This window comes from Streptomyces sp. NPDC004065, from assembly GCF_044903565.1.
GTDB lineage: Bacteria > Actinomycetota > Actinomycetes > Streptomycetales > Streptomycetaceae > Streptomyces.
The window spans coordinates 95514-152002 of sequence record NZ_JBJDQT010000016.1; the positions used below are offsets into that span (position 1 = coordinate 95514).

The following is a 56489-nucleotide window of genomic DNA, read 5'->3' on the forward strand; positions in this document are numbered from 1 at the left end:
AGTCCCTTACGCGATACGACAGTTGGTCAGGGTGCGCTCGGGGGCGACCGCCCTCCTCGGCGACGATCCGCGCGGCGCCGCGCACGCCGAGGATGATCCGCGACAGCCTTCGAACATCCTCCGGGAGCAGCCGATGCGCGCTCGCACCACCGCCCTGACCGCAGCCTCACTCGTCCTGGCCCTGGCCGGCGGACCGCTCGCCGTACCCGCGCTCGCCGCACCGGCCTCCTCCTCACCGGCGCCGCCGGGCACGGCCCGGGGCAAGGCGGCGGGGCCCGACGCCGAGGCGCTGTCCGCCGCGATCGCCGGACTGCCCGACGACGACGCCACGGCCGCGCTGATCCGCGTCGGCGGGAACGGGAGGTGGCGGGGGACGGCCGGGGTGAGGGACGTGCGGACCGGGGCGCCCGCGCTGGAGGACGCCCGGTTCCGGGCCGGTTCGGTGACGAAGGTGGTCACGGCGGCGATGGTGCTGCAGCTGGCCGCGGAGGGCCGTATCAGCCTGGACGGCACGGTGCAGCGCTATCTGCCGGGGCTGCTCACCGACGACTTCGCTCCCGTCACCGTGCGGCAGTTGCTGAACTGCACCAGTGGCCTGCAGCCGGGCTCCTCCCTCGGCGAGAGTGCCGAGGAGGGGTACCCGCACCGGTTCGAGACGCTCACACCGCGTGCGGTGGTGGCGGCCGCGGTCGCCAAGGGGCCCGGCTACACGCCGGGGACACGGCAGACGTACGGCAACATCCACTACACCGTGCTCGGCATGCTGATCGAGAAGGTGACCGGCGACTCCTACGCCCACCAGGCCCAGGTGCGGGTCCTGCGGCCGCTGGGCATGCGGCACACCTCGTTCCCGCAGGGCGCCGACCCCTTCATCCACGGCCCGCACAACCGGGGCTACGACTGGATCGGCGGCGAGCTGGTCGACGTGACCGACTGGAACGTGTCCGACCGGTGGGCGGCCGGTGACATGATCTCGACGACCGCCGACCTCGAGCGGCTTCTGGTGGCGCTGTTCCGCGGCCGGCTGGTGCCCGCACCGCAGTTGCGGGAGATGTTCACGCTGCCCGACGTGCCCGGGGCCCGGTACGCCGCCGGGCTGGAGCGGTTCGAGCTGGGCGGCCGGGTGATCTGGGGCAAGACCGGCTCCCGCCCGGGCTACGCCACGGTCGTCGCCGCGACCCGGGACCTGTCGCGCACCCTGGTCTACAGCGTCAACTCCACCGACGCCAAGGGCGACGGCGGGCCCACCGCCGAGCGCTTCGGCTATCCGGCGTTCAACCGCTGACGCCACGGGGTTCGGCCGCGGCCGCACACCGGTCGGGCGACCGGCCGTGACCGCGCACCGGTCAGGCGACCGGCCGTGGCCACGCGCCCGTGGCGACCGGCCGTGGCCGTGCGCCGGTCAGGCGACCGGCCGTGGCGCGCGCCGGTCAGGCGGTGGACGCACCCGGCCGTGGCCGCCCGCCGCCGGTCAGGCGGCGGGCCACCACGTGCGAGGCCGCCGTCGCCGCCACAGCGACACCCAGGCCGACGGCCACGTCCCGGGCGCGCGCCGGGCGCAGGGCGCCCGCCCGCCGCAGCCGGCCGCGCGCCCAGAGGGTGAACGGGACGACCACGACCGCCGAGGTGGCCGACCCCGGGGTGTACCCGCGGACCGCCGCGGCCTGGGCCAGGTGGACCAGGCCGTGCAGACCGAAGGCGTTCAGCGCGGCCTGGTAGGCGGCCGAGCGGCCGCCGGTGAGCTGCCCGGCGGCGGACGCGGACGCGACGATCGCCCCCATCACCGCGACCGCCGCGGCGAACTCCCGCCCGCCGGCCGACGCGGTGCGCCGCCACACGGCCTCGGGCACGGCGGGGAACCGCTCCCGCAGCCGGGGGGTGTTCCGCCGCAGCCACCCCGGGAGGGCGGCCAGTTCCTCCGCGTCGTGCAGGGCCCAGGCCGCCGCCAGGCCGAGGGTGACCCGCGGGCCCACTCGCCCGCCGCCCGGAGGGCCGGAGTCTTCGCGTGTGTCCATCACGGCCCCGAGTCTGCCAGCTAGAGGCCCACGATCCGGTTCCAGCGGCGGGCGAACTCCCCGCGTTCGGCGGAGGTGATGTCCCGGGCGATGGCGAGGCGGCGGCGCATCGCGGAGTCGGGGAAGATCAGGGGGTTCTCCGCGAGGGCGGCGGTCTCCTTGTCCTCGGCGTCGGCGAGGACCGCCCGGGCCGCGGGGACCGGGCAGACGTAGTTGACCCAGGCGGCGAGTTCGGCGGCCACCTCGGGGTCGTAGTAGTAGTCGATCAGCCGCTCGGCGTTGGCCTTGTGGCGGGCCCGGTTCGGGATCATCAGGGAGTCCGCCCACAGTTCGGCGCCCTCCTCGGGTACGACGAAGCGGATGCCGGGGTTGTCGGCCTGGAGCTGGATGACGTCGCCCGAGTACGCCTGGCAGGCCAGGACGTCGCCGGTGACCAGGTCCTTGGTGTAGTCGTTGCCGGTGAAGCGGCGGATCTGGCCGCGCCGCACCTGATCCTCCACCTGGTCGCACACTCGGTGGAAGTCGTCCGCCTTCCAGGTGCGGATGTCGACGCCGTTGCCCTGCATGAGCAGCGCGAACGCCTCGTCCATGCCCGACAGCAGGGTGACGCGGCCCTTGAGGTCGCTCGCCCAGAGGTCAAAGACGCCGCGGATCTCACGGCCGAGCCTGCGGCGGTCGTAGGCGATGCCGGTGATGCCGCACTGCCAGGGCACCGTGAACCTCCGGCCGGGGTCGAAGGCGGGCGAGCGCAGCAGCGGGTCGAGGTTGCGTGCCACCTGGGGCCGGCGTGAGCGGTCCATCTCCTGCACCCAGCCCAGGCGGACGAAGCGGGCGCACATCCAGTCGCTCATGACGATCAGGTCGCGCCCGGGTCGCTGGTGGTTCATCAGAGCGGGGCTGATCTTGCCGAAGAACTCGTCGTTGTCGTTGATCTCCTCGACGTAGTCGACGGCGATGCCCGTGCGCCTGCGGAACGCCTCGAGGGTGGGGCGGCGGTTGGGGGCGTCGTCGTCCGTGTCGATGTACAGGGGCCAGTTCGCCCACGTGAGCCGCTTTTCGGTGGCGGAGGCGTCAGGGGCGGAGCGGTCTTCGGGGCGTACGTAGGCGGCGGGGACCCCGCAGCCGGCCAGGACGCCGAGCGCGGCGGTGCCGCCGAGCGCGCGCAGCAGGGAACGCCGGGTCGGCGAGGACGGGTGCGGAGTCCTGTGCATGGGGGCAGCATGCCGCCGGGCTCACCGCACGGGCAATCGACGCCGCGTCGAACCCGCCCGGCCGCACCCGACACCCTGCCGACCCGCCCGCCCCGCAAACCGGACGGTCCCGGAAATCGGGTCCGGGTCCAATCCCGGCCCCCGCCCGGCCCCCGGCCCCCGCCCGGCCCCCGGCCCCCGGCCGGCCCCCGGCCCCCGGCCGGCGGCCGGCCGGGCACGCCGCGGCCCCGGGCGGTCCGTCCTCCGCCCGGGGCCGCGGGTTCCGGCGGGAAGCCGGAGGCCTTACGCGTCCAGCGACGTCATCACGTGCTTGATGCGCGTGTAGTCCTCGAAGCCGTACGCGGACAGGTCCTTGCCGTAGCCGGACTTCTTGAAGCCGCCGTGCGGCATCTCGGCGACCAGCGGGATGTGGGTGTTGATCCACACGCAGCCGAAGTCGAGCTTCTTGGACATCCGCATGGCGCGGGCGTGGTCCTTGGTCCACACCGAGGAGGCGAGGGCGTACTCGACGCCGTTGGCCCACTCGACGGCCTGGTCCTCGTCGGCGAAGGACTGCACGGTGATGACCGGGCCGAAGACCTCCTTCTGGATGATCTCGTCGTCCTGCTTGAGCCCGGAGACGACGGTCGGGGCGTAGAAGTAGCCGCGCTCGCCGACCTGGTGGCCGCCGGCCTCGACCTTGGCGTGGGCGGGCAGCCGCTCGATGAAGCCGGCGACCTGCTTGAGCTGGTTGGGGTTGTTCAGCGGGCCGTACAGGACGTCCTCGTCGTCCGGCTGCCCGGTCTTCGTCTCGGCGGCGGCCTTGGCGAGCGCGGAGACGAACTCGTCGTGGATCGACTCGTGGACCAGCACGCGGGTGGCGGCGGTGCAGTCCTGGCCGGCGTTGAAGAAGCCCGCCACCGAGATGTCCTCGACGGCCTTGGCGATGTCGGTGTCCTCGAAGACCACGACCGGGGCCTTGCCGCCGAGCTCCAGGTGGACGCGCTTGAGGTCCTTGGCGGCCGACTCGGCGACCGACATGCCCGCGCGGACCGAGCCGGTGATGGAGGCCATCGCCGGGGTCGGGTGCTCGACCATCAGACGGCCGGTGTCCCGGTCGCCGCAGATGACGTTGAAGACGCCCTTGGGCAGGATCGAGCCGATGATGTCGGCGATCAGGACCGTGGAGGCCGGGGTGGTGTCCGACGGCTTGAGGACGACCGTGTTGCCCGCGGCGAGCGCCGGGGCGAACTTCCACACGGCCATCATCATCGGGTAGTTCCACGGCGCGACCTGGGCGCAGACGCCGATCGGCTCACGGCGGATGATCGACGTCATCCCCTCCATGTACTCGCCGGCCGAGCGGCCCTCGAGCATCCGCGCCGCACCCGCGAAGAAGCGGATCTGGTCGACCATCGGCGGGATCTCCTCGGAGCGGGTCAGCCCGATCGGCTTGCCCGTGTTCTCCACCTCGGCCGCGATCAGTTCCTCGGCCCGCTCCTCGAACGCGTCCGCGATCTTCAGCAGGGCCTTCTGCCGCTCGGCCGGGGTGGTGTCGCGCCAGGCCGGGAAGGCCGCGGCGGCGGCCGCCATGGCGGCGTCGACGTCCGCCTCCCCGGACAGCGGCGCGGTGGCGTAGGCCTCGCCGGTCGCGGGGTTGACCACGTCGGTGGTCCGTCCGTCGGCGGCGTCCCGGAACTCACCGTCGATGTAGTTGCGCAGACGACGCAGCTCGGTGCTCACTGCCGGCCCTCCTGGTCTGGTTCTGGCTGTCTCTGACTGTCTTTGACTGTCTCGGGCTGCTGGTGCTCGCGGTCTCTGGCTGCTCGTGGCTGTCCAGTCGCCGAGACGTCCACCCTAGTCGTCAGGCCGACGTTTTCAACACCCCCGTCCCCGCGAGTTCTGCGAAATCCGCACGTCTCGGTCCCATGAACAACGGATTTCATCGCCACAGCCTTGCGGAACTGTTGATACGTGGTGCACAGTGTGCTCGTGGCCAGTCGAAGCGCAGACCAGAGGGACTCCCGCGAGTCCAGGAACGGCAGCCCCCACCTGGACGCCGTCTCCCTCGCCATCATCGAGCAGCTGCAGGAGGACGGCCGCCGGCCGTACGCCGCGATCGGCAAGGCCGTCGGCCTGTCCGAGGCGGCCGTGCGCCAGCGCGTCCAGAAGCTGCTCGACCAGGGCGTGATGCAGATCGTCGCCGTCACGGACCCGCTCACCGTGGGCTTCCGCCGGCAGGCGATGGTCGGGATCAACGTCGAGGGCGAGGTGGAGTCCATCGCGGACGCGCTGACCGACATGCCGGAAGTCGAGTACGTGGTGATGGCCGCGGGCTCGTTCGACATCCTCGCCGAGATCGTCTGCGAGGACGACGACCACCTGCTGGACGTCATCAACAAACGCATCCGGACGCTGCCCGGCGTGCGCTCCACCGAGAGCTTCGTCTACCTCAAGCTCAAGAAGCAGACCTACATGTGGGGAACCCGATAACCGTGAGCAAGGACCTCAGCCGTACCGCGTACGACCACTTGTGGATGCACTTCACCCGCATGTCCTCGTACGAGAACTCCCCCGTGCCCACCATCGTGCGCGGCGAGGGCACCCACATCTACGACGACAAGGGCAAGCGCTACCTGGACGGCCTGGCGGGCCTGTTCGTGGTCCAGGCCGGGCACGGCCGCACCGAACTGGCCGAGACCGCCTTCAAGCAGGCGCAGGAGCTGGCGTTCTTCCCCGTCTGGTCCTACGCCCACCCCAAGGCCGTGGAGCTCGCGGAGCGGCTGGCCCACCACGCGCCCGGCGACCTGAACAAGGTCTTCTTCACCACCGGCGGCGGCGAGGCGGTGGAGACCGCCTGGAAGCTCGCCAAGCAGTACTTCAAGCTGACCGGCAAGCCCACCAAGTACAAGGTCATATCCCGCGCGGTCGCCTACCACGGCACCCCGCAGGGCGCCCTGTCCATCACCGGCCTGCCGGGCCTGAAGGCCCCCTTCGAGCCGCTGGTCCCGGGCGCCCACAAGGTCCCGAACACCAACATCTACCGCGCCCCCATCTTCGGCGACGACCCCGAGGCCTTCGGCCGCTGGGCCGCCGACCAGATCGAGCAGCAGATCCTCTTCGAGGGCCCGGACACCGTGGCGGCCGTCTTCCTCGAGCCGGTCCAGAACGCGGGCGGCTGCTTCCCGCCCCCGCCCGGATACTTCCAGCGGGTCCGCGAGATCTGCGACCAGTACGACGTGCTGCTCGTCTCCGACGAGGTCATCTGCGCCTTCGGCCGCCTCGGCACCATGTTCGCCTGCGACAAGTTCGACTACGTCCCGGACATGATCACCTGCGCCAAGGGCATGACCTCGGGCTACTCCCCGATCGGCGCCTGCATCGTCTCCGACCGCCTGGCCGAGCCGTTCTACAAGGGCGACAACACCTTCCTGCACGGCTACACCTTCGGCGGCCACCCGGTGTCGGCGGCCGTGGGCCTGGCCAACCTGGACCTGTTCGAGCGAGAGGGCCTCAACCAGCACGTGCTGGACAACGAGGGCGCGTTCCTGTCCACCCTGCAGAAGCTGCACGACCTGCCGATCGTCGGCGACGTCCGCGGCAACGGCTTCTTCTACGGCATCGAGCTGGTGAAGGACAAGAACACCAAGGAGTCCTTCAACGAGGAGGAGACCGAGCGCGTCCTGTACGGCTTCCTGTCCAAGGCGCTGTTCGACAACGGCCTGTACTGCCGCGCCGACGACCGCGGCGACCCGGTCGTCCAGCTCGCCCCGCCGCTGATCTCCGACCAGGAGACCTTCGACGAGATCGAGCAGATCCTGCGCGCGACGCTGACGGAGGCGTGGACCAAGCTGTGACCCGCGTGCCCGGCACGGGCACGGGAGGGCATATGCCTCCGATCAGATGATGATCTTCGGCCCCGGGCCGCCCGTTCGAGTGAAGAACGGCGGCCCGGGGCCGTGTGCTGTCCGGCCTCCCGGGAACGGCTGCCTAGCGTGCCAGTGACCGATCGGCTCCGACTTCGTTCCCCCGGACGGGGGAATCAGCGGACCCGCACGGCGCTCCGCGCGGCACTACCGATCCGAACCGAGGTGTACGCCATGGTGGCCCCACCCGACAACGACGTGCTGTGGGCACGTGCCCTGCACTACACCCACGACGACGGCTCGCCCGCGCTGGGCGGCGTCTCGATGGGCGTACGGCAGGGCGAGATCCTGGCCGTCGGCGGCCCGAGCGGCAGCGGAAAGACGACCCTGCTGCGGTGCCTGTCCGGAATGGTGCGCGTGCGCAGGGGCGAGGTCTGGTTCAACAGCGCCCCCGTGCACACCCTCGGCCCACTGGCCCGGGAACGGCTGCGCCGCGACCGGTTCGGCTGGATCGACCCTGCCCCCGTGCTCGTGCCCGAGCTGAACGTCTGGGAGAACACCGCCCTGCCCCTGATGCTGCGCGGCACCAGCAGGCGCCGGGCCAAGGTCGCCGCCCTGGAGTGGCTGGAGCGGCTCGACGTCGGCGACCTGGCCCGCAGACGACCGCACGAGCTGCGCCAGGCCGAACGGCAGCGCGTGTGCATCGCCCGCTCGCTCGCCCCGGCACCGACCGTGCTGTTCGCCGACGAGCCGACCGCCCCGCTGCACCGCGCCGACCGCGCCCACGTCCTGCGGACCCTCACCACCGCGGCCCGCTCGCACGGCATCACGGTCGTGCTCGCCACGCACGACCCGGAGACCGCCGCCCTCGCCGACCGCACGGTGGGGCTGCTCGACGGCCGCTGCGTCAAGACGGTGCACCTGCCCCCGGCCGGCGACACGACGGAAGGCCGGGCCGCGTGCTCGCTCTCCGTCTGACCCGACTCGCGCACCCCGCCGTCCAGCTGCGCCGTCTGACGGTCGCGGCGGCCTCGGCGGGCACCAGCTTCCTGCTGCTGAGCAGCCTCGGCTACGCCCTGTCCCACCCGGACGACCCGTCCGCCGCGCTGCTGCGGCTGGCCTGGTGCGCGGTGCCCCTGGCGGCCACCGCCCATCTGGCGGTCGCGGTGGCCCGTACCGATCCGGGCACCCGGCCCCGCTCCGGACTGTCGGGGCTCGGCCTCGGTCCCGGCCGCATGGCGGCCGTCTCGGCGGCGGCGACCGCCCTGTCCTGTGCCGTCGGCACCGTGCTCGCGGCCCTGGTCTTCCTGCACCTGCGCGGCGACCTGCCCGGTCCGCCGCCGGCGGGCACGGCGGCGGCGGACTTCCTGGCCCCCGGCAGACGGCTGCCCGTGCCGGGCACGCTGATCCTGCTTGCCGTGGTGCCCGCGGTCGCCTCGGCGGCGGTCGCCCTCGCCCTGCGTCCGCGCGACGCCCGGCCCGCGCGGGGCCCCGGCCGCAGGTTCGGGCGCTTCGGGGCGTACGGACAGGGGAGCGCGCGGGAGTCCTTCGGGGCGTACGGCCGCTTCGGGGCGCGCACGAAGGGCGCGGGTGCGCGTACGGGCGCGGGCGCGCGTGCGGGTACGGGCGCGCGTGCGGGTACGGGCGCGCGTGCGGGTACGGGTGCGGGCGTGGATGAGCGTGCGGGTGCCGGGCGGGCCGCGGCTGCGGGTACGGGCACGGATACGGGCGCGGATGAACGTGTGGAGGCCCTGACCGGCGCCGGTGGACGTGCCGGCTCCGGTGTCCGGGCCGCCGCCGGGGCCCGGGCGGCTGCCGGGGCCGGTCGTCGTGCCGACGACGGTCACGGTGCCGGCGACCACGACGGTGACGCCGACCGGGCCGAGGACGGAGAGGACGCGCCCGATCCCTTCCGCCCGCTGCCTCCCCGAAGGCCGCCCACCGGCCTGCCCTGGGGCGTGGCCGTGCTGGCCGCGGGCCTCAGCGTCGAGGCGTACGCCGACCGCACCGCCGTCTCCCCGGCGGCCGGCCGCCCCACCGCCCTGCCCGGCGGCCTCGCGGCCGACTCCGCGCCCGTGCTGGTCGGCTGGCTGCTCACCGCGCTGGGCCTGGCCATCGCGGGACCCGGCCTCACCCACCTGTGCGGCCGGCTGCTCCAGGCGGTCCGCCCGGGCGCCCTGCGCCTGCTGGCCGGCCGGGTGCTGATGGAGGAGGCGGGCCGGGTCGGCCGGCCGCTGGGCGTGGTGTGCGCGGTGGCGTCGGGGACGTACGCCGTGCTCGTACTGTCCGGCGGCGCCGCGCCGGCCTTCGGTCCCCTGACCGTCCTGGGCGCGCTGATCGTCGCGGGATGCACCCTGGCCGCGCTGCTGACGGCGGCCGTCGAGGCGCGCCAGGAACGTGCCGGCACCACCGCGGCCCTGCTGCGGCTCGGCGCTCCCCCCACGGTGCTGCGCGGCGCGGCCGTCCTGCGCGTCACCGCCCTGCTGGCCCTGTTCGTGCCGCTGACCCTGGCGATCGCCGGCCTCGCCGCGCTGCCCCTCACCCGCTGAGGGTCCTCGAAGGTTTCTCGCCCGCCCGGAGGACGGGCCGTCGGGAGAAGAGGCCGCGAAAAGGATCCGCGGGCACCGATGAGTTCCGCCCGTCCGCCCGGTCCACCCCCTCGAACACCACGGACGGGCGCCGCGACGGCGCACCGCAGGCCCACGACGGGAGAGCCCACCATGTACCAGCAGATGATCTTCGTGAACCTGGCGACCGCCGACGTGGCCGCGTCGAAGAAGTTCTTCACCGAGCTCGGGTACACGATCAACCCGCAGTTCTCGACCGACGACTGCGCCTGCGTCGTCATCAGCGACACGATCATCGCCATGCTGCTGAGCAAGGAGCACTACGCCCGCTTCACCAAGAAGGAGATCGCGGACTCCACGAGGACGAGCGAGACCCTGATCTGTCTGAGCGCGGAGAGCCGCGAGAAGGTCGACGAGCTCGTCGACCGGGCGATCGCGGCCGGCGGCACCGCCAGTGGCGAACCCCAGGACCACGGCTTCATGTACGGCCGCGCCTTCGACGACCTGGACGGCCACACCTGGGAGGTCATGTGGATGGACCCGGCGGCGGTGCAGGGCTGAGCACGCCGGCCACGGGCGGCGAACCGGCGGCGAGGGAGGAGCGCATCGCCCTGGCCGGCCGGACCGCGCAGGTCCCCGAGGCGTTGAAACATACGAGCGGTTAATGAATGGGTAAAGTCAACGACCCGGCGGGGCATATGCATTGACACCCCTTACGGAGCGCTTATAGACCTGTGAGACTCGTGGGGGCGCTGGGGCGACCCTGTCGTCAACCGCCCCAACTCCCCCTCAACCCCCCGCAATTGCGCATCCCCGTGAAGGGCAAAGTGGCCATCTTGACCATATCCCGCCGTACCGCACGCACCGTGCGCGTCCTCGGTGTCGCCTCCGCCTCGGCCGCGCTCGCGCTCGGCGCCGCCGGCAACGCGCTCGCGTGCAACATCAAGGAGTTCTCCGCCGAAGCCAAGTGCGAGGGCGGCAAGGGCGTCATCGTCGTCACCGACGTGGACCGCTCCGGAACGCCGGCGACCATCTCCGTGTTCCTCGAGAACAACGGCGCCGACGCCAAGAAGATCGGCGAGCAGCCCGTGAAGGGCTCCGCCAAGGGCACCGCGGTGACCTTCGCCGAGGACTGGAAGCCGAACGCCGTCTACCGCGTCCACGTCAAGGCCCGCGGCAATGTCGTCAACGAGGACATCAAGCCGAACCTGACCACCCCGTCGACCGCCTGCGCGACCGAGACCCCGAGCGCGCCGGCCTCGCCGTCCGAGCCGGCCACCCCGGCCCCGTCGAAGACCCCGGCGGAGACCCCGGCGGAGACCGGCTCCCCGACGCCGTCGGCCTCGGAGAGCAGCACCGCGCCGGCCGGCACGGCCAGCAACGCGCCGTCGCCCGCCGCCGTCGGGGACTCCAACCTCGCCGAGACCGGCGCCGGCTCCAACACCGGTCTGATCGCCGGCATCGCCGCGGCCCTGGTCGTCGTCGGCGGCGGGGCGGTCTTCTTCGGACTGCGCCGTCGCGGCGCGAAGAGCGGCAACTGACGCCCCGCGCCGTCACCGCGTACGCGAGCCGTACCGTGGCCCGCCCCGGACTCCGGGGCGGGCCACGCCCGTTCGGCCACCCGCACACGCCCCGGCGGCGGGCGACGGGTGGGTGACGGGTGACGGCGACGGTGACGGCGACGGATGAAGCGTGACGCGTGACGCGTGACGGGCCGTCATATCGCGGGGCGGCGGCCCCGCCGAGTCGTCGGGTCGTCACCGCCCCGCGGCTCACCCCAGTACGGCGATCTCCGCCGCGTCGAACTCCACCCCGACCTCGTCGCCCACCCCGGGCGCGGACCGCAGCGCGCAGGCCGCCTCCAGCCGGGGCGCCTGACGGGGCTGGAGGTGCACGGACACATGGGTGCCCTTGAAGGTGCGGGCCACGACCGTGCAGCGCAGTCCCTCGCCGACGGGCACGAGGCGGACACCCGCGGGCCGTACCAGCAGGGTCCGTGAGCCACGGGGCGCGCCCGCGGGCACCGGCACCTTGCCCCACGGCGTGACCGCGGCCTCGCCGTCCACGGTGGCCTCGGCCACGTTCTCGAAGCCGAGGAAACGGGCGACGAAGGCGTCCGCCGGCCGCTGCCAGACCTCGAGCGGCGTGCCGGACTGGGCGATCCGGCCGTCCCGCATCACCACCACCCGGTCGGCCAGCGCGAAGGCCTCCCCCTGGTCGTGCGTGACGGCGAGCACGGTGGTGCCCAACCGGCCGAACAGCTCGCGCAGTTCGACGACCAGGCGCTCCCGCAGCGAGCGGTCGAGCTGGCCGAGCGGCTCGTCGAGCATCAGCAGCCGGGGCCTGGGGGCCAGCGCGCGGGCGAGGGCCACCCTCTGCTGCTCGCCGCCGGAGAGGGCGGCCACCGCCCGCGGCCCGGCGCCCGGAAGGCCGACCAGCTCCAGCAACTCGGCGACCCGCGCGGCCCGTTCGCTCTTCGACGCGCCGTGCATGCGCAGCCCGAAGCCGACGTTGCCGGCCACGTCCCGCTGCGGGAACAGCTGGTGGTCCTGGAACATCAGCCCGACCTCGCGCCGGTGCACCGGCACCCCGGCCTGGTCCCGCCCGCCGAGCAGCACCCGCCCGCCGTCCAGCGGCTGCAGCCCGGCCACCGCCCGCAGCAGCGTCGACTTGCCGCTGCCACTGGGGCCCAGCACGCACACGATCTCGTGCTCGGCGACCGCCAGGTCGACCCCGTCCAGTGCCGCCCGGCCGCCGAAGCGGACGGTCGCGCGATCCAGGCTCAGCAGCGTCACAGCTCCCCCGTCCGGTCCGTGCCGCGCAGCTTCTCCAGCACCAGCAGCGCCACGGCGCACACCACCATGAGAATCGTCGACAGGGCCATCGCCCGGCCGTAGTTGAGATCACCGGGCCGGCCGAGCAGCCGCGCCACCGCGACCGGCAGGGTCGGGTTGTCGGGCCGGGCGATGAACACGGTCGCCCCGAACTCCCCCAGGGACACCGCGAAGGCGAACCCGGCCGCGATCAGCAGCGCCCGCCGCACCAGGGGAAGGTCCACCTCCCGCCACACCCGCCAGGGCGGCGCCCCCAGCACGGCGGCCGCCTCCCGCAGCCGTACGTCCACCGCGCGCAGCACCGGCAGCATGGTCCGCACCACGAACGGGACGCCGACCAGGGCCTGGGCGAGCGGGACCAGGATCCACGACTGGCGCAGGTCCAGCGGGGGTTCGTCCAGCGCGATCAGGAAGCCGAAGCCGACCGTCACCGCCGACACCCCGAGCGGCAGCATCAGCAGCGCGTCGAACCCGCGCACGAGCCGGCCGGCGTCGCGCCGGGCGAGCGCCGCCGCGGCCAGTCCCCCGATCACCACGGCGATGGCGGTGGCGGCGAGGGCGTACGACAGGGAGGTGCCGATGGCGTCGACGGGGGCGACCAGGAACGTGCCGTCGCCGGTGTCGGTCAGGGCCCGGTAGTAGCCGAGGCCGGGGGCGTCCAGGGACCGCTGCACCAGGACGGCGAGCGGCAGCAGGAGCAGCAGCACGACGGTGGCGAGGACTCCGGCCAGCAGCGCCCACTGGCCCGCTCCGCGCGGGCGGCGGGCCGTACCGGAGGCGTCCACGAGCCGCAGGGCGCTCTCGCGCCGCCGTACGGTCCACGCGTGCACGGCGAGGACCGCGCCGACGGCGAGGAACTGCACGACGGTCAGCACGGCGGCCGTGGACAGGTCGAAGATCTCCGACGTCTGCCGGTAGATCTCCACCTCCAGGGTGGCGAAGCCCGGGCCGCCCAGGATCTGCACCACCCCGAAGGAGGTGAAGGTGAACAGGAACACCATCAGCGCGGCGGCGGCGACGGCCGGGGCGAGCGCGGGCAGGGTGACCTTGCGCCACGCCGCCGCCGGTGAGGCGCCGAGCACTCGCGCGGCCTCCTCCTGCCGCGGGTCGAGCCCGGCCCACAGGCCGCCCACCGTCCGTACGACGACGGCGTAGTTGAAGAAGACGTGGGCGAGCAGGATCGCCCACACGCTGGTGTCCAGCCGTACGCCCCACAGCTCGTCGAGGAGGCCGCCGCGCCCGAGGAGCGCCAGGAAGGCGGTGCCGACGACGACCGTGGGCAGCACGAACGGCACGGTGACCACCGCGCGCAGCAGCCCCCGGCCGGGAAAGTCGAGGCGGGCGAAGACGTAGGCGCCGGGCAGGGCGACGATCAGGGTGAGCGCGGTGGAGGCGAGCGCCTGCCAGGTGGTGAACCACAGCACGTGCCGGATGCCGGGGTCCCCCAGCACGTCGGCGATCCGCCCGAGCCGCCAGGCGCCGTCCGTCTCCAGGCCGCGCCGGACGATCGCGGCCACGGGGTAGGCGAAGAACACCGCGAAGAACGCGACGGGCACGGCCATGAGGCCGAGCCGCGCCGCGTTCCCGGTGCGGCGGCTTCGCCCGCGGGCTACTTCAGTACGAGCGAGGTCCACGACTTGACCCACTGGTCGCGGTGGGCGGCGATCCTGTCGGGCGCCATGGTCTCGGGGTGCTCGGCGGGCGGGCCGAACCGGGTGAACTCGGCGGGCACCGCGGCCTTGTCGGTCACCGGGTAGACGAACATGTTGAGGGGCATGTCCTGCTGGAACTTCCGGGAGATCAGGAAGTCGAGGAACGCCTTGCCGCCCTCGGCGTTCCGCGCGTTGCTCAGCAGCCCGGCGAACTCGATCTGCCGGAAGCAGGTGCCGGCCGCGACGCCGGTCGGCGCGGTCTTCGGCCGGGGGTCGGCGTAGACGACCTCGGCCGGCGGCGAGGAGGCGTAGGAGACGACGAGGGGCCGGTCGCCCTTGGCCTTCCGGCCGCCCGCAGAGCCGGAGAACTCCTCGTTGTACGCCTGCTCCCAGCCGTCGACGACCTTGACGCCGTTGGCCTTCAGCTTCTTCCAGTACTCCGGCCAGCCGTCGTCGCCGTACCGGGCGGCGCTGCCGAGCAGGAAGCCGAGGCCGGGCGAGGAGGTGGCCGCGTTCTCGGTGACGAGGAGGTTCTTGTACTCCGGCTTGACCAGGTCGTCGAAGGAGGACGGCGGGGTCAGCTTGTGGTCGGCGAAGTACTTCTTGTCGTAGTTGACGCAGATGTCGCCGTAGTCGACCGGGGTGACCCGGTGCTTGTCCTTGTCGAGCCGGTAGGCGGCGCCGACCGCGTCGAGGCCCTTGGCCTCGTACGGCTGGAACAGGCCGTTGTCCAGGGCTCGGGAGAGCAGGGTGTTGTCGACGCCGAAGAAGACGTCGCCCTGCGGGTTGTCCTTGGTCAGGACGGCCTTGTTGACGGCCTGGCCGGCGTCGCCGTCCTTCAGCACCCTGACCTTGTATCCGGAGCTCTTCTCGAAGTCGGCGACGACGCTCTTGGACGCGGCCCACGAGTCGTGGCTGACGAGGGTCACCGTCCTGGAGGCGGCCGGGGACGAGTCGCCCTTGCCCTGCGTCGACCCGCACGCGGACAGCGTGACCAGGCCGAGCCCGACCGCGACGGCGGCGAACGTCTTGGAGTGCGTGTGCACTGGATGTCCTCCTGGGGTTGGCCAGGAAGAGACGCGGCCCTGCCCGGTGTCCGCGGGGGACGCCGGGCAGGGCGCAACAGCTCGAGTGATGACCGAACTTCCTACCCAGAATGACCTGGGCGAGGTTCAGAGGGTCTGCGGCCGGTTGCCGCACTCTCAGCGCTGTGGCGCTCCCCTGTCGGAATATGAATCGGAATATGAAGATGTGACGTTGCCCGTCCGCACTCGCGTACGGACCGGCACTGACCGGAATCAGACTACCGCCCGGCTACCGCTCGGTGGCAGCCAGCTGTCCGCACGCCCCGTCGATCTCCTGGCCGCGGGTGTCCCGGACGGTCACGGGTACGCCGTGGGCGGCGATCGCCTGGACGAACGCCTTCTCGTCCTCGGGCCGCGAGGCGGTCCACCGGGAGCCGGGCGTCGGATTGAGCGGGATCAGGTTGACGTGCACGGGCCTGCCCTTGAGCAGCCGGCCGAGCCGGTCGCCCCGCCATGCCTGGTCGTTGATGTCGCGGATCAGCGCGTACTCGATGGACAGCCGGCGCCCGGACCTCGCGCTGTACTCGAACCCGGCGTCCAGCACCTCCCGCACCTTCCACCGCGTGTTGACGGGCACGAGGGTGTCGCGCAGCTCGTCGTCCGGGGCGTGCAGGGAGATGGCGAGCCGGCACTTGAGACCCTCGTCGGCGAACCGGTGGATCGCCGGGACCAGGCCCACCGTGGAGACGGTGATCCCGCGCTGGGACAGCCCGAGGCCGTCCGGCTCGGGGTCGCTCAGGGCGCGGATCGCGCCGACGACCCGCTTGTAGTTGGCGAGGGGCTCGCCCATGCCCATGAACACGATGTTGGACAGCCGGGCCGGGCCTCCGGGCACCTCGCCGTCGCGCAGGGCCCGCATGCCGTCCACGATCTGGTGCACGATCTCGGCGGTCGACAGGTTCCGGTCCAGCCCGGCCTGCCCGGTCGCGCAGAACGGGCAGTTCATCCCGCACCCGGCCTGCGAGCTGATGCACATGGTGACCCGGTCCGGGTAGCGCATCAGCACCGACTCCACGAGCGTCCCGTCGAACAGCCGCCACAGCGTCTTGCGCGTGGTGCCCTCGTCGGTCGACAGATGCCGCACGACCGTCATCAGCTCCGGAAGCAGCGCCTCCCGCAGCTTGTCCCTCGATGCGGCGGGGATGTCGGTCCACTGCTCCGGGTCGTGCGCGTACCGCGCGAAGTAGTGCTGCGAGAGCTGCTTGGCGCGAAACGGCTTCTCACCGATCGCGGCAACGGCCTCCTTGCGCTCGGCCGGCGACAGATCGGCAAGATGCCGCGGCGGCTTCTTGGCTCCGCGCGGCGCGACAAAGGTGAGTTCTCCGGGCTTGGGCATGGTGGTACCAGTGTCGCAGATCGACTGCCGGAGCCCAGGCCAGAGTGGGGTGGGGGTGGTCACCCGTGGGTGCCGTCTGTCAGCGTTGGTCGGCCTCGGACGGCCCAGGGACGGCCCAGGACTCGGTCAGCCGTCGTCGTAGGTACCCAGGTGGCGGCGCCACGGCTCGTCATTCCATCTGCGCTGGAGCGACCGGGAGCTGTTCCTTGTACGGCCATGTGAAGGTGCGGTCGGGCTCTAGATGGGCGTCGCCCCAGTGAATGGCATGGATGCCGTTCTCGGCGTCGGCCGTGAAGAACACGCAGACGAGCCTGGTGGCAGCTCCCAGCTCCTCGAACGCTTCGTGCAGCCCCAGGTACTCCTCGGTCACCAGGTCGTCGTCGACCTCGAACAGCCCCTCCGGAGACTGCGGCCCGTGCGCCCGGAACAGCCGTTGCCGCGTGGGCGACGCATTGGCGGGCAGCCGGGCCCGGTCCAGTGGCCTGGGCCTGTCGGCGTAGCGGAAGGGGAAGAGTGCGTAATCGTTGATCACTGCGTACTCGTATCCGCGTACGTCTCGTACGGCTTCCCCCAGCTCACGTGCCGTCTCCGCCAGATGCTCACGCACAAGACCCGCCAGGGCGACACCGTACGGACTCCGCTTCTTCAGCCCCGCAGCGAGGTGCGCGGCATGAGCCTTCGCGTGCGCCTCGGCCAGCTGCACCGGAACCGCAGCGGCCACCGCGCCGGCATGCCGCCCAAACCGCTCGACGGCCCAGGCCGACGGCCCCGCCGGATAGCCACCCAACACCGCCATGCAGTGCTCCCTCCCCCAGATGCAGCCTCCGAACTGTGTGACACGTACACGAAGGGCACACAAGGGGGCGATCTGGCCAGGACACGGCGGCAAGCGCTCTGTACTCAGATCAGCCACAACTGACCATCGGCGGCCGTGACCTGCGGCCGCCTACCCGATTAACGCCCTGACCTGCTGCTGAGCTGTCGGTAGCTGTCGACGTTGGTCAACGCTGAGCGCCCTTCCACGGCCCTAGGACGGCCCGGGAGGGCGCTTGTGCATTGAGGGAGACGGCCGCTTACGAGTTGGGTCACCGGGTCGTGCGGCCTGCCCCCGTGTCTATGGCGCTGACGATTCCCGGTGCCCCTGTGGCTGTTCCGGTCCGTCGTCTGTAGACGTTAATGCCATCCGTTGCTGTCACTTCGCGGAGCGTCGGCACGTCGCGAGTCGTTGCAGCCTACGGCGACGCTGCCCCGCGGCGCGCTGCTGAGCCCTCGGGCTGGCAACTGTCAGGGCCGTGACAGTTGCCGCCCTGCTCCCCGCGCTAGGTCCGAGATCTGGTCGTCGGCACCACGTGCTCATCCATTGCTCGATCAGTGACGCCCTGAACGCCTGGGCTTCGGGACTCTGAGCCACCCAAGTGGCAGAGCGGGAGCTCGGCACACGGAAGTGCGCCGAATCTACACCCTGCTGCGCCTATCTCTCCTAGGATGCGGCCATCAGACTGCCGATGGGGGGACATGATGGTGGTACTAGAACAACTGGCCTACAAGATTGCATCTGGAGCACTTAAGTCTGCGTCTGCAGCAGTAGTACGGTCCGCACTCGCACCAAAATCTGGGGCGCTGATCGTATCAAATGGATCGTCAGGGCGTCTTAAGAACAAACTGATTCCCGCGACTGCCATCTCCGAGAAAGACATCAAAGAGTTTTCTCGGCATGTATTGAGAGTGATTTCTCCACTTCTAGAGACGGAGTTCTCCGGCCTAGAAGACGGCGAGATCGCTGCGGCTCTAGATGGGATTCAGAAGTCTTTTTCCGACACCTCGGCCGACATTTTTGCACATGACTTGAGTCCTGACCGCTACGCCGAACAAGTCATTGACGATTCTCGCCCTTATGTATCGACCCTTGGATTGAGCGTCACCGCCTACGAGTTCTACAGAAGAATTGCTGTGGAGGTCTCGGCGCAGATGTTGAATTTCATAACCACATGGCCATCCTTCTTGGCTCGCGCTAACGTCGAGCAGCTGAAGCGCACGACCAAGCTCGCAAAGGAACTCCGAACGGTTAAGCTAGCGGTACTCGATAATGCCAACGCCGAGGAAGTGCAATTTGAAGAAAAGTACAATCAAGTAGTTGTTGGAAAGCTTGATCAACTTGAACTCTTTGGAGTTACTCTCTCGCAGTCTGAACAACGCTCATACCCTCTGAGTACTGCCTATATCAGCCTGTCGGTGGCAGAGTCCGCCAGACCGACGCAAGCCAACAGGGAGCTAGAAACAGATCTCGCCGATTGGGATAAGGGAGAAGAGTGGGTCGCGCAGGCTGCCGGTATGGGCACGGACGCTAGTGGCGGTTTGCGGTCAGAGAGCGCGATCTCGCAATTCCAAAGAATCTTGTTGCGTGGTGATGCCGGGTCCGGGAAGACCACTCTACTCCATTGGCTTGCGGTGAACGCAGCAAGGAGATCACTCGACGGCGAGCTAAGGCAGTTCAACGGCTATGTTCCCTTCATTCTCCCCTTGCGTCGTTTTGCGGATCGTGAGTTGCCTGCTGCACACGAATTCCTGAGCGAGGTTGGAAGACATCTAGCTGGGGATATGCCAAGACGATGGGTGAATCGCGTACTCAGTAGCGGGCAAGCTTTCGTCCTAATTGATGGCGTCGATGAACTGCCCGAGTCGCGCCGCGGCGAAGCCAAGGAGTGGCTTTGTGATCTACTTAATACCTTTCCGTCAGCACGGTACGTGGTTACCTCTCGGCCAGCTGCTGCGGAGGAAAAGTGGCTGAGCCAGCAAGATTTCACTTCCATGGATATGCTGCCGATGAGTTCCCTGGATATCGAGAACTTTGTGCATCATTGGTACGAGGCGGCCCGAGCTTGTCTTCCATCAGATGTAAATGACGTCGAGGTGGAAGAACTCCTCAGTTACGAGGAGGAAATGACGCGCGCTATGCGAGGGCAGAGGCAACTACAAAAGCTAGCATCTAATCCGCTTCTCTGTGCACTTCTGTGCACGCTGAGCAGAGATAGACGCATGCAGCTGCCGCAGGGTCGAATGGAGCTCTATGCAGCCGCTCTCGAAATGCTACTCGTACGTCGTGATGTTGAGCGCCGCATCAAGCATTCCGATGCACCGAATCTCACTCTGAACCAAAAACAGCGGATTCTCGGGCATTTTGCCTACTGGCTTCTACGTAATGCACTGTCAGACTCTACGGAGGAACAGGCTATAGGGCAAATTAGTCTTGCTATGGAATCTATGCCAGCTGTTCAAAGTTCTGGCACGGACGTATACAAGTACCTCATGGTCCGCAGCGGCCTACTGCGCCAACCAGTTGAAGGCCGCGTAGACTTCATTCACCGAACTTTTCTAGAGTATCTAGCAGCGGCGAACATCGTGGCTCTGAATGACATAGGGTCACTCGTGAAGAACGCCCACCTGGATCAGTGGCACGAGGTGGTTGCCATGGCAGTGGGGCACGCACGTCGCGAAGAGTGTAGTTCCATTCTAAAGCAGCTAATTGACCGCGGGAAAGAGGAGCCGGAGAACACGGCAAAGCTTCATCTCTTGGCTGCCTCCTGCCTGGAGAACGCTGAAGAGATTGATCGAGAGACCTACACTCTTGTGCGTAACCACGCTTCTAAGCTGATTCCACCCAGTAAGGTATCCCAAGCGAAAGAGCTTGCATCAGTCGGTGAATCTGTGCTGCAACTCCTACCGAGGTCGGGTCGTCGCCTACTCGCGCCGCAGGCTGCGGCAACAGTGCGAACAGCCAGTCTCGTCGGAGGCGACGGAGCCCTCGAGATCCTGGCCGGCTTCGGTTCGGACACTCGCAAGGCCGTCTACGAGGAGCTTGCTCGGGCCTGGACTCAGTTCGACGTTGGAGACTATGCAGAAAAAGTGATGTCCAGGTCTCCATTTGCCAGGCGGCAACTAGTCATCGATCATCAACAGCTGCTGTCCACTCTAATGCACTTCCCCGATTTGAGATCGCTGCACTGTGGATTCCCTATTGAGAGTTTCGACTGGCTGGACCACTGCCCGACTCTCGAATCGCTTTCGCTGGCCTTTGCGTCGCCCGAAGTGCTCGAATCGATTGCAGCCCTAACGATGCTCAAATCCCTCAATTTGAGGCGATTCGAAGGGGAAGTGGAAGCCCTGCAAAAACTAAAAAACTTGGCGAATCTGGAATGGCTGCTATTGAGAGGCGTACGCCTTTCCAATGGCCCTTTTGACTTGAATCTCTTGCCGCGCCTACCCAAGTTGAAGCGCCTCCAGGTGGGTGGCGGTACTGGGCGAATCAATTTCGCGCGACTCGGTGACTTTTTTCCAGCTCTGAGTGTCATTTCCTCTAGTAGTGCGCCTAGGGTAAATTTCGCAGGTGCTGAAAGACTGGAAAATCTGGAAATCGTGCAACTGCTGGGCACTCGAGAGGTCAAGAATGCTGCGGCGCTCAGTGGGCTTGGCAAGTTGACCCTGTCTCTCAATCTTTGTGAGGACGGGGTGTTGCCCGAGTTGGCTAAAGTCCGGAACATTGCAGGTATGCGAGTCCATGTCAGGTCGGGTGCGAAAGGCCGCCTCGTGGACGTATCTGGATTTGCGGGTCACGCGAATGTTCAGATCCGTTTCAATGAGCGCGTCAAATTGTCCGTACCTGAACGAGAATTGGGGGAAGGTGTGACAATCTCTTGTAGAGAGCGGTGACGTCCTGCGCCTTCCTCGTCCAGGTCGGCGGAGTCTTAACCTCGATCTTTCGTGAGGGCCTGCCGACGGAGTCGGCGGGCCCTTTCGCCTTCCTGAGCTGATGGTGGGTAGGCCGGCGGCCCGGCTGTCGCGTCGGGTGGGCGCCGGGTTCCACTGCCCGGGGCGGGTGATGTTGTCGTCGGGTCGGTGGACGTTGCTGGTCAGCCGGGGTTGGGCAGGAGCGCGAGCCGTGCGAGTGCGGCGGTGATCTCGCCGGTCCAGGGCCAATGCCGGGCCAGGCGGAGGATTCGCCGACGGCCGGTGGTTACGAGTTGTCCGGCCGTGGTGAACAGGCGGAGCCGCAGGCGGCGGGGTTCCCAGAGCCGGGCCTTGCCGGTCAGGGCGAGCATCGGCATCCAGGCCAGCAGGTCGAGGGCGATCTGCACGATCTCCAGCCAGATGCGGTTGTGGGCCGTGCGGTGCAGGGGCAGATTGCGCAGGCCGGTGGCCCGGGCGGCGCGGATGCGGTCCTCGGCCCTGGCCCGCAGCCGGTGACGGAGCTCGAGCTCGGCGATCGGCCGGCCGGGGGTGTTGGTGGCGAAGCAGGTCAGCCGCATGCCGTCCGCGTCCGTGAGCCTCAACTGTGCTCCGGGATGCGGTCGTTCCTTCCTGATGATCAGCCGCATGCCCTTGGGCCAGCCGTCCAGAACGTCGCCGGTGAGTTCGGTGACCCAGGCGCCGTCCCGGATCTCGCCGCCGGTCTCGACGGCCGCCGTCCAGGCCGAGGCCGGAACCTTCAGCACGCGGCTGTGGACCTGCTCGGTGATCACCATGCCGACCGAGTAGGACAGCCACCGTCCCCGCTGGGCGAGCCAGGCGACGAAGTCGTGGGTGCCGCCCGCGGAATCGGTGCGGATCAGGGTCCGGCGCCCGCGCCGGAACTTCTTCGGCAACTGGGCCAGGGCCAGTCGGGCGGCGGTGATGTGGTCGGACGCGGTGTTCGATCCCGCGTTGCCTGGTCTGAGCAGGGCCGCGACCGGTTCCCCCGTGCCGCCGCTTCCGTGGTCGACGAAGCCCATCAGCGGGTGGTGGCCGTAGGTCCGCTTCCAGGTGGGTGCGGCGTCCTCCTTGTCTGAGTGCGCGATCACCAGCACCCCGTCGAGATCGACGGTCACCGTCCCGCCCGCATCAGGCGCTGCCCGGCCGGCCAACCGCCAGACACGTTGACGGACTTCAGCCCGCGCGGAACGGATGGCCTGCAGGGCTTTCTCCCCGGAGGCTGCGAGGGTGTCGATGAGGCGGGAGACCGTCGGGTCGGAGGCGACCGGCCCGAATACGGCCGGCTCGGCCCGCAGCATGCCAACGTCGGCCAGGCAGTCCCCGCCCATCGCGACCGCCAGCGCGAGGTCCAGGAGGATCTTTCCGGGATCGTGGACGGCCCGTGGTTTCCGCCAGGGCGCCAGGGCTGCGGACGTCGCCTGGTCAAGGCCCGTCTTGCGGACCGTCTCCAGCAGCAGGACCGCACCGGCCTGCGAGACCACCTGTCGGCCGTCTCCCCGGACACGGACACGCGGGTACGACGAGATAGGCTCTCTCACCTGGAAAGTGCTCTTTTCCTTGCAGCCAACAGGACCCTCAGCAAGTCCTATCGTTGCAGGTCAAGGGCACTTTCCGTGTTTCTGATCAACTCTTGGACATCCCACCTCGTGAAAGCGCGAGGTTAATGACCGAGTCAAGCTGCTGTAGCGGCCAGCGTTCTAGTTGGTGGGCTGGCGGTGAAGGGGCGGTCGTCACGTAGCAGGGCCCAGAGGACGTCGACGCGGCGGCGGGCCAGGGCGATGACGGCGGGTATGTGCTTGTGGCCTTGGGCTCGCTTCTTGAGGTAGTAGGTCCGGTTGGGGCCGTCGCGGATGATGCTGGTTTGCGCGGAGAGGTAGAACACTCTGCGCAGGCGGCGGCTGTAGCGCTGGGGCCGGCGGAGGTTGCCGGTGCGGCGTCCGGAGTCTTTGGCGACGGGGACCAGGCCGGCGGCTGAGGCGAGGTGACCGGCGTCGGGGTAAGGAAGCCAGGTCGCCCGCGGCGACGAGGAACTCGGCGCCGAGGATGGGTCCGATGCCGGGCATCGACTCGATGATGGCGGCCTGCGGGTGGGTGTGGAAGGCGTCGCTTATCTGCCGGTCGAGCTGCTTGAGCCGTTCGTCCAGGGCCAGCACTTGCGCTGCGAGGTCTGCGGTGATGCCCGCGGCCGTGTCCTGGCCGGGCAGTTGGATGTGCTGGGCATGCGCGGCGGTGAGGGCGGTGGCGGCGACCGTTTCGGGGTGGCGCACGCCCCGTGCGGCGAGCCAGCGGGTCAGACGGGCCTGGCCGCAGCGGCGCAGGGCGGCGGGGGTCTGGTAGCCGGTGAGCAGGACCAGGGCGCCCTTGTGGTCGGCGTAGTCGAAGGCCGCTTCCAGGGCAGGACTGATGCCGGTGAGCACGTCGTGGAGGCGGTTGAGCAGACGGACCCGGTCGGCGATCAAGTCGGAGCGGTGGGTCGTGAGCAGAGCCAGGTCAGCGACCGGGTTCGTGGGCACCTCGACCGGGGCGAAGTCCCTCCGCAGACGGGCTGTTTCGGCGATGACGTAGGCGTCGCGGGCATCTGTCTTGGCCTCGCCCCGGTAGGCGCCAGCCGCCGGGTGGCGCACAAGCCGCCAAGCACGCCGCCACCCGGGGCCGTTCCTTCCAACCGCAATCGAAAGGAACCACCATCATGACCCAGCACACCCCGCCCGCGTCGCGTATCTGCCCGGCCTGCGACGGATTCGCCTCCGTCGCCGTCACCATCGGCGGCCGTGACCTGCGCGGGCACCTGCGCACCATCACCGCGCACTGCCCGGTCTGCCACGGCACCGGCACCGTCACCGCCCGCCGCGTCCGGGAGGGCGCTGGTGCCTGAGACGCTGCTCGACCCGACCACCCTCGGCGACCTGCTGAGGGTGGCTTCGGCCGTCGACTACCACCGCTGGGAAGAACAGATACGCCGCACCGGTGGCTGCGCCGACCCCATCCACCTGACCGGCTGGGTCGTGCACAAGGACAAGACAACCGGCGAGACCCTGCACCACTACTCCACCGAGGGCGAGCCGGGCGGCCGTCTCCGCCTCGCCTGCGGCAACCGCCGTGCCTCCCGCTGCCCCGCCTGTGCCTGGACCTGCGCGGGCGACACCTACCACCTCATCCGCGCGGGCCTCGCCGGTGACGACCGCCGCGACATCCCCGCCACCGTCCGGGACCACCCCCGGGTCTTCGCCACCCTCACCGCACCCTCGTTCGGCCCGGTCCACAACCGCCCCGATCGCGGCGTCTGCCGCTGCGGCACTCGCCACGCTCCCGACGCCCCGGAGCTGGGCACCGCCCTCGACCCGGACACCTACGACTACGCAGGCGCGGTGCTGTTCAACAACCACACCGGACAGCTCTGGCAACGCTTCACCAACCGGCTCCGCCGCGAGATCGCCGCCCGCGCCGGCCTCACCCAACGCGAGCTTAAAGAGCGTGCCCGGCTGTCGTACGGCAAGGTCGCCGAGTTCCAGAAACGGGGCGCTCTGCACTTCCATGCCGTGATCCGACTCGACGGCCCGGACGGCCCGGATACTCCTCCCCCGGCCTGGGCGACCGTCGACCTGCTCGCCGACGCGATCCGTGCAGCTGCGGCGCACTCGTACACCTCGGTTTCCGTCCCGGCCGCCGAAGACCAACCCGCGCGGACCTTCCGCTGGGGCACCCAGCTCGACATCCGCCCCGTGAAGGCGTTCGGGGACGGCTCCGACATCACCGAGCAGGCTGTCGCCTCCTACGTCGCCAAGTACGCGACCAAAGCGGCCGAGAACACCGGCACCCTGGACCGCCGCATCGGCGAGCTGGCCGAGCTCGACCGCCACCAGGTCCCCGACCACACCCGCCGCCTGATCGAAACCTGCAAGGCGCTCGACCCGCTCTACCCGGACCGGCGGCTGTGGGCCTGGGCTCACATGCTCGGCTTCCGTGGCCACTTCTCCTCGAAGTCCCGCCGCTACTCGACCACGCTCAGCGAACTCCGCCAGACACGCGCCGAGTACCGGGCCGCCCAGGAGCGCGCCGCCCTCGGCCTCGAGGACGCCGAGCCGGACACCGTCCTGGTCCTCGCCGACTGGCAGTACGCCGGACACGGCCACACCCCCGGTGAATCCGTCCTCGCCGCCACCATCGCCCGCGACCTCCAGCTCAACCGCGAAACCGCCCGCGAAGCCCTACGCGACCAACTCGCCGACGAAAGGGAGTGCTGACCATGGCCTCAGAGCTGCCGAACCGGTTCCTGACCCCTGAGGACCTGGTCGAGATGTTCGAGCTGCCCAGCGTCGAGACGGTCTACCAGTGGCGCCGCAAGCGCACCGGTCCCCGCGGCTTCCGCGTCGGCCGGCACCTCCGCTTCGACCCGACCGACGTGCGCGCCTGGGTGGACTCACAGATTGGTGAAGCTGCCTGATGGCGGGGCACATCCAAGACCGCTGGTACAAGACAGAGACTGGCCCGGACGGCAAGCCCGTCAAGGTCAAGACTGACCGATACGGCGCTGGCATGCGTTACCGCGCTCGGTACATCGGCCCTGACGGCACCGAGAAGTCCAAGAGCTTCCCGGACCGACAGAAGCGCCTCGCCGAGCAGTGGCTCACGGACATCGCGTCGGACATGTCGCGCGGTCGGTACATCGACCCGCGTGCCGCTCGGATCACCTTCAAGAGCTACGCCGAGAAGTGGCTCAAGACGCACGGCATCGACCCAGCCAGTCAGGTCGTCGTCGAGCAGCGGTTACGCCTGCACGCGTTTCGCCTGATCGGCTCTCGGCCGCTGTACTCGTTCCGCCCGGAGCACATTCGTGCGCTGGTCAGCGCGCTGGAGAATGACCCGGCCGTGAGCGGCGGCTATGCGCGGAACATCTACGGCGACGTACGGGCCGTCCTCAGTGCGGCGGTCGACGACGGGCTGTTGCCCCGTAACCCGTGCTCCGCGAAGTCCGTTCGTCCGCCGGCCGCCGAGCAACGCCGGGTTGTGCCGTGGCTGCCCGCTCAGGTCCGGGCGGTCCGCGCGGCTCTCCCCCAGCGCTACCGGCCCATGGTGGACGTGGGTGCCGGGTGCGGACTTCGTCAGGGGGAGATCGTAGGGCTGGCTGAGGATGCGCTCGACTTCGACGGCGGCATCATCCGGGTCGTCCGGCAGGTGAAGCTGATCCGAGGGAAGGCCGTATTCGCTCCTCCGAAGTGCAACAAGGAGCGGGACGTACCCTTGCCGCCCTCGGTGGCCGAGTCCCTGCGGGCCCACATGGACGCCTTCAAGCCCGTCGAGATCACCTTGCCGTGGCGCAAGCCGGACGGCCCGAAGGTCTCCGCCCGTCTCCTGTTCACGAACACCGCAAGCGGACTCGTCTGGCGCAGCAACTTCAACGTCCAGGAGTGGAAGCCCGCTCTTGCGGCGGCCGGACTGATCTCGGCGGCCGGAGCCGACGGCAAGTACGAGTCCGCTCGGGAGCACGGCATGCACGCCCTGAGGCACTTCTACGCCTCGGCGCTCCTGGACGCCGGCGAAAGCGTCAAGGCCGTGAGCGAGCACCTGGGACACGCCGACCCTGGGCTGACACTGCGGGTGTACGCGCACCTGATGCCGTCGAGCCAGGAGCGGACGAGGAAGGCCGTGGATCGGGTGCTTCTCCCGGCACCGCGCGAGCCAGACGGCCCAGAGACGGTTCAGTAACCCGAATCAGGCCCTCTACCGGCTAAACCTGCACGTTGGGGCCTGATCGCGTTCGCCTGGGATCCCAACAGGTCCGGGGTGGGGGTAGCCCGGCGGCTCCGAGCACTCACAGCTGCCCAGAAGGGCAAACCCCAGGACATAGGCCTCAGCCGCGCACTAAAATGTCGCCGCCCTGGCACTGAGAAGGGACAGCGCTTGAGTCCAACGCCCGCTTCGGGGTACACACTCGTGATCGTCCCTGAAGTTCGTGAGTGGCTGCACAATCTCCGCAAGGCTGACAAGGAAGCGATGAAGATGGTCGCCGCGGCCATCACCGCTCTACGGGAGGTGGGGCCAGGCCTGGGACGCCCCCTTGCAGATACTCTGTCAAGGGAGAAAAAGAAGAAGCGCGCTCGCTCTCGCTACTCGAACATGAAGGAGCTGCGGCCCAACTCCGGAGCACGATCCGCGGTACGCATCCTGTTCATCTTCGATCCACGGAGCCGAGCGGTCCTCTTGGTGGCCGGTGACAAGGCCGGGAACTGGGAAGACTGGTACGAGGAGGCCATCCCTCTGGCAGACGCGCGGTACGAGGCATACCTCAAGGCGATGGAGGCCGAAAGCTCATGAACGGTTACGGCGTGTACGACACGTCAGACGAGTTCCTTGAAGAGTTCATCGAGCCCGAAGACCGTGCCTCGGTCCGAGCTACCGCTGCTCAGATGGCCAGCGAACACCGCAAGTCCAGCCGGCGCAGCCAGATCACCGCAGCCAGGACAAACGCAGTTCACGAGTCCAAAGCCCGCCGAGCAAGCACCATCACCGTCCGCGCGCCTCGAACCAGCCCGGCCCGAACGATTACAGTCCGCGTAAGTCGTGTCAGCCAGGCAGTCGGCACTACAACCACACGCTCCGTCCTCAAAGCGTCAGGGGCTATCCCACACTTGGTCGGCCACGTCATCCGGTTGATCCAGGATATGCAGCGAACCAGGTGGTGACGGGCGACGGCCCAGAGACGGCCCAGAGGCTCTAATCAGGCCCTCTACCGGCGCCAAGCCAGTTCTCCGGGCTTGGGCATGGTGGTACCAGTGTCGCAGATCGACTTGGGTGACCTGGAGGGTCAGGACGTCCTGTGCACCTCAGGGGCCGTGGTGGTGTGCCGGTGCGGCCGGCTGCCCGGTGTTCCCCGTGGTTCACCGTCTTGGCGGGCTTGCGTCAGGCATGGCCTACGGGGTGGTGTGAACGGCGGCGTCCAGGACCTTCGACTGGGCGTTGACGAGATCGCTCGGGATGCTCGCCGGCCCCCCTCCCAGCTCGTCGGCGTATTCCTTGTAGATCGCCAAGGTGGAACCGTGGCGTATCACCTTCACGCTGACGGCGAGCCTGCTGTCGTCCTGACCGGGTTGCATGAGCAGGTTGAGCTGGAATGCGACCGCGTCGTCGCCCTGCGGTGGGTCGTCGGTGGCTTCGACGTCCTCGTAGGTCGCCTTCATGGGGCCTGCCGTGTACCCCTTGCAGGACTTCAAGGCCGTGCGCAGTTCGCTGATCACCCGAGCGGTGTCCGCCGGGTGGTACGACACCAGGGTGAGGATCGCACCGTCGTGACCCTTGGGGCCGACGCCGACGCTGCGCCGCACACTGCCGACGGGTGTGTAACCGCTGGCCCCGTCCACTGCGGAACTGACCGGCGCGCACAGAACGGGGTTGGTGTCCGTCCGGCGCAGAGCATGGATGACGCCGTTGCCGGTGCCTTCCGTGCCCGTCCCGATCGGATCCACATCGACTCCGGGCAGGTCGTGAGCGTCGACGACGGCGTCTTCGAGCTGCTGCTGAGACAGCACACCCGCATTCTGCTCCGCGTTCCCACCGGCCGCCGCCTTCGCCGTCGGGGTGCCTGAGTCGTGCCCGCCGCCACACCCCGTCACGCTGATGGCCGTCAAAGCCATGGCCGCCAGGTGTCTTCGCGCGATGGCCCTGCTCATGATCCCTCCCCGGGTCTGCACAGTGATCATGACAACACTACAGGTCATCGGCTGCACTCACCCTGCACACGCGGGCCGGCGCTCTCCGGTTCAACGGCTCTGCCTGTGAGCTGCTCGCCGGGGCGGACCGCGTCACAGTATCGTCACGCGATCAGCACATGGTCCTCACAGGCGGATTGATTGGTGCATGATGCATCTGCAATTCAAGCACCACCCGTGGGGGAACCATGAAAAGCCGCGTCACCGCCGCTCTCGCCGTCACGGCGCTGTGCGCGCTCACCGCGTGCGAGGGCAACGACACGAGCGGCACCTCGGGCAAGCCCAGCGCCGTCGCGTCCGCCACGACCCGGCCCGCCACGGCCCCGACGGCGACCCCCACCGCCCCGGAGGCGACCGCCACGACCGGCGGCGGCGAAACCCGGAAGGCCGGGACCGCGGCGCTGCCCGACATGACGGGCAAGGGTCTCCAGTCCGCCCAGGACCAGGCGCAGGCAGCGGGTTTCTACGCGCTTTCCTCGCACGACGCCTCCGGCCGCGGGCGCACGCAGGTCTTCGACCGCAACTGGAAGGTGTGCTCGCAGTCGCCCAAGGCCGGCGAGCACTCGACGGACACGACCGTCGACTTCGCGACGGTCAAGCTGGAGGAGACCTGCCCGGCCAAGGATGCGGGGGCCGAGCCGAAGGCAGCCGGTTCCACCATGCCCGATTTCAAGGGCAAGTCCGTCAACGTCGCTCGCAAGGCTCTCGACAGCAGCACCAGCATCACGGTCAAGGACGCCTCGGGGCAGGACCGCTTCATCATCGTCGAATCCAACTGGCAGGTCTGCGGCCAGAAGCCGGCCGCCGGGGCGAAGCTCGACGGGCAGCCGGTCTCCTTCACCGCGGTGAAGTTCGGTGAATCCTGCTGACCTGCGGCGCAGGCCTTTCACAGCCACCTGCTCCCCCGCCCAGGGCGGGCGTCGATTCATGATCGAGAGCAGGGCCATGCGTGCCAGGGGGGTGCGCAGTGCAAAACCAGGGGGGTTTCATCCACATGGCCAGGAATCAGAGTCCGCAGCCGTCCAGAGGCAAGAAGTTCGGATGCGGCTGCGTTTCCGCCGTCGTCGGTCTCGGTCTTCTCGGCGGGATCGTGTCGTCCTGTGACGACAACGGCGGAGGCAAGAAGGAGAGCGCCGCCGTCTCGGTGAAGAGCGACAAGCCGACGCCGGCCGCGACGCACACGACGGCCTCTCCCACCCCGACGAAGTCGGCCACGCCGACACCGGCCAAGGTCACCGTCAAGGTCAAGGACTACACGGGGAAGGTCCTCCAGACCGCGCAGGACGAGGCGCAGGCGCAGGGGCTCTACCGCCTGGCCAGCAAGGACCTCTCCAGCCTCCACCGGCATCAGGTCCTGGACCGGGACTGGAAGGTCTGCGGGCAGACACCGTCCCCCGGCGCCGTCGTGGATCCCGCCACGAAGCTCACGTTCAAGGTCGTCAAGCGGTCGGAGTCGTGCTCCCGCCCGGACGCGATCCTCTCCCACGGCAGCAGCTCGTCGTCCGGGGGCTCCTCCTCGGGCGGCTCCGGCTCCTCCACCGGCGGGTCGGGTTCCGCCACCGGCGGTTCCAGTTCCTCCACCGGCGGGTCGAGTTCCTCCACCGGAGGTTCGAGTTCCTCGGGAGGCGGCTCGTCCTCCAGCGGCGGCCAGCAGGCGCCCGCCGGCGCCTCCGCCATCTGCAACGACGGCACACCGAGCTACAGCGCCCACCGGCGCGGCACCTGCTCGCACCACGGTGGCGTCGCCAGGTGGCTGAAGGATCTGCCCAGCTGAAGACCGGCCAGAGCCCGGCCAGAGCCCGGCCAGGGTCCGGCCAGAAAGGAAATACCGTGATCGGCCTGACGATTGCCATGATCAAGATGATGCTGTGGGGGACCATGGCCTGCCTGGACGTCATCTTCCTGGCATGCACCCTCGGCAAGGTGGACCCGAGAACCCGCAAGTTCTTCCGCTGACCCGGGCCCCGGTGCCGTGCGGGCGGCGTGGACTGCGGTCGCGGCGCCGGGGGATTGCGGTGATCCTGTCAGGGAAGCGTGGCCGGCCGCGCACGGCCGCTGTGCGTCGGTGACCGCGCCGTGCAGGAAGGCCGCCGGACAGGAAGGCTGCGGGCGATGGCGACGATGCCGAACAGGACATCCGGAGGACACGGGGGCCCCGGCGGCGGGGAGGCGCTCAGCGGCGCCGCCCTGTTCGCCGGCGCCGTGATGATGGTCAGCGGGCCGCTCAGCATCCTCATGGGCGCGGCCGGCATCGCGCACGACACCTTGTTCGTCGCGTCGCGGTACGTCTACCGGTTCGACCTGACCTCCTGGGGCTGGATCCACCTGGTGATCGGGATCGGACTCGTAGTCGCCGGCATGGGCGTGCTGATGAACCAGAGCTGGGGCCGCGGGGCCGGCGCGGTGGTCGCGTCGATCAGCCTGATCACCCAGTTCATGTTCGTGCCGTACTACCCCGGGTGGGCCATCCCCGTGATGGCGCTCGACCTGCTGATCCTGTTCGCGCTGACCAGGGCCGACATGGAGACCGGCGGCGGCCGGTGAAGATGAGGCCCGTGCCCCGCTCGTGACCACCGGCCCGGTCCGGCGGGTGGCGGCGCGACTTCGGCCGGCTCGTGTGCCGCAGGCGGCGGCGACGCCATCATGGCAAGGTGCTGACGCACATCCCTTCCTGGGCAAGGCCCCCACCCCTGCCCCATGCGCCGGCGCATGTCCGCCGCAAGGGCCCGGAGGATTGCGGACGGACGGCGCGATCATAGAATCGAACGTGTGAACGACCCATCGCCGTCCCGACTGGAGCTCCTGCACTTCGCCCGCAGGGTCGTGGTCCAGCAGGCGACGGCGGCCCTCGCCCAGCTCGATCGCTGGATCGCCGACGAGGAGCGGCGGGAGAGGGAGCGGCGGCGGGGTGCGCGAAGGCGGCCGCCGCAGCCCGCCTGGCTCATCGAGCAGGGGCTCGACCGGCGCAACGCCGTCGCCGTGCACACCGGCGGATGCTGGGCGGCGGGCGGGCGCTCGGTCCCGGCCACCCGGGAGCAGGCGGCCGAGGCCCTGCGCCGGCAGGTACCGGCGTGCACCCACTGCCGCCCCGACACCGAGCTGGGTTTCCTGGACTAGCGACCGAGGGCTGTGAAGGTCTGCCGGGGAAAGGTCGGGTTTCCTGGTCGTCCCTTGTCGGCCGCCCCACCCGGCATAACAAGATGCACCATGAACCTTTTCGGCCGCAGCCACTTCTCCCGGCGTCCGGAACCGTCCGCCACCCCCGCGACGCCCGCCACCCCCACGACGCCCGTCGCTCCCGTGGCCACCCGCCCCTCCCGTCCCGCCGCCCCGCCCGACCCGGCCCTGGCGGGCCTCACCGGCGAGTGGGTGATCGATCCGGCGCACAGCCGGATCGGCTTCTCGGTGCGGCACGCGATGGTGACGACCGTGCGCGGCGCCTTCACGGAGTACGACAGCCGTCTGCGCTTCGACGGCCGGGACCCGGCCCGGTCCCGTGCCGAGATCGTGCTGTACACGGCCAGTGTGGACACGGGGGTCGAGCAGCGCGACGCGCACCTGGTCGGCCGCGACTTCCTGGACGCCGCCCGGTACCCGCGGATGATCTTCACCAGCACCACCGTGCACCTGGCCGGCCAGGACGTCTACCGCATGACCGGCGACCTGACCATCAAGGACACCACCCGCCCCGTCACCCTGGAGCTCACCTACATCGGGCATGTGACCGACCCGTTCGGCTGCGAGCGCGTCGGCTTCGACGGCACCACCACCATCAACCGCTCCGCATGGGGCCTGACCTACGACGCCCGGCTGGCCCAGGGCGGAGCCATGGTGAGCGAGAAGGTCCGCCTCCAGTTCGACATCGCGGCCATCCGCGTCGCGGCCACCCCCTGACCGGCCCGTCCCACGTCCCCCTTCCGGGCGCCGCCGGGACGGCCGTAGGGGATAATTGAGCCATTCCTCTCCTTGAGGTATTAATAGCCCCTTGTCGTACGGTGGGTAGGAACCTTTCTCTGGGAGGGACTACCCGCGGGCGCCCGGCGCGCGGGACCGGAGGTGGTCCGAGTGCCAGATGTCGTCGGCTGGCTGTCCCGCGACGGCGCACGGTCCCGTCCGGTCTACTGGGTCACCGTGCTCGCGCTGATCCCCGTAGTCCTGCTCGCGGTCGACCTGGCGACACCGCCGTCCATCCGGCTCGGTCCCATGATGGTGGCGGCCCCCACCTTCGCGGCCGCCTTCTGCGGTCCGGCCGGCGTGCTCGTGGTGGTCGGCGTGACGCTGCCCTGCGTGCTCGTGGCCGCCGCCATCAATGAGCAGCTGAACGCCGTCAACTTCCCCGTGCAGATCAGCACCATCGCCCTGATCAGCGCCGCCGCGGTCGCCGCGTCGGCCGTGCGGGTGCGCAGGGAGCGCCAGCTGGCCCGGTCCCGCTGGGTGGCCGAGGTCACCCAGCGGGTGCTGCTGCACCCGCTGCCGCGCCGGATCGGCCCGTTCGGCCTCGCCTCGCTGTACGTCGCCGCCGACGAGGAGGCGGCCATCGGCGGGGACCTGTACGCGGTCGCCCGGCACGGCCGGTGTTCGCGGATCCTGCTCGGTGACGTGCAGGGCAAGGGGCTCGCCGCGCTGGAGATCGTCAGCTGTGTGCTCAACGGCTTCCGGCAGACCGTCCGGCACGGCACCCCGCTCACCGAGGTGGTCCGGGAGCTGGAGGCCGTGCTCCAGGAGGAGATCGGGGAGCTGGCCGCCGCCGACGACGCGGACTGCGCCCGCACGGGCACGTGCGGGGAGGCGTTCGTGACCGCCGTCGTGCTCGAACTGCCCGACGAGGGTCCCCTCCGCCTGGCGAACCTGGGACACCCTCCGCCGCTGCTCCTGCACGAGGGCTCGGTCACCGCCCTGGAGCCCGCCGTCCCGGCACCGCCGCTGGGCCTGGCCGACCTCGGCGCGGACGACGTGGTCGTGGAGGAGGCCGACTTCCCGCCCGGCGCCACCCTGGTCCTCTACACCGACGGCGTGACCGAGGCGCGCCGGCCCGACGGCACGTTCTACCCGCTCGCCGAGCGGCTGCGGCAGTGGACCGCCCTCCCCCCGGACGCCCTGCTGACCGCCGTACGCGCCGACCTGCGCCGCCATGTGAACGGCAGCCTCACCGACGACGTCGCCATGGTGGCCGTCCAGCGCTCCCCCGCCCCGGTGCCCGCCTCCTCCGGCCCCCGCTCCGCGGAGCTGACCCGGGTGCACCGGACCGCCTGACGTACGGCCGCCCGGCCGCCCTGGCCGGACACGCGCCGGATGCCTCCGGACACGCGCGAGGGGACCCCGCCGGACGGCCGGTCCCGGCGGGGTCCCCTCGCGCGAAGCGGAAGGTGCCGTGCGCGACGGCACCGCGGCGGCCGTGCGTCTCAGGCGGCTCCCACGAAGACCACCATCAGCAACCACACCACCGGGGCCGTCGGCAGCAGGGAGTCGAGGCGGTCCATGATGCCGCCGTGGCCCGGGAGCAGGGTGCCCATGTCCTTGATGCCCAGGTCCCGCTTGATCATGGACTCGCCGAGGTCGCCGAGCGTCGCGCTGGCGGCGACGGCGAGGCCCAGGAGCAGGCCCTGCCACCAGGCGCCGTCGTCGATCAGGAACTGCATGCACAGCGCGCCGGCCACCATGGCGAAGGAGACCGCGCCGAACAGGCCCTCCCGGGTCTTGCCGGGGCTGATGCGCGGAGCGAGCTTGTGGGTGCCGAAGCGCCAGCCGACGGCGTACGCGCCGGTGTCGCTGACGACCGTCAGGATGAGGAACGTGAGCACCCGCCACGGGCCGTCGTCGGCGGTGAGCATCATCGCCACGAACGTGGCCAGGAACGGCACGTAGAACGCGGCGAAGACGCCCGCCGTCACGTCCCTGAGGTAGCCCTCGGGCGGCTGCGTCATCCGCCAGACCAGGACCGCGAGCGCGGTGAGCGCCATCGCCACCCAGGCGCCCTCGGCGTCCCGGACGTACCCGGCGACCACCATCGCCGCGCCGCCGACCGCCAGCGGGACGAGCGGCGCCCTGATGCCCTTGCGCTCCTCGAGTCGCTTGGTGAGCTCCCACAGGCCCACCACGACCGCGACCGCGATCACGCCGACGAACACGGCCTTGACGACGAACAGCGAGGCGATGATCACCACGCCGAGTCCGACGCCGACTCCTATCGCGGCACCCAGGTCGCGGCCCGCGCTCTTCTTCTGCGGCGCGGGCGCCGGGTACGGGGCGTCGGGCATGGGCTCCGGATTCTGCGGGGCCGCCGGCTGCGCGGCGGACGGCGTCTGCGGTGTGTCCTGGGGGTGCGGCCGGGCCGCGGCGTGCGGCCGCGGAGGCGCCTGCGGGGCACCCCCGTACGGCTGCGGCTGCGGCAGCGGCTGACGGGTGCCGTATGCCTGTGGAGGCGGCTGGGGCTGCCAGGTGCCGTATCCGTGCGGCTGCGGCTGCGGCTGCGGGGGGTCGTACGGCTGCGGCTGCGGCTGCGGGGGGTCGTACGGCTGCGCCTGCGTAGTCCCGTATCTCTGCGGGTGCGGAGTCCCGTACCCCTGCGGGTGTGGGGTCTCGTCCCGGAACAGGGGGCCGCTCGGCCGAGCGGCCCCCGGGTCGTCGTCCTGGTTCCCGCGGTGGACGGGTGCACCGGGCACGATGGGCAGGGGGCGAGTCCGCTGGGCGCCCTCCGCATCGTACGCGGGGCCCGCCGGGGCGGCACCCGGGCCGGAGCCCTGGGCGGGGGTGTGGTCCATGGGCCCCCAGTACCCGGCCTGCCGCGGCGCTCCCCAGGAAGAGTCGTTCATCAGACCTCGAGCAGTTCCGCTTCCTTGTGCTTGAGGAGCTCGTCCACCTGCGCGACGTACTTCGCGGTGGTGTCGTCGAGCTCCTTCTCCGCGCGGCGGCCCTCGTCCTCGCCGACCTCGCCGTCCTTGATCAGCTTGTCGATGGCGTCCTTGGCCTTGCGGCGCACGGAACGGATGGACACCTTGGCGTCCTCGCCCTTGCCCTTGGCCACCTTGATGTACTCACGGCGGCGCTCCTCGGTGAGCTCGGGGAACACCACACGGATGATATTGCCGTCGTTGCTCGGGTTGACGCCCAGGTCGGAGTCGCGGATCGCCTGCTCGATGTTGCGCAGCGCGCTCTTGTCGAACGGGGTCACGACGGCCATGCGCGGCTCCGGCACGGAGAACGAAGCCAGCTGGTTGATCGGCGTCGGGGCACCGTAGTAGTCGGCCACGATCTTGTTGAACATCGCCGGGTGCGCACGGCCGGTGCGGATCGCGGCGAAGTCCTCCTTGGCGACCACGACGGCCTTCTCCATCTTCTCCTCGGCCTCGAGGAGGGTCTCTTCGATCACCACTTGCTCCTGCGTGTCTTGAGTAGGCCCGGCTGCGGTTCCTCATCGGGGCCGGCGGCCGGCTGCGTCGCGTCTTCTTCCTGCACGGTTCCCGACCGGCAGGACATTGTCCATCCCCCGGTCCGGGTCCGTCCCGCCCGTCCCCCGGACAGGGGGCGCGCCGGCGGACCCACGGCCGGGGTTCACCGGTCAGTCCCGGCTGCCGTGGTCACCCACCAGAGTGCCGATCTTCTCACCCTTGACGGCGCGGGCGATATTGCCCTCCTTCAAAAGCTCGAAGACGACGATGGGGAGCTTGTTGTCGCGGCACAGCGTGATCGCCGTGGCGTCGGCGACCTTCAGGTCGCGGGTGATGACCTCGCCGTAGCCGAGGGAGTCGAACTTGACGGCGTCCGGGTTGGCCTTGGGGTCGGAGTCGTACACGCCGTCCACCCCGTTCTTACCCATCAGCAGCGCCTCGGCGTCGATCTCCAGGGCGCGCTGGGCGGCGGTGGTGTCGGTGGAGAAGTACGGCATGCCCATACCGGCGCCGAAGATGACCACGCGGCCCTTCTCCAGGTGGCGCACGGCGCGCAGCGGGATGTACGGCTCGGCGACCTGGCCCATGGTGATGGCGGTCTGGACCCGGCTGTCGATGCCCTCCTTCTCCAGGAAGTCCTGCAGGGCGAGGCAGTTCATCACGGTGCCGAGCATGCCCATGTAGTCCGAGCGGGCGCGGTCCATGCCGCGCTGCTGGAGTTCGGCGCCGCGGAAGAAGTTGCCGCCGCCGATCACGACCGCGATCTGCGCGCCGTCGCGTACGACGGCCGCGATCTCACGGGCGATGGCGTGCACCACGTCCGGGTCGACGCCCAGGCCCCCGCCGCCGGAGAAGGCCTCTCCGGACAGCTTCAGCAGAAACCGGCCGGTCACTTTGCCGTCGTCGCTCTTCTGGGCCTTGGTGGTCATGAGTTCCCGCCTCTGTTACGTGGTGCACATGCGAAGAAGGCCATTGCCGGTGGGGCGTGTTCTCGCATCCCATGCAGCGGCAATGGCCTCCTCGTCAGATCTGCTGTCGTCCGTCACGCGCGCCTGCGTGCCGGCCTGCGCGTGTGACGCCGACGACTGCTGTCGACCCTATCCGGGTCGGGCGTCCGTCGCGGTACGGACTCGGGACTCAGATGCCGACCTTGATGCGCGTGAAGCGCTTCAGGGTGACACCGGCCTCCTCGAGAACCTTCTGGACGGACTTCTTGTTGTCCAGCGCGTAGGGCTGGCCGAGCAGGGTGGCGTCCTTGAAGAAGCCGTTGAGACGACCCTCGACGATCTTGGGGAGCGCGGCCTCGGGCTTGCCCTCGGCGCGGGTGGTCTCCTCCGCGATGCGGCGCTCGGACTCGACGACGTCGGCCGGCACGTCCTCCTTGGAGAGGTACTTCGGCGCGAAGGCGGCGATGTGCTGGGCGACGCCCTTGGCGACCTCGGCGTTGGGCTTGTCGAGCTCGACGAGGACACCGATCTGCGGGGGCAGGTCGGGCATCGTGCGGTGCATGTAGGCGGTGACGAAGCCGTCGGAGAACTGCGCGAAGCGGTCCAGGACGATCTTCTCGCCGAGGTTGGCGTTGGCCTCGTCCACGAACGCCTGGACGGTCTTGCCGGGCTCGATCTCGGAGGCGAGCAGGGCCTCGAGGTCGGCCGGGGAGGTCTTGGCCACGTGCTCGGCGATCGCCTTGGCGACGGCCTGGAACTTGTCGCCCTTGGCGACGAAGTCCGTCTCGCACTTCAGCTCGACGAGGACGCCGGAGGAGTTGTCGTCGGCGATGATCGAGACCACCGCGCCGTTCTCGGCGGAGCGGCCCTCGCGCTTGGCGACGCCCTTCTGGCCCTTGATGCGCAGCGCCTCGACGGCCTTCTCGACGTTGCCCTCGGCCTCGTCCAGCGCCTTCTTGCAGTCCATCATGCCGGCGCCGGTGAGCTCGCGGAGCTTCTTGACGTCGGCGGCGGTGTAGTTCGCCATGAGTCTGTGAATCTTTCTCGAAGTCTCGGAGGTCGAAGAGATCAGGGGGTCCGCGCGTCCCGGAGAGCGGGAGGGCGCCGACGCACCGCTGACCTACGGGTGAACGGCGGGAGGGGACTTCATGTCACCCCTCCCGCCGTCAACGCCAACTGACGGATCAGGCCTGCTCGCCCTCGGCGGCCGGGGCGGCCTCGGCGGCGGGCGCCTCGGCCGGCTTCTCGGCCTCGGCGGCGGGGGCGGCGGTCTCGGAGTCCGCCTTCTTCTCACCCTCGAGCAGGTCGCGCTCCCACTCGGCGAGCGGCTCGCCCGCGGCCTTCTCGCCCTTGCCCTCGGTCGCGACGCCGGAACGGGCGATGAGGCCCTCGGCGACGGCGTCGGCGATCACACGGGTGAGCAGGGTGACGGAGCGGATGGCGTCGTCGTTGCCCGGGATCTTGTAGTCGACCTCGTCGGGGTCGCAGTTGGTGTCGAGGATGGCGACGACCGGGATGTTGAGCTTGCGGGCCTCGCCGACCGCGATGTGCTCCTTCTTGGTGTCCACGATCCAGACGGCGCTGGGCACCTTCTGCATCTCGCGGATACCGCCGAGGGTCTTCTCCAGCTTGGCCTTCTCGCGGGAGAGGACCAGGAGCTCCTTCTTGGTCAGACCGGAGGACGCGACGTCCTCGAAGTCGATCTGCTCGAGCTCCTTCAGGCGCTGCAGGCGCTTGTAGACGGTCGAGAAGTTGGTGAGCATGCCGCCCAGCCAGCGCTGGTTGACGTAGGGCATGCCGACGCGGGTGGCCTGCTCGGCGATGGCCTCCTGCGCCTGCTTCTTCGTGCCGACGAACATGACCGTGCCGCCGTGGGCGACGGTCTCCTTGACGAACTCGTAGGCGCGGTCGATGTACGACAGCGACTGGAGCAGGTCGATGATGTAGATGCCGTTGCGCTCGGTGAAGATGAAGCGCTTCATCTTCGGGTTCCAACGGCGGGTCTGGTGACCGAAGTGGACGCCGCTCTCCAGCAGCTCCCGCATCGTGACGACGGCCATGGCCGTACTCTCCTTGAGTTTCTCGGTTGTGCCGCGGGAACCGGACGGCTCCCGCGCCTGACGCCCGCGGTGCGCCGTGCCACGAGGGACCGAGGGGCGCTGACACCGGCCGTTGCCGGCCAGGATGTCGGGGCGTGCGAAGTCGACCCGGTGACCCGGGTCGCCACCAGAAGTGTACGGGACCGGCGGGGCGCCGGGTGACGCCGCTGTCCGCAACCGGTGAGTTGTCCACAACCGGAGAGTTGTCCACAGGGTCCGGGCGTCCCCGGCGCCGGTGCGGGACGGTGGGCGCATGGTCGGCACGGACGGCGGAGCGCGGACGGGCCGCGGGGCGCGGACGGGCTTCGGACGGGTGGGCAGGGGGCTGGTGGGCGTGGTGCGGGCGGACGAGGTGGGCACGGGCGTGGTGGGGACGGGCGCGGTGTCGGCGGGCATGGTGGGCGTGGTGCGGGTGGGCGTGGTGCGGGCGGGCGTGGTGCGGGCGGGTGGTGGGCGCTGCGCGGGCGCACGGCTGGCGCTGCTGGTCGTCGTCGTGGCGGTGCTGCTCACGCAGGCGGCCCGGGCGGGCGGTGCGGTGGGCGGTGCGGGGCCGGGGACGGCACCAGGAGGCGGTCCCGGCCCCGCCGGAAGCGGGCCGTCGGCGCCGGCCGCGCCGGGCACACCGCCGGGTCCTGGCTCCGGGGCGCCCCCGAGTCCTGACCCCGGGGCGCCTGCGGTGCCCGCCGTGGGGCGGGTGTGGCCGGTGGGCGCCCGGCCGCCGGTACTGCGGGGCTGGGAGCCGCCCGCCACGGTGTACGGGCCCGGCCACCGAGGGGTGGACCTGGGAGCCGCTCCGGGCGCGCCGGTACGGGCCGTGGCGCCGGGCCGGGTGTCCTTCGCGGGCGAGGTGGCGGGCCGGGGCGTGGTGTCGGTGGAGCTGGCCGGCACGGGTGAGCCGCCGCTGCGCACGACGTACGAGCCGGTGCGGGCGTCGGTGGCCGAGGGCGACGAGGTGACGGCCGGGGAGGCCGTGGGCACGGTGCAGGCGGCGGGCTCGCACTGCGGCGGGGCGTGCGTCCACTGGGGGCTGCTGCGGGCACGGACGTATCTGAACCCCTTGCTGCTCCTGCCGCCCTGGCTGCTGAACGGCGGTCCGCCGAGACTGCTCCCGGTGCTGGGCGTACCGCTGCCCTCGTGAGCGGGCGAGCCCCGCGGGTGGTCCGGCGCCCGCGCCATCGGGCGGGCGCGCCGTCCGGCGGGCGCGGCCGGAATCCGCCTCCGCCGAGACCTGGCGATCGGGAGCCCACCGCGGGCCGGACCCGGCTGCGGGCCGGACCCGGCCACAGTCCGGCCCGGACCTGCCTCAGCCGCAGCCCCGTCGCCTCGGGACCGGCCCGAGGCGGAGCCGCGCGCGCCGCCGGAACCGGCCGCGGCCCCGGCCGCGGGCCGGCCCGGAATCCCCCTCCGCTGCGGACCCGCTCGCCTCGAACCCCGCCCGAGGCGAGACCGCACGCCCCATCGGAACCAGCCCCTGCCACTTACCCGGCCCGGGCCGCCTCAGCGGCGGACCCGGGGCCCCGGGAGCCGCTCGAGGCGGAGCCACGCGCGCCGCCGGAACCGGCCCCCGCCCCGGGCCGGCCCAGGCACGCCTCAGCAGCAGCCCCGACGCCTCGGAGGCCGCTCGAGGCGGGGCCGTGCGCCCCGGCGAGACCGCCCCCGGCCCTCGGCCCCGGCCGCGGGCCGGGGCCGGCCGGGTCTGTCCCGGTCCGTCCAGGGAGCTCTCAGCCGCCGACTCCCCGCAGGGCCATGGCGACCGCCGCGTCGGCGACCGTCGCGGGGTCCTCCGCCGCTCCCAGTTCAATGCGGCGGACGGCCGCGTCGACGACGCCCTGGAGCAGCATCGCGGCCAGCCGGGGCCGGTCGTGCCCCAGTTCCCCGAGCGCCTCGACGATCATGCCGATCAGCCCGCCGTGCGCGGCCCGGATCTTCTCCCGCGCTCCCGCGTCCAGTTCGCCGGCCGAGATGGCCACCACGGCCCGGTGCCGCCGGTCCCCGACCAGTTCAAGCTGCTTGCGCACATACGCCTCGACCTTGGCCCGCGGCCCCCCGGCCCCGGCCATCGCCGCCGAGACCTCCGCCGCCCACACCGGGAAGTCGGCCTCGCACAGCGCTTCCACCACGGCGGCCCGTGACCGGAAGTACTCGTACACCGACGACCGGGCCAGCCCCGTCCGCTCCGCCAGGGCGGGAAAGGTCAGGGCTTCGGTCCCGCCGTCGGACAGCAGGGTGCGGGCCGCCTCCAGCAGGGCGGCGCGCTGCATCGACCGGTGCTCGGCCACGGAGGCCGCTCGAATCCTTGGCACGCCGACCACTGTACGGAGGCGCGGACGGCGACCGCCCGAAGCTCACCGCCCGAAGCTCGCGAGCTTCGCCCGCAGCTGGAGCACGGACTTGGTGTGGATCTGGCTGACGCGGCTCTCCGTGACCCCGAGCACGTTGCCGATCTCGGCGAGCGTGAGGCCCTCGTAGTAGTACAGCGTCACGACGGTCTTCTCCCGGTCGGGCAGCGTGTTGATCGCCCGGGCGAGGAACCGCCGCAGCTCCCGGTCCTCGGCCACCTCCACCGGGTTGTCGGCGGCGGTGTCCTCCAGGGTGTCCATGAAGCTGAGCCCGTCGCCGTCCTCGCCGCCGACGTGCAGCAGCTCCTCCAGCGCGACCACGTTGGCCAGGGACAACTGGCTGAAAACGGCGTGCAGTTCGTCGACCGCGATGCCCATCTCCGCGGCCACCTCGCCCTCCGAGGGTGTGCGCCGCAGCCGGGCCTCGAGCGTGGCGTACGCCCGCTCCACGTTCCGCGCCTTCTGCCGCACCGAGCGCGGGATCCAGTCCAGCGCCCGCAGCTCGTCGATCATCGCGCCCCGGATCCGGGTGATCGCGTACGTCTCGAACTTGATCTCCCGGTCGATGTCGAACTTCTCGATGGCGTCGATGAGCCCGAACACTCCCGAGGAGACGAAGTCCGCCTGCTCCACATTGGGCGGCAGGCCGACGCTCACCCGTCCCGCCACGTACTTGACCAGCGGCGAGTAGTGCAGGATCAGCTGCTCTCGCAGCCGTTCGTCCCCCGTCGCCTTGTACGACCGCCACAGCTCGTCGAGTGTCGAGGGAGCGGGCGGCCGCGCGCTGCCACCCTCACGGGCGGCGGGGGGGATCGCCGCCCGGTCGGACCCGGAGGTGTGCTGGGGCATTCGTCGCCTTGTGCCGTTCTGCCGTGGAGTGCGGGCGTCTGGGTGAGCTGTTGGGTCTGGGCCGGGATCGGGGCCTTGGTGTCGGAACCACGTGAGCGTAGCGTGACTGGAGTGTCGCGGTGCGCGAACGGCGAGGCGCGAGGCGTGCGCGGATTCGTTCCCCCTGCTGTCCCACCGGGGCGGGCCCGTCACCCTCGGTGACCGCACTTACGCCCAACTGCCTGAATTTCCGCAGGCGTCGGGGTTCCCCCGGACGGTCGAACACGCTCGGTCAGCACCCGGTCCGGCCGGCTCGGGCCGAGGTGATCGCCTGGCGTGTCAACTTCCATCCCTCGCCATGTCGTTCGACGTAACCGAGTGATCGGAGTTCGTACAGTCTCGCGGTCGCCTCGTCCTCGCTCGTCCGGGCGCCGCGTGCGATCTCGGCCACCGGTGCGCGCCCGCGCGCGGGCAGCGCCGCCAGGACCTGCCGGGCCTGCGGTTCCAGCAGGTCGAGCGGGAGGACGGGGCCGCGCCGCCGCGGGGCGAGCTCGCCGATGGCGCCGACCAGTTCGACGACCTCCGCGGCGTCGGTGACCAGCGCGGCCCCGCCGCGCAGGAGTTCGTGGACGCCCGCGGACAGAGCACTGGTGGCGGGGCCGGGCACGCCCATGGTGTGGCGTCCCAGCCGCTGCGCGGCCCGGGCGGTGACCAGCGAGCCGCTGCGGTGGGCCGCCTCGACGACCACCGTGCCGCGGGTGAGGGCGGCGATGACGCGGTTGCGGACGACGAACCTGCTGGGCGTGGGATGGTCGCCGGGCGGCAGCTCCCCGACCACCAGGCCCTGCTGCGCGATTCTGTTGATCAGTTCGGTGTGCCCGCGCGGGTAGGGCCGGTCGACGCCGCAGGCCAGCACGGCCACCGTGGCCCCGCCGCTGCCCAGGGCACCGCGGTGGGCGGCGCCGTCGACCCCGTAGGCGCCGCCGGACACCACGACCCAGCCGCGCTCGGCGAGGCCGGCGGCCAGGCTCACGGCCATGTGCGCGCCGTACTCGGTGCAGGCCCGGGCGCCGACCACGGCGACCGAGCGCAGCGCCCACATCCGCAGGCTGGGCCGCCCGCGCACCCACAGCCCCACCGGGCGGCCGTCCCCCAGGTCGTCCAGCTGGGCGGGCCACTCGACGTCTCCGGGGCGCACGAAGCGCGCCTGGGCGTCGCGCGCGGCGGCGAGGTCCCGTTCGGGCCGGGCGCAGGCGGCCCGGGCGCACAGTCCCGCCCATCGCCCGGCGGAGACCCCGGCGAGCGGCGGGCCGCCGTCGCGCAGCCGCCGGGCCACCGCCACGGCCCCGCGTTCACGCACCCACCGTCCGCCGGTCTCGTCCCCGGGTTCCAGGACCCGGCTCAGCAGGACGCGGGCGAGCAGTTCGCCGTCCGGCTCGGGCGCGCCGCTCATGCCGGCGCCCCGATGGCCATGGGCACGCCCCTGGGCACCCCGGTGCGCAGTTGCAGCGCCAGCGCGACGTCGGTGGCGTCCGGGCGGTCGTGGCCGCTGAGGTCGGCGACCGTCCAGGCGACCCGCAGGACCCGGTCGAGGCCGCGGGCGGTGAGGACGCCGCGCTCCAGGCCGCGCTCGGCCTCGTCCATGGCGCCGGCCGCCGCCTGGAAGCGGCTGCGCAGCTCGCGTCCGGGCAGCTCCGCGTTGGTCCGCCAGGGCGTGCCGGCGAGCCGTGCCGCCGCGCGTTCACGGGCCGCGCGCACCCGGTCGGCGACCGTCGCGGTGGACTCGCCGCGGGCGCCGCGCCGGGCCAGTTCGGACCGGGTGACGGGGTCCACCTCGACCCGCAGGTCGACGCGGTCGAGCAGCGGCCCCGACAGGCGTGCCTGGTAGCGGCGGATCGCCGAGGGCGGGCACTCGCACAGGCTGTCCCGCTGCGAGAAGCGGCCGCAGGGGCACGGATTGGCCGCGAGCACCATCAGGAACCGCGCCGGGAAGCGCACCACGCCCGCGCTGCGGGCGATCACCACGTGTCCGGCCTCCAGGGGCTGGCGCAGGGCGTCGAGGGCGCGGCTGCTGAACTCCGGCGTCTCGTCCAGGAAGAGCACGCCCCGGTGGGCGAGGGAGACGGCGCCGGGGCGGGCGACGCCGGGACCGCCGCCGACGAGCGCCTGCATAGTGGCGGAGTGGTGCGGGGCGCAGTAGGGGGCGAGGTCGATCAGCGGTTTGCCCGGCGGCAGCAGTCCTGCCACCGAGTGGACCGCCGTGACCTCGAGGGACTCCTGACGGGTGAGCGGGGGCAGCACCGCCGGCAGCCGCTCGGCGAGCATGGTCTTGCCCGCGCCCGGCGGCCCCTCGAGGAACAGGTGGTGTCCGCCGGCGGCGGCGACCTCGACGGCGGTGCGCGCCGAGGTCTGGCCGACGACGTCGGCCAGGTCGTGCGCCTGGTCCTGCTGGGCGCCCGCGCCGTGCAGGCCGGCGGCGGCACTGGTGCCGGGCACGCGCAGCCCGGCGGTCAGCGGGTCCGGGCGCCCTTCCTCGTCCGGGTCCTCCTCGGGTACGGGCTCGTCGGTCAGCACGGCGATCAGCTGCCGCAGGCTGCGGATGCCGAGCACGGAGACCCCGGGCACGAGCCGCGCCTCGGCCGCCGCGCACTCGGGCACGACCACCTGCTCGTAGCCGGCGTCTGCGGCGGCCAGCACCGCGGGCAGGATGCCCCGGACGGGGCGGACCCGTCCGTCCAGGCCCACCTCGCCGATCATGACGATGTCGGCGAGCACCCGGGGGTCGATGCGTTCGGCGGCGCCGAGCACGGCGCAGGCCACGGCCAGGTCGAAGCCGCTGCCGGCCTTGGGCACGGAGGCGGGGCTCAGCCCGACGGTGAGCTTCTTCTGCGGCCACTCGGCGCCGGAGTTGACGACCGCGGCCCGTACCCGGTCCCGGCTCTCGCTCAGGCTCTTGTCCGGCAGTCCCACCAGCGTGAACGCGGCGACGCCCGGTTCGAGGTCGGCCTGCACCTCGACGACCACGCCCTCGACTCCGACGAGGGCCACGGAGCACGTGCGCGCGAAGCCCATCAGGCCGCCCCCCGGGCGTGCTCGACCACGGGGGCGCCGCGCCGGGGCAGCGAGACGCCGACCACGTCGATGCGGACGCCGCCGGGGGGCGCTCCTCCGTGGGACTGGATCCAGCGTTCCGCGAGGCCGCGCAAACGCGCGGCCTTCTCCGGCGTCACCGCGGCCATCGGGTGCTGGAAGACGCCCGCCCTGCGGGTCTTGACCTCGCAGACGACCAGCACGTCGCCGTCGCGGGCCACGATGTCGATCTCGCCGGTCCTGCCGCAGCGCCAGTTGCGCTCCAGGACCGTCATGCCGGCCTGGGCCAGCCGCCGGACGGCCAGGTCCTCTCCGTACCTGCCGAGTGCGCTGCGTGCCTGGTGTGTGGCCTGGTGTGTGTTCATGCGGGCACCACCTCCGGCGCCCAAGGTCGCGCATCCCGGGCCCGGAAGTGGATCTTGGTGGATGAACGGCCGGTTGTGGAAAACCGCGTCACCCGTGCGGGTGAGTCAGTCTCACCGCGTCGACGGACTAGTCGCCCGGCAGCTCCAGATCGGTCTTGTGCAGCTCCTCAATGTTCACGTCCTTGAACGTCAGGACACGCACCTGCTTCACGAACCGGGCCGGCCGGTACATGTCCCAGACCCAGGCGTCGGCCATCGACACCTCGAAGAAAACCTCACCCTGGACCGAGTGGACCTGCATCTCGTAGTCGTTGGTGAGGTAGAAGCGCCGCTCGGTCTCGATCACGTATTTGAACAGACCGACGACATCGCGGTACTCCCGGTAGAGCTTCAGCTCCATCTCGGTCTCGTACTTCTCGAGGTCCTCGGCGCTCATGGCATGTTCCCCTTCAGCCGTGCGGTCCCACCATTGTGCGCCAGTCCCACGGGGCCCTAGACGATTTCGGTGTCCAGGGTCACGGGCCCGGCCGGGGGGCCTTCGTCGAGCAGCCTGTGCAGCAGCTCGGCGAGTCTGGTCGGATACACCGTCTCATGCGCCCGGGCCAGTTCCCGGCACGTCCACCAGCGTGCTCCCGCGACGCTGCGCCGCTCCAGTTCGGTCAGGGCGGTCGCCGCGACGGCCGTCCGGGTGGTACGCGCCAGGTAGTACCACTCGTCCTGGTCCCAGCGGCGGCCCGCGAAGGGGAACGAGCACCTGCGCCGCCACAGCACCGGGCCGAGTTCGACGTCGGTGATGCCGGTCTCCTCGGCGAGTTCCCGCACAGCGGCCTGCTCGCGCGTCTCGTCGCCCTCCACACCGCCGCCGGGCGTGAACCACCAGTCGTCGGCCGGATTCTCCGGCTCGTGCCCGTGCAGCAGCAGGATGCGGTCCGCCGGGTCCAGCAGCACCACCCGGGCCACCTTGCGCAGCCCGCCCTCGTAGGTGTCCGCGCCGCCGGCCGCCGGCTCAGCGGACACCGGCCGGCTCCGTACGCGCCCGGGCACGGGAGGCGCCCACCCGCTTGGCCACCGGCCCGTAGGCGCCGCCGCCCAGGACGAGGACGGCGCCGGCCACGATCAGCAGCACGATGGTGCGCAGCGGGCCCGGCTGGGACAGGGCGCCCAGCTCCTGGAAGCCGGTGGGCCGCTCCAGCATGCCCTTCACCGGCCATACGACCGCGTCCACCCGGGCCGTCACCTCGCCGCGCGCGACGGTGCCGCGGGCCGCGTCGTCGAGATGGGCGGTGGAGTCCAGGGACCCCTGGCGCTCGTCGCCGAGCAGGAACAGACGGCCCTCGGGCACCTTCACCGTGGGGAACTTCTTGCTCTGGGCGGCCTCGCCCTTCAGATACGGCTCGTCGATCTGCTTGCCGTTGACGGTCAGCCTGCCCTGCTCGCAGCAGGAGACCGTGTCGCCGCCGACCGCGACCACCCGCTTGACCACGGAGGCGTTCTGCACCCAGGTCTTGTCCTTGAACACCACGACGTCACCGCGGCGCACCTCGGAGCCGTCGACGCGCTGGGCGAGCACCCGGTCGCCCATGTCGATCGTCGGCGTCATGGAGGAGGTCGGCACGGTGTACGGCCGGTAGACGACCGCCGCCCACGCGAATCCGCCGAGGAACAGCACCAGGCCCAGCGCCACGGCCAGCCCGGACAACCGCTGTCCGAGCCTGCCGCCCGCCGGCCGGTTGCCGGTGCCGCCGCTGCGCGGGGCCGTACGCGTCGTGCTCTCGCCACCCATGGACCCGCACCCTACCCGGCGGTACCGAACGGGGGCAGCCCCTCTTCGTCGCCCGCGGCCCCAAGCTCCACCAGGGCTTCACAAGGTCGGGCGCCACGAGCGGGTCCGGGCGCGCCCCCGGGCAGCGGGCGCCACGAGCGGGTCGGGGGGTGGGCGCCACGAGCACGTCCGGGTCGCGCCCCGGACCGGGCGGCGGACGCCACCAGCGGGCGCGTGGGACGGCACGGACGCGCGGGGCCGTGCCGCTCAGCGCGACCCGGTGGCCACCGTCGCCGAGCCCGTCCCGGCCCCGGCCTTCGCGGCCCGCCCGCGCCGCCACAGGACCGCCGGTACGGCCAGGAGGAGGGCCGCGCCGTCCGGGGCCGCGGGCAGGGCGCCGCCCGCCGCCGAGGACTGGTCGCCGATGCCCTGCTGGTCGAAGGTGTCGGGGACGGGCAGGGTGCCCCAGCGGTTGACCGGCCAGGCCTTCACGATCGCGCGGCCGACGACGTCCTTCACCGGGACCATGCCGTGGTGCCGGTCGGTCTGGTTGTAGCGGGAGTCCCGGGAGTTCTGCCGGTGGTCGCCCATGACCCAGATGTAGCCCTTGGGCACCTTCACCTTGAACTGGCCGCCCTGGTCATCGACGCTGCACGGCGTGTTGCCCGGGTAGACGTAGTTGCGCTCGTCCAGGGCCTTGCCGTTGACCTTCAGCGGGCCGGTGCCCTTGCACTCGACGGTGTCGCCGCCGACGCCGATGACACGCTTGATGAGGTCCTTCTCCTCTGCGGACGGCATCAGGCCGATCCAGCTGAGCACCTTCTGCACGGCGTTGGGCCGGGGGGTCGGCTCGCCGGCCAGCCAGTCGTCCGGGTCGTGGAAGACGACGACCTCGCCGCGCTCGGGTTCCGAGCCGAACCAGGGGGTCAGCTTGTCGACCAGGACCCGGTCGCCGCGCTGCAGGGTGTCCTGCATCGAGTCCGAGGGGATGGAGAACGCCTGCACCAGGAAGGTCTTGATCAGGAGCGCCAGCACCAGGGCGATGGCGACCAGGATGGGCAGCTCCTTCCAGAAGGAGCGCGGCCTCCTCGCCTGCGGGGCTGTGCCGGTGGTCCTCTGGCCGCCGCCGTCGTTCTGCTGCGTCACCCTGCCGTCCTCGGCTGTCTCGCTCTCACTCCCGGAGGGCACGGCGCGGCCGGCGGCGGGGTCCGCCGCATCCACGGGGTGTCCGCGGTGCTCCTCGCCGTCGTGCCCGGACCGTGCACCAACCGCCACATCCCCCACGCCAACTCCTCACTCCGTGCCGCCGCCCACACCGTGCCCGGCGCAGGCCCACCACTCCCATAACGAGCGGGAGTTCCGCAGGGCTCGGGAGTTGTACGGATCCGTTCGGACCGTCGGTGGCAACCCTATGCGACGGCGGGGCGGCGGCGGTCGAACCGGGGGCCGCGTCGGAGACGGAGGCGAAGGTTTCCGGTTCCTTGAGGGTGTTCCAGTGGGCGACGGGCCAGCCGATGACCATGGCCCGGCCGACCACGGAGTCCAGGGAGACCGTGCCGCCGTACGAGGTGTTCTGGTGGGCGCGGGAGTCCGCGGAGTTGCCGCGGTGGTCGCCCATGACCCACAGCCGCCCCTGGGGGACGGTGATGTCGAACGGCGTGTCGGAGGGGGCGTTGCCGGGATAGAGGTAGGCGCCCTCGTTCAGCGGAACGCCGTTGACCGTGACCCGGCCCTGCGCGTCGCAGCACTTGACGTGGTCCCCGCCGACGCCGACGACCCTCTTGATGAGGTCCTTCTCGTTGTCGGAGGGCAGCAGCCCGATGAAGGTGAGGCCCTCTTTGATCTGCTTGATGCCCACCGGGTCGTTCTTCTTGGTGGTCTGCTCGCCCGCCAGCCAGCCGCCCGGGTCGTGGAAGACGACGACGTCGCCGCGCTTGGGCTCGGAGCCGAACCACGGGGTGAACTTGTCGACCAGGACCCGGTCGCCGATGCGGATCGTCTGCTCCATGGAGCCCGAGGGGATGACGAAGGCCTGCACGAGGAAGGTCTTCAGCACCAGGGCTATGAGCACGGCGACGCCGACCAGCAGCGGGATCTCGCGGACGGCCGACCGTCTGCGCTTGCGCTTGACCTTGCGCTGCAGCTTGCGCCGCTCCGCGCGGGTGCGGCCGCCGGCCGGACTGGCGGCGCGCCGGGCCCCGGTGGGCAGGAGGTTCTCGGCGGCGCTGACCGGTACGCCGCGCGGCTTGCCGCGGTTACCCATGGGCGCCGCCCGTGGGTGCGGGCCCCAGGGGCCCTTCTACGGCGGGCACGCGCGCGTAGGCGGCCGGGCGGGTCAGGCGCGTCCAGTGGCCGGGGGGCCAGGCGATCCAGTCGGCCCGGCCGATGACGTCGCCGACCGGGATCATGCCGCCGCCGGGCGAGCCCAGGTGGTCGCGGGAGTCGCTGGAGTCGCCGCGGTGGTCGCCGAGCACGAACAGGGTGCCGGCGGGCACGGCGACGTCGAAGGACACCGCGGAGGGGCTGTCCCCGGGGTACAGGAACGCCGACTCGTCGACGGCCCGGCCGTTCACCTGGAGCCTCCCCTCCTTGTCGCAGCAGACCACGTGGTCTCCCCCTACACCCACAACGCGTTTGACGTAGTCGGCGTGCCCGAAGTACCCGCTGCCGTCGAAGACGACGACATCGCCGCGGCGCGGCGCGGCACCGAAACGGTACGCCAACTTATTTACGAGAACGCGGTCCCCGATCCTCAATTGCCGCTCCATCGATCCGCTGGGGATCTGGAACGGCTGCGCCACGAACGTGTTCAGCAGGAGCAGCAGGACCAGGCAGGTCAGCGCGGTCAGGGTGATCCGCCCGCCGGGCACCCACGGTGCGAGGCGCGCCGCCAACGCGAAACGCGACCGCCCCCGCGGCCCCCTGGCGTCCGGGACCCGGTCGGGTCCGGCGGCAGGGGGGCGCGGGGAGCGGTCGCGCTCCGTCGGCTGTGCTTCGGTGTCCATCGGGGCGGAATGCTATCCCGCCCCGGCACGGACCCCGGAAGGCGCTCAGTTCTCGCGCTTCTCCTTGATCTTCGCGGCCTTGCCGCGCAGCTCACGGAGGTAGTACAGCTTGGCGCGGCGCACGTCACCACGGGTGACGAGCTCGATCTTCTCCACGATCGGGGTGTGCACCGGGAAGGTGCGCTCGACGCCGACGGAGAAGGAGACCTTGCGGACAGTGAAGGTCTCGCGCACGCCGGAACCCTGGCGGCGGATCACCACGCCCTTGAACTGCTGCACACGGGAGCGGTTGCCCTCGATGACGCGGACGTGCACGTTGACGGTGTCACCCGGGCGGAAGGCCGGGATGTCCTGACGCAGCGACGCGGCGTCGACGGTGTCGAGCAGGTGAGACATTTCGTCTGCTTTCTTCGCTGATGCCACAGGTCATCAACGGGAACTAGAGGTTCGGGATCGTCGCCGTGCGGGTCGGGGCGGGCGTCGTGTCCCCCTGTGGCAGGGGCGCACGCCGGACCGGGCACAGCAGCGGCCTATTCTTCCACGCCGTCGGTCCTGCGCCAAAATCGGCCGTACGGCTCGCCGTCCGGGTCCGGCGACCAGCCCAGGACGGACAGCGTCTCGCGGTCCTTCTTGTCGAAGGCCTTCGGGTCGCAGCGCTCGATGAGGTCGGGCCGGTTGGCCGTCGTGCGCCGCAGCGCCTCGTCGCGGCGCCAGCGGGCGATCCTGCCGTGGTGGCCGCTGAGCAGCACCTCGGGAATGTCCCGGCCGCGCCACTGCGGCGGCTTGGTGTAGACGGGGCCCTCCAGCAGGCTCGCCATGGCGCCCGGGGCGAAGGAGTCGTCCCGGTGGGACTCGGCGTTGCCGAGGACTCCGGGCAGCAGCCGGGCGACCGCCTCGGTGATCACCAGGACGGCCGCCTCGCCGCCGGCGAGGACGTAGTCGCCGATGGACACCTCGTACACCGGCATCCGGGTCGCGTACTCGTCGACGACACGGCGGTCGATGCCCTCGTAGCGCGCCGGTGTGAAGATCAGCCAGGGGCGCTCGGAGAGCTCGACGGCGAGTTCCTGGGTGAACGGGCGGCCGCTGGGAGTGGGCACGATCAGCGCGGGCGTGTGCGCGCCGGTCTCGTAGCCGTCGGCGAGGACGCTGTCCAGGGCGTCGCCCCAGGGCCCGGTCATCATCACCATGCCCGGGCCGCCGCCGTAGGGGGTGTCGTCGACCGTGTGGTGCCGGTCATGGGTCCAGTCGCGCAGGTCGTGCACGTGCACGTCGAGCGTGCCGCGCGCGCGTGCCTTGCCGACGAGCGAGACGTTCAGCGGTTCGAGGTACTCGGGGAAGATCGTGACGACGTCGAGCCTCATGCGTCCTCGTCCCTGGACGAGGCGATCTCCGCGCGGTCGTCGATCAGGCCGGGCGGCGGCGCGACGACGGCGCGCTGGCCCTCCAGGTCGATCTCGGTGACGATCTCGTCGACGAACGGGATCATCACCTCGCTGCCGTCGGGGCGCTCCACGATGAACAGGTCCTGGGAGGGCAGGTGCGAGATCTCGGTGATCCGGCCGACGTCCGTGCCGTCCTCGGTGACGACGTCGAGGTCGATCAGCTGGTGGTCGTAGTACTCGTCCTCCTCCTCGGGCAGTTCGTCCGGGTCGACCTCGGCGATGAGGAGGGTGTTGCGGAGCGCCTCGGCGCCGTTGCGGTCGCCGACGCCCGCGAACCGCAGGAGCAGGCGGCCGCTGTGGACGCGGCCGGACTCGATGGTGAGCGGTCCCGCGGCGGCGGGATCGGTGGCGAGTACGGCGCCCGGTGCGAGCCTGAGCTCCGGCTCGTCGGTACGTACCTCGACGGTGACCTCGCCCTTGATGCCGTGGGCGCGGCCGATCCGTGCGACTACCAGCTGCACGTGTCCCATTCTCCTGTCGTACGACTACGGGCCGGGGACGGCCCTGTGGCCTTCCCCGGCCCGAGCCGGTTGCGATGAAGCGTCAGCGGACGTCGTCCACGTCGACGAGGTCGACCCGGACGCCGCGGCCGCCGATGGCGCCCACGACGGTGCGCAGGGCGCGTGCGGTACGGCCGTTGCGGCCGATCACCTTGCCGAGGTCGTCGGGGTGGACCCGGACCTCGAGCACCCGTCCGCGGCGCAGGTTGCGCGAGGCGACCTGCACATCGTCAGGGTTGTCGACGATGCCCTTCACGAGGTGCTCAAGCGCCTCCTCGAGCATGCTGCTCAGGCCTCGGTCGACTCGGACTCGGCAGCGGCCTCGTCCTTCTTCTCAGCCTTCTTCTTCTGGGTGATCGCCTCACCCTTGCCCTCGTCCTCGCCGCCCAGGGCCTCGAACGACGGACGCGCGGCCTTCTCCTCCGGCTGCAGCAGCGGCGCGGGGGCGGGCTCGCCCTTGAACTTCTGCCAGTCGCCGGTCTTCTTCAGGATGGCGAGCACCGGCTCGGTCGGCTGGGCGCCGACGGAGAGCCAGTACGCCACACGCTCGGCGTTGACCTCGATGCGCGAGGGGTTCTGCACCGGGTGGTACAGACCGATCTCCTCGATGGCCCGGCCGTCACGGCGGGTGCGGGAGTCGGCGACGACGATGCGGTAGTGAGGCGAACGGATCTTGCCCAGACGCTTCAGCTTGATCTTGACTGCCACGGGAGTGGATTCTCCTGGAATTGACGTGGTTGGGCACGGCGGGACGCCGCGTGGGGTTGCGGTACCCGAGTGCCCGATGGACGCGTCAGCCGGAGGAGAGAGGGGTCCTGTGCGGCTGTCGAGTACAGCTAGCCATTGTGCCACACGCCATGGGGCGGCCTTGACCAAGGGCTGAAGGTTTTGGGCATGACAAAGACGCGCCCGGCGGTCCGGGCGCCGTGGACGCAGCGCCCACCGCGCCGGCACACGGCTCACCGCGTCGCGTCCGCGGTGGCGCGCCTCCGGCGCGGCGGCACCCCCGGCAGCTCACCCGCACGTCCGGCACCCACGAGATGCCGGCGGCCGTCAGCCCGCCGCCGCCCCCACCACCTCGGGGATCCGGAACGGCTTGCCGCACCCGCCGCACACGATCGGGGCCTGGGCCAGGACCGAGGGGACGACGCGGACGTTGCGCCCGCAGTCGCAGACCGCCTTGACCCTGACCCCGCCGCCGGACGAGCCGTGACGGGCGGCCGGGCCGCGGAAACTTCGGCCGGTGTCGGCCGAGGTGGCGGCCGTGTGCGCCTTCAGCGCCCGCTGGAGGCGCTCGATGGTCGGGCGGTACCGGCGCTTCGCCTCGGGACTGAGCGTGACCAGGGAGAAACCGCTGCTCGGGTGCGGCTCCTCCGGGTGGTCCAGGCCCAGCTCCTCGGCGATCGCCAGGAACCGGCGGTTGTGGTAGCGGCCGGCACGGGAGGTGTCGCGCACCCCGCGTGCCGCGGCGATGCCATGGACTGCCTCATGGAGCAGTCGCTCGAAGGAGAGTTCGTGCCCGCACGCGGACGACGACTCCCCGATCAGGGACTCTGGCGCGGCAAGGTCCGGCAGCTCGGGGTGGTACCGCTGAATGTCGGCCCACGCCTGCGCCAGCTCTGCGGCGAGAACAGGTGGTGTCGTGCTCACGTAATGAGAACGAGCCTGGGGGCCCCTGTGTTCCTATTCCGGGGCATCTCAAATAATTTGCACGTACCCGTCAGTTCGCTCTGATGCGTCCTGACGAGGGCGGGTGCGCTGATCTGCGGAGAAGCCTCGCAGCTCGTACCAAGCCGGTGCGTAGTCCCGCGTACGCCCCCGCGCGTACCCCGCACAGGTGCGCCGGCGGGCCCGCCTCGTGCGCCGCGCAAGGGGCGTTTCGGCCGCTTCGGCGCCGAAGGGTCCCGTCTCGGTCAGCGTGCGCCGCGCCCGTGACGTTACCGGGCGCGCCGCGGGCCCCGGGCACCGGCCCGTCCGCGCGGGCCGGCGGCTCACCCGCTGTCATCGCCCGGGACGCGATCCGGCCACGTGCCATGCGCGCCCGGCACGTGCCCGCGCCATGACGCGATGGCAGCAGCCGGATTGCCGGGTTGTGAAATCTCGTCCCATGCGCCCAATGGGCGCAAGCGGGGCCTCGCGACCCCTGGACGCGGTGGGGGGCGCGGAGTTACCTGACATACGGGGGGAGTGCGAGCGCACTGCACGGGGGCCGGGCAATCGGAAACCAGGGCAACTCTCGGCGGATTGGGGCGCTTATCCATGACACCTACGCTCGTGCGCCGGCACGTACGTCACGCGGGACGGACGCCCCGCGTGGACCAGCGTGCACGCGCGCGTGACTGGTCCGAGATCCAGGAGCGGATGCTGGTCCCGCTCTACGAGGCCGTCTACGAGCGACTGGAAGTGGGCCGCGGCACACGGCTGCTGGCCCTGGGCTGCGGCTCGGGCCTCGCCCTGCTCATGGCGGCGTCCAGAGGCGCGGCGGTCACGGGTGTCGACACCTCCTCCCCCGAACGGCTCGCCCTCGCCCGGCAGCGGCTGCTGCCCCAGCCGTGGGACTCGCGCGCCGGCGCGCGGGCCCGCATCGTCGAGGGGTCGCCGGCGGACGCGGACGGATCCGGGGACGCGGCCGGGGACGGGGAGGGCGCGAACGCGCCGGCGTACACCCTGGTGACCGCCTTCGAGCCGGTCGGCTACCCGGCGGACGACGCGGAGCGGCTGAGCGGACCGCTCGCCGCGGCGACGCGGCTCGCCGAGCGCGGGGCGCCCGTGGTGCTGGCCGGCTGGGGACCCCCGGAGCGCTGCGCCACGTCCTCCGTGCTGCGGGCCGCGGCCGGGCTGGCCGACCCGCTGGACGGCCCGGACGGACCGCGTCCCGCCCTGCGCGACGGCCTGGAGGAGGTGGCCCTGCGCGCCGGGCTGCGGCCGGACGGCTCCGGCCGGGTCGCCTGCCCCTTCGGGTACGCCGACCTCGACAGCGCCGTGCGGGGGCTGCTGTCCACGGGTCTGTTCGACGCGGCGATCGCGGCGACCGACCCGAACCGGGTGGACAAGGAGCTGACGGAAGCCCTGCACGTCCACCAGCGGCGGGACGGCACGGTGTGGATGCCGAACGTGTTCCGCTACCTGATCGCCCGTACGCCCTGACGGCCGCCCGCACGCCCTGACGGCCCGCGCGCCACGCCGGCCGGCGGCGAACCGGCCGGCCGCCTGTGCGCCCCGACCGTGCCGCGCGCCGCGTGCGCCCGTGCACCCCGTGCGCCCCCGGATGCGGGCGTGCCCCCACCGCACCCTGCGCGCCATGCTCCCCCGGCCCCGGCACGCCCCGGCCGCCGGGGCGTCTCCGGCCCCGGCGCGGCCCGACCGCCCCGTGCCCGGCCGCCGGCGCGTCTCCGGCCGCCGGCGCGTCTCCGGCCCCGGCGCGCGCTGACCGCCCCGTGTGCCCCGGCCTCCGGCGCGTCTCCGGTCGTTCGCTCGCGCGCCCCCGGCCGCCCGACCGATGTCAGACGCCCGCCTCCATGTCCTTCTTCAGACGGGAGATGCCCGCGACCCGGTAGGCGTCCGCCTCCTCCAGGGTCTCGTTCTCCAGCAGGGCCCGGGCCAGCGCGTCCAGCTGCCCGCGGTGGTCGCGCAGCTTGCGGCACGCCTCCTCGTAGCACTCGTCGACGATGCGGCGCATCTCGCCGTCGATGGAGTCCAGGGTCTGCGGGGCCGCGGACAGGCC

54 protein-coding genes, 1 pseudogene and 1 riboswitch (1 of these 56 only partly in view) are annotated in these 56489 nt (G+C 71.1%); of the genes and pseudogenes, 21 read left to right on the forward strand and 34 right to left on the reverse strand.

Annotation, left to right across the window (positions count from 1 at the left end):
- The first annotated feature begins 133 nt into the window (after nucleotides 1-133).
- Nucleotides 134-1285, forward strand: a complete 1152-nt coding sequence (locus ACI2LW_RS18580; protein WP_404732276.1) for a serine hydrolase domain-containing protein — start codon at nucleotides 134-136, stop codon at nucleotides 1283-1285.
- Nucleotides 1286-1430: 145 nt separating this feature from the next.
- Here ACI2LW_RS18580 and ACI2LW_RS18585 read toward each other — a convergent pair whose 3' ends face one another.
- The 3 genes from ACI2LW_RS18585 to ACI2LW_RS18595 form a co-directional block, all read right to left on the reverse strand.
- Nucleotides 1431-2015 (reverse strand): HXXEE domain-containing protein, encoded by a 585-nt coding sequence (locus ACI2LW_RS18585; RefSeq protein ID WP_404732277.1) that lies wholly within the window; start codon nucleotides 2013-2015, stop codon nucleotides 1431-1433.
- A gap of 20 nt (nucleotides 2016-2035) precedes the next feature.
- Complete coding sequence (locus ACI2LW_RS18590) at nucleotides 2036-3226, reverse strand: spermidine/putrescine ABC transporter substrate-binding protein (protein ID WP_404732278.1); 1191 nt, start codon at nucleotides 3224-3226, stop codon at nucleotides 2036-2038.
- 282 nt (nucleotides 3227-3508) lie between these two features.
- The gene (locus ACI2LW_RS18595) at nucleotides 3509-4948 is read right to left on the reverse strand and encodes a gamma-aminobutyraldehyde dehydrogenase (RefSeq protein ID WP_404732279.1); all 1440 of its coding nucleotides are present in this window, start codon (nucleotides 4946-4948) and stop codon (nucleotides 3509-3511) included.
- Between the two features lie 234 nt (nucleotides 4949-5182).
- Here ACI2LW_RS18595 and ACI2LW_RS18600 point away from each other — a divergent pair, with 234 nt between their 5' ends.
- The 6 genes from ACI2LW_RS18600 to ACI2LW_RS18625 all read left to right on the forward strand — a co-directional run bounded on the left by ACI2LW_RS18600 (nucleotide 5183) and on the right by ACI2LW_RS18625 (nucleotide 11179).
- Nucleotides 5183-5698, forward strand: a complete 516-nt coding sequence (locus ACI2LW_RS18600) for an Lrp/AsnC family transcriptional regulator (protein WP_404732329.1) — start codon at nucleotides 5183-5185, stop codon at nucleotides 5696-5698.
- Nucleotides 5683-7062, forward strand: coding sequence for an aspartate aminotransferase family protein (locus tag ACI2LW_RS18605; RefSeq protein WP_404732280.1), 1380 nt, complete (start codon nucleotides 5683-5685; stop codon nucleotides 7060-7062). Before ACI2LW_RS18600 ends, ACI2LW_RS18605 begins: the two co-directional genes overlap by 16 nt.
- 243 nt (nucleotides 7063-7305) lie before the next feature.
- Entirely contained in the window at nucleotides 7306-8049 is a 744-nt protein-coding gene (locus ACI2LW_RS18610) for an ABC transporter ATP-binding protein (protein WP_404732281.1), read from the forward strand.
- Nucleotides 8031-9620, forward strand: coding sequence for a hypothetical protein (locus ACI2LW_RS18615; protein WP_404732282.1), 1590 nt, complete (start codon nucleotides 8031-8033; stop codon nucleotides 9618-9620). Before ACI2LW_RS18610 ends, ACI2LW_RS18615 begins: the two co-directional genes overlap by 19 nt.
- A 171-nt stretch (nucleotides 9621-9791) precedes the next feature.
- A complete protein-coding gene (locus tag ACI2LW_RS18620; protein WP_404732283.1) occupies nucleotides 9792-10199 on the forward strand; it encodes a VOC family protein in 408 nt (135 codons plus the stop codon).
- Nucleotides 10200-10474: 275 nt separating this feature from the next.
- The gene (locus tag ACI2LW_RS18625) at nucleotides 10475-11179 is read left to right on the forward strand and encodes an LAETG motif-containing sortase-dependent surface protein (RefSeq protein WP_404732284.1); all 705 of its coding nucleotides are present in this window, start codon (nucleotides 10475-10477) and stop codon (nucleotides 11177-11179) included.
- 231 nt (nucleotides 11180-11410) lie between these two features.
- Here ACI2LW_RS18625 and ACI2LW_RS18630 read toward each other — a convergent pair whose 3' ends face one another.
- The 5 genes from ACI2LW_RS18630 to ACI2LW_RS18650 form a co-directional block, all read right to left on the reverse strand.
- Entirely contained in the window at nucleotides 11411-12433 is a 1023-nt protein-coding gene (locus tag ACI2LW_RS18630) for an ABC transporter ATP-binding protein (RefSeq protein ID WP_404732285.1), read from the reverse strand.
- On the reverse strand, nucleotides 12430-14106 hold the full coding sequence (locus ACI2LW_RS18635) for an ABC transporter permease (protein ID WP_404732286.1): 1677 nt from the start codon (nucleotides 14104-14106) through the stop codon (nucleotides 12430-12432). The genes ACI2LW_RS18630 and ACI2LW_RS18635 overlap by 4 nt, the downstream gene beginning before the upstream one ends.
- Nucleotides 14082-15170 (reverse strand): thiamine ABC transporter substrate binding subunit, encoded by a 1089-nt coding sequence (locus ACI2LW_RS18640; protein ID WP_404732287.1) that lies wholly within the window; start codon nucleotides 15168-15170, stop codon nucleotides 14082-14084. Before ACI2LW_RS18640 ends, ACI2LW_RS18635 begins: the two co-directional genes overlap by 25 nt.
- 80 nt (nucleotides 15171-15250) lie before the next feature.
- Nucleotides 15251-15357, reverse strand: a riboswitch (TPP riboswitch).
- Between the two features lie 81 nt (nucleotides 15358-15438).
- Complete coding sequence (rlmN, locus tag ACI2LW_RS18645; protein WP_404732288.1) at nucleotides 15439-16545, reverse strand: 23S rRNA (adenine(2503)-C(2))-methyltransferase RlmN; 1107 nt, start codon at nucleotides 16543-16545, stop codon at nucleotides 15439-15441.
- Nucleotides 16546-16714: 169 nt separating this feature from the next.
- The gene (locus ACI2LW_RS18650; RefSeq protein ID WP_404732289.1) at nucleotides 16715-17341 is read right to left on the reverse strand and encodes a hypothetical protein; all 627 of its coding nucleotides are present in this window, start codon (nucleotides 17339-17341) and stop codon (nucleotides 16715-16717) included.
- Nucleotides 17342-18060: 719 nt separating this feature from the next.
- Between ACI2LW_RS18650 and ACI2LW_RS18655 the strand changes: the two genes are divergently transcribed.
- Nucleotides 18061-21252, forward strand: a complete 3192-nt coding sequence (locus ACI2LW_RS18655; protein ID WP_404732290.1) for an NACHT domain-containing protein — start codon at nucleotides 18061-18063, stop codon at nucleotides 21250-21252.
- A gap of 200 nt (nucleotides 21253-21452) precedes the next feature.
- Here ACI2LW_RS18655 and ACI2LW_RS18660 read toward each other — a convergent pair whose 3' ends face one another.
- Entirely contained in the window at nucleotides 21453-22829 is a 1377-nt protein-coding gene (locus tag ACI2LW_RS18660) for an IS1380 family transposase (RefSeq protein WP_404732291.1), read from the reverse strand.
- Between the two features lie 134 nt (nucleotides 22830-22963).
- Nucleotides 22964-23900 (reverse strand): annotated as a pseudogene (locus tag ACI2LW_RS18665) (IS110 family transposase); the annotation flags it as partial.
- 80 nt (nucleotides 23901-23980) lie between these two features.
- Here ACI2LW_RS18665 and ACI2LW_RS18670 point away from each other — a divergent pair.
- The 5 genes from ACI2LW_RS18670 to ACI2LW_RS18690 all read left to right on the forward strand — a co-directional run bounded on the left by ACI2LW_RS18670 (nucleotide 23981) and on the right by ACI2LW_RS18690 (nucleotide 27606).
- On the forward strand, nucleotides 23981-24166 hold the full coding sequence (locus tag ACI2LW_RS18670; RefSeq protein ID WP_102637910.1) for a hypothetical protein: 186 nt from the start codon (nucleotides 23981-23983) through the stop codon (nucleotides 24164-24166).
- Nucleotides 24159-25535, forward strand: coding sequence for a replication initiator protein RepSA (gene repSA / locus ACI2LW_RS18675; protein ID WP_404732292.1), 1377 nt, complete (start codon nucleotides 24159-24161; stop codon nucleotides 25533-25535). Before ACI2LW_RS18670 ends, repSA begins: the two co-directional genes overlap by 8 nt.
- A gap of 2 nt (nucleotides 25536-25537) precedes the next feature.
- Nucleotides 25538-25735, forward strand: coding sequence for an AlpA family transcriptional regulator (locus ACI2LW_RS18680; RefSeq protein ID WP_031017537.1), 198 nt, complete (start codon nucleotides 25538-25540; stop codon nucleotides 25733-25735).
- Nucleotides 25735-26997 carry a tyrosine-type recombinase/integrase gene (locus ACI2LW_RS18685; protein WP_404732293.1) on the forward strand — a complete coding sequence of 421 codons (1263 nt, stop codon included), beginning with the start codon at nucleotides 25735-25737 and terminating at the stop codon, nucleotides 26995-26997. Before ACI2LW_RS18680 ends, ACI2LW_RS18685 begins: the two co-directional genes overlap by 1 nt.
- A gap of 228 nt (nucleotides 26998-27225) precedes the next feature.
- Nucleotides 27226-27606 (forward strand): type II toxin-antitoxin system RelE/ParE family toxin, encoded by a 381-nt coding sequence (locus tag ACI2LW_RS18690; RefSeq protein WP_307822714.1) that lies wholly within the window; start codon nucleotides 27226-27228, stop codon nucleotides 27604-27606.
- 596 nt (nucleotides 27607-28202) lie between these two features.
- Here ACI2LW_RS18690 and ACI2LW_RS18695 read toward each other — a convergent pair.
- Complete coding sequence (locus tag ACI2LW_RS18695) at nucleotides 28203-28988, reverse strand: hypothetical protein (protein WP_404732294.1); 786 nt, start codon at nucleotides 28986-28988, stop codon at nucleotides 28203-28205.
- A gap of 197 nt (nucleotides 28989-29185) precedes the next feature.
- Between ACI2LW_RS18695 and ACI2LW_RS18700 the strand changes: the two genes are divergently transcribed.
- The 6 genes from ACI2LW_RS18700 (at nucleotide 29186) to ACI2LW_RS18725 (ending at nucleotide 34250) form a co-directional block, all read left to right on the forward strand.
- The gene (locus ACI2LW_RS18700) at nucleotides 29186-29866 is read left to right on the forward strand and encodes a hypothetical protein (RefSeq protein ID WP_404732295.1); all 681 of its coding nucleotides are present in this window, start codon (nucleotides 29186-29188) and stop codon (nucleotides 29864-29866) included.
- A gap of 221 nt (nucleotides 29867-30087) precedes the next feature.
- Nucleotides 30088-30771 carry a DUF3761 domain-containing protein gene (locus ACI2LW_RS18705; RefSeq protein ID WP_404732296.1) on the forward strand — a complete coding sequence of 228 codons (684 nt, stop codon included), beginning with the start codon at nucleotides 30088-30090 and terminating at the stop codon, nucleotides 30769-30771.
- A gap of 338 nt (nucleotides 30772-31109) precedes the next feature.
- On the forward strand, nucleotides 31110-31541 hold the full coding sequence (locus ACI2LW_RS18710) for a hypothetical protein (protein WP_404732297.1): 432 nt from the start codon (nucleotides 31110-31112) through the stop codon (nucleotides 31539-31541).
- Between the two features lie 225 nt (nucleotides 31542-31766).
- Complete coding sequence (locus tag ACI2LW_RS18715; RefSeq protein ID WP_404732298.1) at nucleotides 31767-32114, forward strand: DUF6233 domain-containing protein; 348 nt, start codon at nucleotides 31767-31769, stop codon at nucleotides 32112-32114.
- Between the two features lie 90 nt (nucleotides 32115-32204).
- The gene (locus ACI2LW_RS18720; protein WP_404732299.1) at nucleotides 32205-32891 is read left to right on the forward strand and encodes a YceI family protein; all 687 of its coding nucleotides are present in this window, start codon (nucleotides 32205-32207) and stop codon (nucleotides 32889-32891) included.
- 171 nt (nucleotides 32892-33062) lie between these two features.
- On the forward strand, nucleotides 33063-34250 hold the full coding sequence (locus ACI2LW_RS18725; protein WP_404732300.1) for a PP2C family protein-serine/threonine phosphatase: 1188 nt from the start codon (nucleotides 33063-33065) through the stop codon (nucleotides 34248-34250).
- A 149-nt stretch (nucleotides 34251-34399) separates the two neighbouring features.
- On the opposite strand, the gene ACI2LW_RS18730 is transcribed toward ACI2LW_RS18725, so the two are convergent.
- From ACI2LW_RS18730 to rpsB, 5 genes are all read right to left on the reverse strand, one after another.
- Nucleotides 34400-35668, reverse strand: a complete 1269-nt coding sequence (locus ACI2LW_RS18730; protein ID WP_404732330.1) for a phosphatidate cytidylyltransferase — start codon at nucleotides 35666-35668, stop codon at nucleotides 34400-34402.
- A gap of 140 nt (nucleotides 35669-35808) precedes the next feature.
- Nucleotides 35809-36366, reverse strand: coding sequence for a ribosome recycling factor (frr, locus tag ACI2LW_RS18735; RefSeq protein WP_014675285.1), 558 nt, complete (start codon nucleotides 36364-36366; stop codon nucleotides 35809-35811).
- Nucleotides 36367-36555: 189 nt separating this feature from the next.
- A complete protein-coding gene (gene pyrH, locus ACI2LW_RS18740) occupies nucleotides 36556-37314 on the reverse strand; it encodes a UMP kinase (protein WP_404732301.1) in 759 nt (252 codons plus the stop codon).
- 208 nt (nucleotides 37315-37522) lie between these two features.
- Nucleotides 37523-38359 carry a translation elongation factor Ts gene (gene tsf / locus ACI2LW_RS18745; RefSeq protein WP_404732302.1) on the reverse strand — a complete coding sequence of 279 codons (837 nt, stop codon included), beginning with the start codon at nucleotides 38357-38359 and terminating at the stop codon, nucleotides 37523-37525.
- 157 nt (nucleotides 38360-38516) lie between these two features.
- Nucleotides 38517-39392, reverse strand: a complete 876-nt coding sequence (gene rpsB / locus ACI2LW_RS18750; protein ID WP_404732303.1) for a 30S ribosomal protein S2 — start codon at nucleotides 39390-39392, stop codon at nucleotides 38517-38519.
- Between the two features lie 511 nt (nucleotides 39393-39903).
- Here rpsB and ACI2LW_RS18755 point away from each other — a divergent pair.
- Nucleotides 39904-40569: a murein hydrolase activator EnvC family protein gene (locus ACI2LW_RS18755; RefSeq protein ID WP_404732331.1), complete on the forward strand. Its 666-nt coding sequence runs from the start codon at nucleotides 39904-39906 to the stop codon at nucleotides 40567-40569.
- Nucleotides 40570-41152: 583 nt separating this feature from the next.
- Here ACI2LW_RS18755 and ACI2LW_RS18760 read toward each other — a convergent pair.
- From ACI2LW_RS18760 to ACI2LW_RS18840, 17 genes are all read right to left on the reverse strand, one after another.
- The gene (locus ACI2LW_RS18760) at nucleotides 41153-41710 is read right to left on the reverse strand and encodes a TetR/AcrR family transcriptional regulator (RefSeq protein WP_404732332.1); all 558 of its coding nucleotides are present in this window, start codon (nucleotides 41708-41710) and stop codon (nucleotides 41153-41155) included.
- A 66-nt stretch (nucleotides 41711-41776) separates the two neighbouring features.
- Nucleotides 41777-42619, reverse strand: a complete 843-nt coding sequence (whiG, locus tag ACI2LW_RS18765; RefSeq protein ID WP_404732304.1) for an RNA polymerase sigma factor WhiG — start codon at nucleotides 42617-42619, stop codon at nucleotides 41777-41779.
- Nucleotides 42620-42890: 271 nt separating this feature from the next.
- Nucleotides 42891-44051, reverse strand: a complete 1161-nt coding sequence (gene dprA / locus ACI2LW_RS18770) for a DNA-processing protein DprA (RefSeq protein ID WP_404732305.1) — start codon at nucleotides 44049-44051, stop codon at nucleotides 42891-42893.
- Complete coding sequence (locus ACI2LW_RS18775; RefSeq protein ID WP_404732306.1) at nucleotides 44048-45670, reverse strand: YifB family Mg chelatase-like AAA ATPase; 1623 nt, start codon at nucleotides 45668-45670, stop codon at nucleotides 44048-44050. Before ACI2LW_RS18775 ends, dprA begins: the two co-directional genes overlap by 4 nt.
- On the reverse strand, nucleotides 45670-46053 hold the full coding sequence (locus ACI2LW_RS18780; RefSeq protein ID WP_404732307.1) for a YraN family protein: 384 nt from the start codon (nucleotides 46051-46053) through the stop codon (nucleotides 45670-45672). Before ACI2LW_RS18780 ends, ACI2LW_RS18775 begins: the two co-directional genes overlap by 1 nt.
- Before the next feature lie 127 nt (nucleotides 46054-46180).
- On the reverse strand, nucleotides 46181-46489 hold the full coding sequence (locus ACI2LW_RS18785) for a DUF2469 domain-containing protein (protein WP_404732308.1): 309 nt from the start codon (nucleotides 46487-46489) through the stop codon (nucleotides 46181-46183).
- 56 nt (nucleotides 46490-46545) lie between these two features.
- On the reverse strand, nucleotides 46546-47070 hold the full coding sequence (locus ACI2LW_RS18790) for an NUDIX hydrolase (protein ID WP_404732309.1): 525 nt from the start codon (nucleotides 47068-47070) through the stop codon (nucleotides 46546-46548).
- The gene (gene lepB, locus ACI2LW_RS18795) at nucleotides 47060-47836 is read right to left on the reverse strand and encodes a signal peptidase I (protein WP_404732310.1); all 777 of its coding nucleotides are present in this window, start codon (nucleotides 47834-47836) and stop codon (nucleotides 47060-47062) included. Before lepB (ACI2LW_RS18795) ends, ACI2LW_RS18790 begins: the two co-directional genes overlap by 11 nt.
- 246 nt (nucleotides 47837-48082) lie before the next feature.
- Nucleotides 48083-49099: a signal peptidase I gene (lepB, locus tag ACI2LW_RS18800; protein ID WP_404732311.1), complete on the reverse strand. Its 1017-nt coding sequence runs from the start codon at nucleotides 49097-49099 to the stop codon at nucleotides 48083-48085.
- Nucleotides 48987-50078, reverse strand: coding sequence for a signal peptidase I (gene lepB, locus ACI2LW_RS18805; RefSeq protein ID WP_404732312.1), 1092 nt, complete (start codon nucleotides 50076-50078; stop codon nucleotides 48987-48989). Before lepB (ACI2LW_RS18805) ends, lepB (ACI2LW_RS18800) begins: the two co-directional genes overlap by 113 nt.
- Nucleotides 50071-50820 carry a signal peptidase I gene (gene lepB / locus ACI2LW_RS18810; protein WP_404732313.1) on the reverse strand — a complete coding sequence of 250 codons (750 nt, stop codon included), beginning with the start codon at nucleotides 50818-50820 and terminating at the stop codon, nucleotides 50071-50073. The genes lepB (ACI2LW_RS18805) and lepB (ACI2LW_RS18810) overlap by 8 nt, the downstream gene beginning before the upstream one ends.
- A 45-nt stretch (nucleotides 50821-50865) precedes the next feature.
- Nucleotides 50866-51216, reverse strand: a complete 351-nt coding sequence (rplS, locus tag ACI2LW_RS18815; protein WP_189709061.1) for a 50S ribosomal protein L19 — start codon at nucleotides 51214-51216, stop codon at nucleotides 50866-50868.
- A 134-nt stretch (nucleotides 51217-51350) separates the two neighbouring features.
- A complete protein-coding gene (gene trmD / locus ACI2LW_RS18820) occupies nucleotides 51351-52184 on the reverse strand; it encodes a tRNA (guanosine(37)-N1)-methyltransferase TrmD (RefSeq protein WP_404732314.1) in 834 nt (277 codons plus the stop codon).
- Nucleotides 52181-52726 (reverse strand): ribosome maturation factor RimM, encoded by a 546-nt coding sequence (gene rimM / locus ACI2LW_RS18825; RefSeq protein WP_404732315.1) that lies wholly within the window; start codon nucleotides 52724-52726, stop codon nucleotides 52181-52183. The genes trmD and rimM overlap by 4 nt, the downstream gene beginning before the upstream one ends.
- 82 nt (nucleotides 52727-52808) lie before the next feature.
- Complete coding sequence (locus ACI2LW_RS18830) at nucleotides 52809-53048, reverse strand: RNA-binding protein (protein WP_030612780.1); 240 nt, start codon at nucleotides 53046-53048, stop codon at nucleotides 52809-52811.
- 5 nt (nucleotides 53049-53053) lie between these two features.
- A complete protein-coding gene (gene rpsP, locus ACI2LW_RS18835) occupies nucleotides 53054-53473 on the reverse strand; it encodes a 30S ribosomal protein S16 (RefSeq protein ID WP_404732316.1) in 420 nt (139 codons plus the stop codon).
- Between the two features lie 345 nt (nucleotides 53474-53818).
- Complete coding sequence (locus ACI2LW_RS18840) at nucleotides 53819-54415, reverse strand: hypothetical protein (protein WP_404732317.1); 597 nt, start codon at nucleotides 54413-54415, stop codon at nucleotides 53819-53821.
- 609 nt (nucleotides 54416-55024) lie between these two features.
- Between ACI2LW_RS18840 and ACI2LW_RS18845 the strand changes: the two genes are divergently transcribed.
- Entirely contained in the window at nucleotides 55025-55912 is an 888-nt protein-coding gene (locus ACI2LW_RS18845) for a class I SAM-dependent methyltransferase (RefSeq protein WP_404732318.1), read from the forward strand.
- A gap of 355 nt (nucleotides 55913-56267) precedes the next feature.
- Here ACI2LW_RS18845 and ftsH read toward each other — a convergent pair whose 3' ends face one another.
- Nucleotides 56268-56489, reverse strand: partial view of an ATP-dependent zinc metalloprotease FtsH gene (gene ftsH / locus ACI2LW_RS18850; RefSeq protein ID WP_404732319.1) — the 3' portion only. It continues 1722 nt past the right edge of the window; 222 of the gene's 1944 nt are visible here — the last part of the coding sequence; its start codon lies beyond the right edge, outside the window; it ends in the stop codon at nucleotides 56268-56270.

What these genes read in the sequence shown, in the direction of transcription:
- ACI2LW_RS18580 (WP_404732276.1), top strand. Translation starts at nt 134, where the DNA reads ATGCGCGCTCGCACCACCGCCCTGACCGCAGCCTCACTCGTCCTGGCC.
- ACI2LW_RS18585 (WP_404732277.1), bottom strand. Translation starts at nt 2,015, where the DNA reads ATGGACACACGCGAAGACTCCGGCCCTCCGGGCGGCGGGCGAGTGGGC.
- ACI2LW_RS18590 (WP_404732278.1), bottom strand. Translation starts at nt 3,226, where the DNA reads ATGCACAGGACTCCGCACCCGTCCTCGCCGACCCGGCGTTCCCTGCTG.
- ACI2LW_RS18610 (WP_404732281.1), top strand. Translation starts at nt 7,306, where the DNA reads ATGGTGGCCCCACCCGACAACGACGTGCTGTGGGCACGTGCCCTGCAC.
- ACI2LW_RS18620 (WP_404732283.1), top strand. Translation starts at nt 9,792, where the DNA reads ATGTACCAGCAGATGATCTTCGTGAACCTGGCGACCGCCGACGTGGCC.
- rlmN (WP_404732288.1), bottom strand. Translation starts at nt 16,545, where the DNA reads ATGCCCAAGCCCGGAGAACTCACCTTTGTCGCGCCGCGCGGAGCCAAG.
- ACI2LW_RS18650 (WP_404732289.1), bottom strand. Translation starts at nt 17,341, where the DNA reads ATGGCGGTGTTGGGTGGCTATCCGGCGGGGCCGTCGGCCTGGGCCGTC.
- ACI2LW_RS18655 (WP_404732290.1), top strand. Translation starts at nt 18,061, where the DNA reads ATGATGGTGGTACTAGAACAACTGGCCTACAAGATTGCATCTGGAGCA.
- ACI2LW_RS18670 (WP_102637910.1), top strand. Translation starts at nt 23,981, where the DNA reads ATGACCCAGCACACCCCGCCCGCGTCGCGTATCTGCCCGGCCTGCGAC.
- ACI2LW_RS18680 (WP_031017537.1), top strand. Translation starts at nt 25,538, where the DNA reads ATGGCCTCAGAGCTGCCGAACCGGTTCCTGACCCCTGAGGACCTGGTC.
- ACI2LW_RS18685 (WP_404732293.1), top strand. Translation starts at nt 25,735, where the DNA reads ATGGCGGGGCACATCCAAGACCGCTGGTACAAGACAGAGACTGGCCCG.
- ACI2LW_RS18695 (WP_404732294.1), bottom strand. Translation starts at nt 28,988, where the DNA reads ATGATCACTGTGCAGACCCGGGGAGGGATCATGAGCAGGGCCATCGCG.
- ACI2LW_RS18700 (WP_404732295.1), top strand. Translation starts at nt 29,186, where the DNA reads ATGAAAAGCCGCGTCACCGCCGCTCTCGCCGTCACGGCGCTGTGCGCG.
- ACI2LW_RS18710 (WP_404732297.1), top strand. Translation starts at nt 31,110, where the DNA reads ATGGCGACGATGCCGAACAGGACATCCGGAGGACACGGGGGCCCCGGC.
- ACI2LW_RS18720 (WP_404732299.1), top strand. Translation starts at nt 32,205, where the DNA reads ATGAACCTTTTCGGCCGCAGCCACTTCTCCCGGCGTCCGGAACCGTCC.
- pyrH (WP_404732301.1), bottom strand. Translation starts at nt 37,314, where the DNA reads ATGACCACCAAGGCCCAGAAGAGCGACGACGGCAAAGTGACCGGCCGG.
- tsf (WP_404732302.1), bottom strand. Translation starts at nt 38,359, where the DNA reads ATGGCGAACTACACCGCCGCCGACGTCAAGAAGCTCCGCGAGCTCACC.
- rpsB (WP_404732303.1), bottom strand. Translation starts at nt 39,392, where the DNA reads ATGGCCGTCGTCACGATGCGGGAGCTGCTGGAGAGCGGCGTCCACTTC.
- whiG (WP_404732304.1), bottom strand. Translation starts at nt 42,619, where the DNA reads ATGCCCCAGCACACCTCCGGGTCCGACCGGGCGGCGATCCCCCCCGCC.
- dprA (WP_404732305.1), bottom strand. Translation starts at nt 44,051, where the DNA reads ATGAGCGGCGCGCCCGAGCCGGACGGCGAACTGCTCGCCCGCGTCCTG.
- ACI2LW_RS18775 (WP_404732306.1), bottom strand. Translation starts at nt 45,670, where the DNA reads ATGGGCTTCGCGCGCACGTGCTCCGTGGCCCTCGTCGGAGTCGAGGGC.
- ACI2LW_RS18780 (WP_404732307.1), bottom strand. Translation starts at nt 46,053, where the DNA reads ATGAACACACACCAGGCCACACACCAGGCACGCAGCGCACTCGGCAGG.
- ACI2LW_RS18785 (WP_404732308.1), bottom strand. Translation starts at nt 46,489, where the DNA reads ATGAGCGCCGAGGACCTCGAGAAGTACGAGACCGAGATGGAGCTGAAG.
- lepB (WP_404732310.1), bottom strand. Translation starts at nt 47,836, where the DNA reads ATGGGTGGCGAGAGCACGACGCGTACGGCCCCGCGCAGCGGCGGCACC.
- lepB (WP_404732312.1), bottom strand. Translation starts at nt 50,078, where the DNA reads ATGGGTAACCGCGGCAAGCCGCGCGGCGTACCGGTCAGCGCCGCCGAG.
- lepB (WP_404732313.1), bottom strand. Translation starts at nt 50,820, where the DNA reads ATGGACACCGAAGCACAGCCGACGGAGCGCGACCGCTCCCCGCGCCCC.
- rplS (WP_189709061.1), bottom strand. Translation starts at nt 51,216, where the DNA reads ATGTCTCACCTGCTCGACACCGTCGACGCCGCGTCGCTGCGTCAGGAC.
- trmD (WP_404732314.1), bottom strand. Translation starts at nt 52,184, where the DNA reads ATGAGGCTCGACGTCGTCACGATCTTCCCCGAGTACCTCGAACCGCTG.
- ACI2LW_RS18830 (WP_030612780.1), bottom strand. Translation starts at nt 53,048, where the DNA reads ATGCTCGAGGAGGCGCTTGAGCACCTCGTGAAGGGCATCGTCGACAAC.
- ACI2LW_RS18845 (WP_404732318.1), top strand. Translation starts at nt 55,025, where the DNA reads ATGACACCTACGCTCGTGCGCCGGCACGTACGTCACGCGGGACGGACG.